28 protein-coding genes are annotated in these 42,271 nt (G+C 37.9%); 13 read left to right on the top strand and 15 right to left on the bottom strand.

The window, feature by feature from the left end:
• Positions 1-378 precede the first annotated feature (378 nt).
• The 4 genes from QNJ50_RS16195 to QNJ50_RS16180 all read left to right on the top strand — a co-directional run bounded on the left by QNJ50_RS16195 (position 379) and on the right by QNJ50_RS16180 (position 8,667).
• The gene (locus tag QNJ50_RS16195; RefSeq protein ID WP_300637000.1) at positions 379-1,527 is read left to right on the top strand and encodes a serine/threonine-protein kinase; all 1,149 of its coding nucleotides are present in this window, start codon (positions 379-381) and stop codon (positions 1,525-1,527) included.
• Positions 1,528-2,062: 535 nt separating this feature from the next.
• Positions 2,063-4,180, top strand: a complete 2,118-nt coding sequence (locus QNJ50_RS16190; RefSeq protein ID WP_300636998.1) for a serine/threonine-protein kinase — start codon at positions 2,063-2,065, stop codon at positions 4,178-4,180.
• A gap of 929 nt (positions 4,181-5,109) precedes the next feature.
• Entirely contained in the window at positions 5,110-6,204 is a 1,095-nt protein-coding gene (locus QNJ50_RS16185; RefSeq protein ID WP_300636996.1) for a WD40 repeat domain-containing protein, read from the top strand.
• A gap of 297 nt (positions 6,205-6,501) precedes the next feature.
• Positions 6,502-8,667 (top strand): serine/threonine-protein kinase, encoded by a 2,166-nt coding sequence (locus QNJ50_RS16180; protein WP_300636994.1) that lies wholly within the window; start codon positions 6,502-6,504, stop codon positions 8,665-8,667.
• A gap of 112 nt (positions 8,668-8,779) precedes the next feature.
• Here the strand turns inward: QNJ50_RS16180 and QNJ50_RS16175 are convergent, their stop codons facing one another.
• The gene (locus tag QNJ50_RS16175; protein ID WP_300636992.1) at positions 8,780-9,973 is read right to left on the bottom strand and encodes a pre-peptidase C-terminal domain-containing protein; all 1,194 of its coding nucleotides are present in this window, start codon (positions 9,971-9,973) and stop codon (positions 8,780-8,782) included.
• Between the two features lie 750 nt (positions 9,974-10,723).
• Here QNJ50_RS16175 and QNJ50_RS16170 point away from each other — a divergent pair.
• On the top strand, positions 10,724-12,736 hold the full coding sequence (locus QNJ50_RS16170) for a serine/threonine-protein kinase (RefSeq protein ID WP_300636990.1): 2,013 nt from the start codon (positions 10,724-10,726) through the stop codon (positions 12,734-12,736).
• A gap of 53 nt (positions 12,737-12,789) precedes the next feature.
• Here the strand turns inward: QNJ50_RS16170 and QNJ50_RS16165 are convergent, their stop codons facing one another.
• The 3 genes from QNJ50_RS16165 to QNJ50_RS16155 form a co-directional block, all read right to left on the bottom strand.
• Positions 12,790-15,735 (bottom strand): chloride channel protein, encoded by a 2,946-nt coding sequence (locus QNJ50_RS16165; RefSeq protein ID WP_300636987.1) that lies wholly within the window; start codon positions 15,733-15,735, stop codon positions 12,790-12,792.
• Positions 15,736-15,951: 216 nt separating this feature from the next.
• Positions 15,952-17,265: a TldD/PmbA family protein gene (locus QNJ50_RS16160; RefSeq protein ID WP_300637008.1), complete on the bottom strand. Its 1,314-nt coding sequence runs from the start codon at positions 17,263-17,265 to the stop codon at positions 15,952-15,954.
• Between the two features lie 156 nt (positions 17,266-17,421).
• The gene (locus QNJ50_RS16155; RefSeq protein WP_300636985.1) at positions 17,422-18,288 is read right to left on the bottom strand and encodes a Tab2/Atab2 family RNA-binding protein; all 867 of its coding nucleotides are present in this window, start codon (positions 18,286-18,288) and stop codon (positions 17,422-17,424) included.
• A 26-nt stretch (positions 18,289-18,314) separates the two neighbouring features.
• Between QNJ50_RS16155 and QNJ50_RS16150 the strand changes: the two genes are divergently transcribed.
• Together QNJ50_RS16150 and QNJ50_RS16145 are read left to right on the top strand one after the other, a co-directional pair.
• A complete protein-coding gene (locus QNJ50_RS16150) occupies positions 18,315-18,440 on the top strand; it encodes a hypothetical protein (protein ID WP_300636983.1) in 126 nt (41 codons plus the stop codon).
• Positions 18,441-18,722: 282 nt separating this feature from the next.
• On the top strand, positions 18,723-18,956 hold the full coding sequence (locus QNJ50_RS16145) for a hypothetical protein (RefSeq protein WP_300636981.1): 234 nt from the start codon (positions 18,723-18,725) through the stop codon (positions 18,954-18,956).
• A gap of 641 nt (positions 18,957-19,597) precedes the next feature.
• On the opposite strand, the gene QNJ50_RS16140 is transcribed toward QNJ50_RS16145, so the two are convergent.
• Positions 19,598-20,947, bottom strand: a complete 1,350-nt coding sequence (locus QNJ50_RS16140) for a GUN4 domain-containing protein (protein WP_300636979.1) — start codon at positions 20,945-20,947, stop codon at positions 19,598-19,600.
• A 103-nt stretch (positions 20,948-21,050) separates the two neighbouring features.
• Here QNJ50_RS16140 and QNJ50_RS16135 point away from each other — a divergent pair, with 103 nt between their 5' ends.
• Positions 21,051-21,368, top strand: a complete 318-nt coding sequence (locus QNJ50_RS16135) for a hypothetical protein (RefSeq protein ID WP_300636977.1) — start codon at positions 21,051-21,053, stop codon at positions 21,366-21,368.
• A 31-nt stretch (positions 21,369-21,399) separates the two neighbouring features.
• Here the strand turns inward: QNJ50_RS16135 and QNJ50_RS16130 are convergent, their stop codons facing one another.
• From QNJ50_RS16130 to QNJ50_RS16095, 8 genes are all read right to left on the bottom strand, one after another.
• Positions 21,400-21,705, bottom strand: a complete 306-nt coding sequence (locus QNJ50_RS16130) for a HigA family addiction module antitoxin (RefSeq protein ID WP_300636975.1) — start codon at positions 21,703-21,705, stop codon at positions 21,400-21,402.
• Positions 21,706-21,759: 54 nt separating this feature from the next.
• The gene (locus QNJ50_RS16125; protein WP_300637006.1) at positions 21,760-22,614 is read right to left on the bottom strand and encodes an FAD-binding domain-containing protein; all 855 of its coding nucleotides are present in this window, start codon (positions 22,612-22,614) and stop codon (positions 21,760-21,762) included.
• A 166-nt stretch (positions 22,615-22,780) separates the two neighbouring features.
• Positions 22,781-23,830, bottom strand: a complete 1,050-nt coding sequence (gap, locus tag QNJ50_RS16120) for a type I glyceraldehyde-3-phosphate dehydrogenase (protein ID WP_300637004.1) — start codon at positions 23,828-23,830, stop codon at positions 22,781-22,783.
• A 452-nt stretch (positions 23,831-24,282) separates the two neighbouring features.
• Positions 24,283-25,293, bottom strand: coding sequence for a 2-hydroxyacid dehydrogenase (locus tag QNJ50_RS16115; RefSeq protein ID WP_300636973.1), 1,011 nt, complete (start codon positions 25,291-25,293; stop codon positions 24,283-24,285).
• A 161-nt stretch (positions 25,294-25,454) separates the two neighbouring features.
• Positions 25,455-28,043, bottom strand: a complete 2,589-nt coding sequence (locus QNJ50_RS16110; RefSeq protein ID WP_300636971.1) for a glycogen/starch/alpha-glucan phosphorylase — start codon at positions 28,041-28,043, stop codon at positions 25,455-25,457.
• Between the two features lie 330 nt (positions 28,044-28,373).
• Complete coding sequence (locus tag QNJ50_RS16105) at positions 28,374-30,764, bottom strand: phosphoketolase (protein ID WP_300636969.1); 2,391 nt, start codon at positions 30,762-30,764, stop codon at positions 28,374-28,376.
• Positions 30,765-32,029: 1,265 nt separating this feature from the next.
• Entirely contained in the window at positions 32,030-32,611 is a 582-nt protein-coding gene (gene rimM, locus QNJ50_RS16100) for a ribosome maturation factor RimM (protein ID WP_300636967.1), read from the bottom strand.
• A 342-nt stretch (positions 32,612-32,953) separates the two neighbouring features.
• On the bottom strand, positions 32,954-34,228 hold the full coding sequence (locus QNJ50_RS16095) for a valine--pyruvate transaminase (RefSeq protein WP_300636965.1): 1,275 nt from the start codon (positions 34,226-34,228) through the stop codon (positions 32,954-32,956).
• A 286-nt stretch (positions 34,229-34,514) separates the two neighbouring features.
• Here QNJ50_RS16095 and QNJ50_RS16090 point away from each other — a divergent pair, with 286 nt between their 5' ends.
• The 3 genes from QNJ50_RS16090 (at position 34,515) to QNJ50_RS16080 (ending at position 37,591) form a co-directional block, all read left to right on the top strand.
• Positions 34,515-35,252: a Uma2 family endonuclease gene (locus QNJ50_RS16090; protein WP_300636963.1), complete on the top strand. Its 738-nt coding sequence runs from the start codon at positions 34,515-34,517 to the stop codon at positions 35,250-35,252.
• A gap of 497 nt (positions 35,253-35,749) precedes the next feature.
• Positions 35,750-36,862, top strand: coding sequence for an S-(hydroxymethyl)glutathione dehydrogenase/class III alcohol dehydrogenase (locus QNJ50_RS16085; RefSeq protein ID WP_300636961.1), 1,113 nt, complete (start codon positions 35,750-35,752; stop codon positions 36,860-36,862).
• A 174-nt stretch (positions 36,863-37,036) separates the two neighbouring features.
• Positions 37,037-37,591: a GNAT family protein gene (locus QNJ50_RS16080; RefSeq protein WP_300636959.1), complete on the top strand. Its 555-nt coding sequence runs from the start codon at positions 37,037-37,039 to the stop codon at positions 37,589-37,591.
• A gap of 199 nt (positions 37,592-37,790) precedes the next feature.
• Here QNJ50_RS16080 and QNJ50_RS16075 read toward each other — a convergent pair whose 3' ends face one another.
• Positions 37,791-39,479: an NAD(P)/FAD-dependent oxidoreductase gene (locus tag QNJ50_RS16075; protein WP_300636957.1), complete on the bottom strand. Its 1,689-nt coding sequence runs from the start codon at positions 39,477-39,479 to the stop codon at positions 37,791-37,793.
• Positions 39,480-39,709: 230 nt separating this feature from the next.
• Between QNJ50_RS16075 and fghA the strand changes: the two genes are divergently transcribed.
• Together fghA and QNJ50_RS16065 are read left to right on the top strand one after the other, a co-directional pair.
• Positions 39,710-40,549 carry an S-formylglutathione hydrolase gene (fghA, locus tag QNJ50_RS16070; protein WP_366914274.1) on the top strand — a complete coding sequence of 280 codons (840 nt, stop codon included), beginning with the start codon at positions 39,710-39,712 and terminating at the stop codon, positions 40,547-40,549.
• 160 nt (positions 40,550-40,709) lie between these two features.
• Entirely contained in the window at positions 40,710-41,495 is a 786-nt protein-coding gene (locus QNJ50_RS16065; RefSeq protein ID WP_300636955.1) for a Tab2/Atab2 family RNA-binding protein, read from the top strand.
• Between the two features lie 107 nt (positions 41,496-41,602).
• On the opposite strand, the gene QNJ50_RS16060 is transcribed toward QNJ50_RS16065, so the two are convergent.
• Positions 41,603-42,205 carry a type ISP restriction/modification enzyme gene (locus tag QNJ50_RS16060; protein ID WP_300636953.1) on the bottom strand — a complete coding sequence of 201 codons (603 nt, stop codon included), beginning with the start codon at positions 42,203-42,205 and terminating at the stop codon, positions 41,603-41,605.
• Positions 42,206-42,271 lie beyond the last annotated feature (66 nt).

Here is a 42,271-nt window from a genome sequence, read left to right as displayed (position 1 = left end):
TTAGATTTGAGGTCAAATATTTAAAACTTAATATTTAAAATTAAATATTTAAAATTAAATATTTTTAAAATCTAATCACCAAAATATAAAATCACCAAAATCTAATATCATCTTTTCTCAAATTCTTGAAAAAAAGACTTACGCAATTGTCACAATATACGGGTGGTACGTGATACTAAAAACCTTCTTAATACGTTCAAATTAAATCGCTTGTGTGTCACACATCCTACAGGAAAATATTCCAGTTGCATAAGTCCTAGAAAAATATAAGTATTATCGTCTACTCAGATCCTTATAAAGGAATTTTGCGATCAACAATCGGTATCACAATATAAATGTTTATTTAGTAATTCCCGTATTTAGTCATTTCTGTAGCCCATGAGTCGTTTTCCCATGAAGAAAGTTACAAAATTCCATACAGATATTTTGCACAAAACTCACCTCGGTCAACTGTGTGGTACCAAGAATTTATTTCGCGATCGCTACAAAATACTCAGAATATTGGGTCGGGGTGGCTTTGGAGTAACTTTTATTGCCAGAAATATGGATTTACCAGGTAATCCTTTATGTGTCATTAAACAGTTGTGTCCCCGAACTAGCAATCATAGAAGCTGGGAACGAGCTAAAGAACGCTTTGAAAAAGAAGCTATAGCCTTGGGTCAACTGGGTAGTCATTCTCAAATCCCGATGCTTTTGGACTTTTTTGAAAATCGCGGTGAATTTTACTTAGTCCAAGAATACGTGCGGGGCTACACTTTAGCTCGGGAAGTTAGACGTGACGGTGTAAAAACAGAAGCAGCTGTTAAGCAGTTTCTCCAAGAGATATTGCCTGTTTTATCTTATATTCACGATCGCCATGTAATCCATCGGGATATTAAGCCACAGAATATATTGCGATGTAAAGAAGATGGACGTCTTGTACTAATAGATTTTGGAGCGGTTAAAGATGAATTGATCAAACCAAACAATAGTACTTCTGCACTTCAAAACGCTAGCACTCATTTTGTTGGAACTATGGGATTTGCTCCACCAGAACAGTTTTATTTATCCCCAGTTTATGCCAGCGATATTTATGCTGTCGGTATCACTTGTGTCTATTTACTAACCGGTAAAGCACCCCTTGAATTTGAGCATGACCCGATTACTGGTGAAATACTTTGGCAAAAAGAAGCAAATGTTGGCGAACATTTGGGAAATATATTAAGCAAAATGATTAAAACTTCTCTGCTGGAGCGCTTTAAATCTGTCGAGGAGGTAAAACGGGCTTTAGGTTTGGAAAAATATATTCCGAATTTGAGTGAATGTATGACAACCAAGCCTTTGGGAAAAGTCAAGCAATCTCAAGCCTCAAATTTTCAAACTCCAAATTTTCAAACTTCAAATTTTCAAACTCCAGAATTTCAAGCTTCAAGTTTTCAAACTCAAGGGGTTGCATCACATTATTCACCTCCTATTAACCGTGCAGCAACTGCAATTCGCAGATGGCGGGAAAAATTAAAAACTAGCAGTTTTTCACGTCATATTTAACTAGATTGGGTTAAGAATATTCATTCAAGTTAAAAATATTTAAAGCTTAAGCTAATAATTCACGGTTTGTTGATACTTCTCAACAGTTTAGTAGTTTGGGTTAAAGTAATATCTGGTTGAAAAAACTACTGATACCAAAGTCTAAACATTTTAAAAATCAAGAAAAATCAAAAAAAATTTAAATAGTTTTAATAATCATTTAGAAAAATCATTTGTATTTTTTGTTCTTGTTGAGGTGTAAGATTTCATCAAAAAATACTAACAAAACCCAATAATCAAGTATTTAAACTTATGTACATCGGGGCGGTAAACTCTGTAAAAATATATCTTATATAGGATATATCAAATATCAATTAAATCAATATAGAGTGATTTTAGCTACTGTGATTTTAAACAATAAAAAAACATCACTAGAAATTCCCCACTCAGGAATAAAAAAAATATATTTTGTATAATGCAAAAATAATTTTCCCATTTTTGGAAAATTTAGGGGCAAACCAACCACCACTTGCTACGCAGTCGCGCTTCTGTGATAATGATCTGCTGCTTAAATCCTGATTGCCCAAATCCCCTTAATTCTGATGGAACTAAAATTTGCGAAACCTGTGGTACTCCGTTGACAGTGTTTTTGCGAAATCGCTTCCGTGTCATTCGAGTGCTGTCAGATGAAGGAGGATTTGGTAGAACATATCTTGCAGAAGATGTGGATAAACTCAAAGAATTATGTGTAATCAAACAACTAGCACCGAAACTACCCGGTAATTGGGCGCTCAAAAAAGCAATGGAGTTATTTCAAAAGGAAGCGACTCGACTCCAACAACTCGGAGAGCATTCCCAAATACCGACCCTATTGGCTTATTTTGAGCAAGATAATTATTTGTATCTGGTACAACAATTCATTGACGGGCAAAATTTATCTAAAGAATTACAATTTCGACGTCGAGGAATTGGAAAACAAGCACCTCTTTACGCGGAATCTGAGATTAAACAAATTTTGTTGGACTTACTTCCCGTACTCAAATACATTCACCAACGGGGAGTTGTTCATCGCGATATTAAACCACAAAATATCATTCGTCGCAAAAAAGATCGACGTTTAGCCTTAATTGATTTTGGTTCTTCTAAGCAGTTAACAGCAAGGGTACAAATTAAAGCAGGAACATCAATTGGTTCCCATGGTTATTGTCCAATTGAACAAATTAGAGACGGTGTTGCTTTCCCTGCGAGCGATCTATTCAGCTTAGGAGCAACCTGCTTTCATCTACTTACAGGAACATCTCCATTTAAACTTTGGACAGAAAATGGTTATAACTGGGTCAATGACTGGAGACAATACTTGAGTCATCCGATTGACGAACAACTGGCTTTAGTCATGGAAAAGTTGTTGAAAAAAGATATTAAACAACGTTACCAATCAGCAGAACAAGCATTTAATGACTTGAGTTCAAAACCGCTAGATTCTATAGCTAATGAGTCTTATGAAACTCCAATATTTTCACCCTCTGGATCGAACAAATATCTCAAACCTCAATATTTGTTTTTCCCACTAACTGCGATCGCAATTCTGGGATTGGGACAATTCTGGTATTTGCAAGCACAAAAATTTACTACAGAGTTTTCATCAAGTGTTGCTGTAGATAATCTAAGTAGCAAAATTAATCAAAATAAACAGCGCTCGCAAAAATTCTCTCTAGCTAATACTATTTCAGGCGGTTTAAACTCAATATTATCTGTTGCAATTAGTCCTGACGGTCGAATAGCTGCTAGTAACAACAATCAAACAATTAAACTTTGGGATATCCAAACAGGAAAAGAAATTGCAACTCTTAAAGGTCATAAAAGTCGAGTAAATGCGATTGTTGTTAGTCCTGTGAAGGTACCTACACCCCAGGGTTTGGGTAAAATTCTTGCTAGTAGTAGCGAAGATAAAACAATCAAAATTTGGAACCTTGAAACAGGAAGAAAAATTCGCACCATAACCGGACATTCTGATTCTGTCCACACCCTAGCAATTAGTCCTGATGGCAAAATTCTTGCTAGTGGAAGTAACGATAAAAGTGTCAGACTTTGGAATCTGGAAACAGGAAAAGAAATTCGTACGATTACCGGACATTCCTCTTGGGTGCGCTCAGTTGCTATTAGTCAGTTTAGTCCTAGTTCGGGAAATGACAATGATAGTAATATCTTGAATATATTGGCTTCTGGGAGCACCGACAAAACTATAAAAGTTTGGAATTTATCTACAGGTAAGTTAATTCATACTCTTAAGGGACACACTCAAAGCGTTACATCAGTTGCTATGAGTCCTGGAGTAAAAGGTAGCAATCCTATTCTTATAAGTGGAAGTGCAGATCGAAGTATAAAAATTTGGAATTTATCTACAGGGGAATTGGTTCGCAATCTTGAAGGACATACCCAGAGTATTACATCCCTTGCAATTAACCCAGCTAATAGATTATCAAACAACAAAACATTTGCTAGTGGAAGCACAGATAGAACAATCAAAATCTGGAATCTATCTACAGGAGAATTGATTAGTACTCTTTCTAATGATAATGAAGCTGTTAGTTCATTAGTCTATAGCTGGGATGGAGAAACTATAGTTACGGGTAGCGAAGATAAAACAATCAAAGTTTGGCGCTTATCCCATTAATTGTAAATTTTTCATGAAGTTATGATTTAAAAATTTTGATATTATTCTGCTACTGAGTATTTCAAGTATTACTCTTATTGCGGTCGAAAAATAGTCCCAAATGAGTCATAAATTTTGTTTATTTTTTATGGGGGTATAATCGACCCCCCTAAAATGCTATATCTCCTCACAAGCTTGGTTTTAAAGATAAATTCATTAAATTATATTTATTAAATTATATTTATTAAATTAAATTTATTAAATTAAATTAAATTTATTAAATTAAATTAAATTAATTAATTCAGATTAATTTTAGCTAGCTTTGTCTTTAAGCTGCGATAGAAATATCAATAAAATTTTTCAATAGTATTTTCATCTCCTAGTATTAATCAATATCGAGCATAAGCAAACTTCTCAAACAAACAAGACCAGCAATAGTACTTTTTGTTACCATGTACTGCGTTTTAAATACCCTTATTTGCTTTATATTTGTATGTATTTCGAATATTTTTTTTATGAGCGTAAAATAATAACTAAGTAACTAGTTTTTTGTACACTTACATTACTAAGTCTAAAGAATCACTTATTTATGTAAGTAATTACAATAATTTAAAATAAGTATTATAAATATGAGCTTAGATGAGTAATTTATGAGATTGTAGGCATTTTTAATAATTTATGAATATGTGATAAAGTTGTCATTTACGTCTTAGTATTATGTATAATTATAGTATCAAAAATACATAATAATTTAACGTAAACATTGGAATGTAAAACTGTTTTAATTGTCTTCTATTTTTTAAAAAATGTTGACTTTACGAAGCTTAAAAAAATAGAAATAGTTCCGGAATTATTTCTATCAAGTTAGTACATAATAATGTTTGCGGGACAATCGATTACTAGCTTTTTATTGACTATAGTGCTTGGAGTTTGCAGTTAATTTATTTGCAATGTCTGTAAAAATGACCTGCTCAAAAATCAAGCTGTTGACAGGTAATACTTTCTCAAAATTTTTCCTCTGGAAGCTAGCCGTTTTAGGTTTTGGAGGAGTGTGGTATTTACCAAGTTCCCCAGCTTTGACAAATTTATCTTCCCGAACTGATAAAGGTCTCGACCTACTATCGGGAAATGTTTCCCTATCCCAAACTTTAACTGAAAAATCTGGAGCAATTTTGGCATTAGCTATTAGCCCAGATGGTAATAATATTGCTAGTGTCAGTGGAGAAAAAAACATCAAATTACGGAAACTAGAAACAGGAGAAGACATACTAACCCTAAAAGGACATTCCAACTGGGTAAACTCTCTTGCATTTAGTCCGGATGGTAAATTTCTTGCTTCTGGTAGTGCAGATAAAACTATCAAGATTTGGAATTTGGAAACAGGAAAAGAAGTTAAGACTTTGTCAGGTCATTCAGCCTCCGTTGTTTCTGTTAGTTTTAGTCCGGATGGAAAGCGAATAGCTTCTAGTAGTTGGGATCAGACAATAAAAGTCTGGAAATTCTCTACTGGTTCGGAAATTCGCACAATGAAGCAACACTGTGACATTGTTAATTCTCTTACCTTTAGTCCCGATGGAAAAACTTTAGCTTCAGCCCATCACTTCAATAATGATATTAAGTTGTGGAATCTAGACACAGGTAAAGAGAAAATGACCCTGACGGGACATTACGCTTCAGTAACTTCTGTTGCTATTAGTGCAGATGGTCAGAAACTAGTCAGCGGTAGTTGGGATAAAACTATTAAGATTTGGGATCTGAACACAGGAAAAAATATAAACACCCTTTCAGGACATCACAACAAAGTAAATTCCGTTGCAATCAGTTCTGATAACAAAGTTATTGTTAGCGGTAGTTGGGATAAGAGCGTTAAAATTTGGAATTTGAATACGGGAGAAAATATCCGTACCCTCACAGGTCATCGTCGTAAAGTTTGGTCAGTTGCAATTAAACCTAGCAGTACATTTTCTTTTGAATCTACCGATACTATTGTCAGTGGAAGTTATGACCATACGATTAGAGTTTGGCAAAGTAATCAGGTTAATTAAATGCTCTGCGCGTAAAATGTAAATATTCAAAATTCAGAGTTATGCCTATTTTCATAGTAATATTTAGGCTACATAAATCTGGTTTAAAAACTGACAAATTTAAGTCTTTTTTATGGTTATATTTACAGGAACTATAACCTTTTTTCTCAAATTTATACTGCTTATAATTAGAAACAGAATCGTCAATCAATGACAAAAAAATGCAAGATTAGAATTCAAAAAAAAAGCAACAATATTAACAAGCAAAATTGGAGAAAGAGCTATCATAGTTTTGAGAACATTTACATTAGCTAGATAATGCTGTGCTGCCTAAACCCCGATTGCCCAAATCCCCACAACCCAGATGGGATAAGGTATTGCCAGAGTTGCAGCGCAACACTTAAACCCCTGCTTAGAGGTCATTATCGAATTACTGGAGTACTTTCAGATGAGGGTGGATTTGGTCGAACCTACTTAGCAGAGGATTTAGATAAGCTCAATGAACTTGGTGTAGTAAAACAATTAGCACCGAAAGTTCACGGAACCTGGGCTTTAAATAAAGCAATTGAGCTATTTAAACAAGAAGCAAAGCGCCTGCAAGAACTAGGTAGAAATCAAAGAATACCAAGATTACTGGCATACTTTGAAGAAGATAATTACTTATATTTAGTACAAGAATTTGTTGATGGATTGAATCTATTTAAAGAACTGCAGCAACGTTCAAAATATAATGAAACAGAGATAAGAGAACTGCTGCTTGACCTACTACCCGTTCTCAAATTTATTCACGAACATGGAGTAATTCATCGCGACCTCAAGCCACAAAATATCATTCGTCGTCAATTCGATAACAAGTTAGTATTAATTGATTTTGGCGCTTCAAAGCAGCTGACAGCAACAGTACAAACTAAACCCGGAACTACCATTGGTTCTTTTGGATACAGCCCCATAGAACAAATACAGGGTGGAGAAGTTTGTCCTGCAAGTGATTTCTTCAGCTTAGGAGCAACCTGTTTTCATCTGCTTAGCGGAATACCTCCATTTCATTTATGGACACAACAGGGTTACGGTTGGGTTTCTACATGGCGACAACATGTAAATAGTCCCCTGAGTAATGACTTTGCTCTGGTTATCGAACGTTTATTGAAAAAAGACATTCAAGAGCGCTATCAATCAGCAGATGAAGTGATTAGAGATTTAACTTTTCCTCTTACAGTTCCACCACCAACTCAAATACGAGCAAAACCGCCAACTAATGCAGTAAATATAGCAAATACTGTAAATCCAAAAGCTTCTTCATCTTCTCCGAGGGTAAAGTTATTTTCTGCATTCCGAAGACAAACATCTAACCAATCCCGCTCGCAAAGAATATCAAAAATAGCCTCTTCTTTAAATCTATCGAAACAGGATCTCAAATTAATACTTAAATGGCTAACGGCTGTTGCAATTCTTCTTTTTGGGTTAGTTGGTAGCCAAATTTATGGTTATGTCCGTTATGGATTTTTAGTATCAAATCCAATATTTTTGATTGCTAGTTTTCCCAGTAGTAATTACCTACAAAAAACCTTAAATGGACACAGTAATTCAGTCGCATCTTTAGCCTACAACCCAAATGGTCAAATCTTGGCTAGTGGTAGTTACGACAACACTATCAAATTGTGGAATTTAACAAAAAATAAGGAAATCAGTACTTTTAAAGGTCATTCCGCTTGGGTTGCAACTGTTGCAATTACTCCCAACAATAAAAACCTCATTAGTGGGAGTTATGACAATACGATTAAGCTTTGGAATTTAGTCAATGGGAAGCAAATCCGTACTTTTAAAGGACATTCTGATTCCATTGGAACTTTACTTGTAACTAAAGACGGTAAAAACATTATCAGTGGTAGTTTTGACCGTACTATCAAAGTCTGGAATCTGAGAAATGGAGAAGAAATCCGTACCTTAAGCGGACATTCATCAAAGGTATCTTCTATCGCTGTATCCCCCGATAACAAAATACTAGTCAGTGGTAGCGATGATAAAACTATCAAAATCTGGAATCTAGTTACGGGAGAGCTTATCCGTACCCTTGAAGGTCATAAAGGTAAAGTATCTTCTGTTGCAATTAGCCCCGATGGTCAAACTCTTGTTTCCGGAAGCCACGATCGCACTATCAAATTATGGAATTTGACTACAGGAGAAGAAATTCGTACTTTTACCGGTGGTTCCAAAAATTCCTCCAAAGCACATTCCAAATGGGTGAGCTGTTTAGCTATTAGTCCTGATGGTAATATTCTCGCTAGTGGTAGTGGCGATCGCACAATTAAACTTTGGAGTTTAGTGACGGGGGAAGAAATAGATACCCTTAAAGGACACTCTGGCTACATTACCTCCCTAAGTTTCTCACCTGCAATCGATCGAGAAGACATTCCTTATCAGCAGACTCTTTCTAGCGGTGCAATGGGAGATAACACTATTAAGGTTTGGCGAATGTCGCAATAGTGTTGGTAATGGGTAATGGGTAATGGGTAATGGGTAATGGGTAATGGGTAATGGTGATTGTTATTTTTTCGTATCACCTGTTAATCGTTATTGATACCTGTTAACTTACCTATTAAAAAATCGTCAGCCTGTAAGCTCCTGCTTGTCCTGGAGAAACTGAAGTTACGACAACATAATAAGTTCCATCTTCTGGTAACTTGGCTCGATCTATCAGAGCACTAAACTTCCCATCTTTGTCATTATTCGTCGCAACGATTTTTCCTTGAGAGTCAAGCAATACTACGTAAGGAGAAAATTCTTCAAAGGTGCTATCTACACGAATACTAACAAGCTGACCTTTCTCACCTTCAAACTGGGAAACATTGTAAGGACTACGATTTCTTCTTAAAATTGGACCGGTAGTACTTAAGTTATCTTTTTCATCAACAGTATAACTAGCTCTATCGTTCCTTAGCGCCAAACTATAACGACCCGTATTTCCTCGATCGCGCGTAGTTACACCAACAACGTAAGTACCATCTGCAGGTAGCCGAACAAATTCAAAAGCATCTCTTGAACCGGGACCAATTCCACCACCTCGCCTCAAAATTACATTACCATCAGGGTCAAGCAGATACATTAGTGGTTGCATGCTTAAATTACTAGATCTACGTCGATCTCCACTACCAAGCAACCTAATTTGAATCAGTTGATTTTCTCTACCTTCAAACTGGTAAAAATGGAAATGTCTGCCATTATACTCATAGTCACCTGGAGCTAAAACTCCTAAAGCAATATCTACATAATTAAGCTGGCGGTAATTAACTTCCCTGGAAGGAACAAGAGGTGAGGTTCTTGGATCTTCACGAGTTATTTGAGGTTGGGTATTACCTGGTTGGTTTCTTGGTTGTGGTGTGACGACGGGGCTTCTTGGTGCTGTTCTGGGTGCAGGACGGGCTGGTGCTGCTGTTCCAGTTCCAGGTACAGGGCGTGTTGGTGCTACTGTCCCAGGTGCAGGACTTGTTGGTGCTGCTGTCTCAGAACCTGGTGCTGGAGAAGTAGGTTGTATGGTATTTGATGATGCTGGAGGTTCTGCTGGTTGAGGGTTTATTGGTGTGGTTTCTTCCTGAGTTGGTGAAGGCTGTTGTGGTGTTTCAGATGTTTGTGGTGGATTGATTACGGGTATTTCTTCTATACCTTGTTGTACTATTTCCGGTCTCTCATCAGGTGTTTTAGCTATAAGTAAGGTGTTTTTATCATCTAATATTTCTACCATTAAAGCGTTTACAGGTAGAGAATAACTAGCAACCAAAAAGCTACTAAACAAAGATATAATAAATCTAAACTTAAGTCTAAATTCAAAAAACCTCAAATTAAAAAACCCCAAATCAAAAAACCTATAATCCAGTTTATGATGATATTCTTTGTTACTTTTGAAATTCATATTTGTTACTTGTTTTTTTGACTTATTTTTTACTTGTGAATATGACAAATCGCAATAAATTATTAGATTTTTATTTAGAGAATGTTTGATAAATATCCTTGAAACTAATTAGGACTTTTTAGAGGGTTTATCCCTTTTAAAAAGGATTTTAAATTTTAGGTTATGCTAACGACAACCTGGTCTAATTTATTACTTTTAAAACATTCTCCAAATTTAGTTTTTTTATATTACATTGGATATTACCAAAAACATCAGTTTATTTTTTTTAGCTGCTAATCATAGCAATTATAATTGTGACTTGGTGTCAGCAAATGACAGTATGTCAGATTTGGGATTGTCACACTAAATACCGAAGAGCAGAGAATTACTCCAATTTCTTCAACCAGAGAGATAGAAATATAGTAATTTTTATGACTATGGGGTGATACGGACTACTTCGAATAATGATTAATGTATGATTTAGAATTGTGATTCAACTTTAGAAGCAAACCTTATAATTGAAACTTGCCCTAATTTCCCCTATGCTATAGCTGTGTCTTTTTCTTTTATGAGAAGAAATAGGTTAAGCATTTCGATCGCAACAAATCTCTGATACGAATTAACATATACTCGAAACACGGATGGATTCCCAGTATGATCTGCTGCCTGAATCCCGATTGCCAAAACCCAATGAACCCGGATGGGAATCAATGTTGCCAAACTTGTCAGACACCATTGATACCTTTGCTCAGAGGTCGCTATCGGATTGTAAAACGGCTTTCTGTTGAAGGTGGGTTTAGTATTACCTATCTGGCAGAAGATATAGACAAATTAAACGAACAGTGCGTTGTTAAACAGCTTGCCCCAAAAGTTCAGAATCAATCAACTTTAAAAAAAGCAGTCAAACTTTTTAAGGAAGAAGCTCAGCGTTTACAAGATTTGGGAGAACACCCACAGATACCCAATTTGTTGGCGTATTTTGAGCAAGATGGTTATTTATATTTAGTACAACAGTTTATTAAGGGTGATAATTTACTACAACACATGCAAGAGAATGGAAGGTTTAGGGAACCTGAAATTCGCAAGCTGTTATTGGATTTATTGCCAGTTCTGAAATTTATCCACGATAAAGGAGTAATTCACAGAGATATTAAGCCACAAAATGTGATTATTCGTGAAAATGATGGGAAGCATGTACTGATCGACTTTGGTGCTTCTAAGCTTTTAACCACAACTGTCAAAAATAAAGGGACAAGTATTGGTTCCCATGGTTATACCCCTGTGGAGCAAATGCAAGACGGTAAAGCTTACCCTGCTAGCGATTTATTCAGTTTGGGTGCAAGTTGCTTTTTTCTACTCACAGGTATTTCTCCATCTAAACAATGGATGGAAAAGGGCTATGCTTGGATTTCTACCTGGCGAAAACACTTTAATGGTTCTAACGGAGAAGGTATTTCCATCTCAATGGAATTAGGCGAAGTAATTGATAAATTACTCAAAGTAGATATTAAGGAACGTTATCAATCTGCAGATCACGTTCTTAAAGACTTAGTACCTCAACAAGTATCAGCTTCGGTCGCGACAACATTACTTAGCTCTGTACCGGGAAACTCAAATGAAGCAACAGTACAGGTACAGAAAAAACTTAAAAAGCAATGGTTCGTTAATGGTGGATTAATTCTATTAACTTTGGGTGGAGGAGTTTTTTGGTTTTTCAATCCACCGCTAATTCCTTTAATACCACCGGGATTATTTGTTAACAACTCTTCAGTATTTACATTAGTAGGACATGCAAGTGATGTAAATGCAGTTAACTTTTCTCCCCAAGGAGATAAACTTGCTAGTGGTAGTGATGATAAAACTATCAAAGTTTGGGATGTAACCAGTAGAGAAATAATTCGCACTATTGAGGGTCACTCTGGATGGATTTGGGATGTAGCTTTTAGTCCAGATGGTACAATTCTTGCCAGTAGTGGTAATGATAAAACTATTAAACTTTGGGATTTATCAACTGGTAAAGAAATTCGTACCCTCAGAGGACATTTACAGGGAGTTACTTCCATTGCTTTTAGTAAGGATGGTACAACTTTAGCTTCTAGTAGTGTCGATAGCACCATCAAACTATGGAATGTGGTTACAGGGGAGGAAATTCGAACATTGAAGGGACATTCTGCAGCAGTAAATTCTGTAGATTTTTCCCCCGATGGTTTTACTTTAGCTTCTGGTAGTTGGGACAAAAGCATAAAACTATGGAATGTGAAAACGGGAGAGAAAATTCGTACATTCAAAGGACACAAAGATAAAGTCTTTTCTGTTGCTTTTGCTCCTGATGGGAATACATTAGCTTCCGCAAGTAGAGATAAAACTGTGAAAGTATGGAATTTAGCTACAGGAAAAGTAAGCAAGACTCTCCAAGGACATACAGATAAAGTAAATTCAGTTGCTTATATACCCAGTGAAACTGACAGTCAGTCCAACAAAGATCCAATACTTGTTAGTGGTAGCAATGATAATACTATTAAGTTATGGAATTTAAAAACTGGAAAACTAATTAATACCCTCAAAAAAGATGTCGGTTACATATACTCTGTAGCAACTAGTAAGGATGGAAAAAAAATTGCTGGTGGTGGTAGCGCCGAAAATATTGTGAAAATTTGGCAACTTTAGTTGGGGATTGGGGTAAGTCCGCACCGCTATCGCGGTGAATGGGGATTGGGAGATTAGTTATTGTCTTCTGAATTCTGATTAGTTCCGGCTTTTATAGCAGATTTCGTCAAACTCTGCCGCAAATGTGCAGCCTTTTCTGATTTCTGACTACTACCGTTCTTGAATAACTCAGTCTGTTGTGATTGCGAACTTTGGTCACAAGGTAAATCATTTAAAGATGCTGTTTGTTGTGACTCCTGACTCATACTTGTTTTTAAAAAGCTTGTCTCTTCTGAGTTTTGGCTTGTTGCTTCTACCTCGCTTGCATGTAATTCTCCATAACTCATTGCTCCTCGAACCAAAATCACTGTACTCTCAACACCAAAAGCAATTGCATCAGGAATATTTTGTTTGATTGATAGCATTCCTTGCTGAGAAGCGCCAACTACCACAACATCATAATGTTTTTCGTTCGCCAGTTCGATAATACCTGCAGATACTGATTTTGCTTTTATCGGTGCAGCAATTACTTCGCTTGAAGATTCTCGAGTTTTAATTAGATGACGAACTTTTTCTTCCAAAGATTTCATATCTGGTTTATCTTCAGATGGTTTAACAACCCGAGTTAAACAAATTTTCGGTTTTTTGGCTAAGGTTACAAATGCTGGTAATAAATCTATCCCTGCTTTTGCATTCAGACCACCAGCTGTAGGAATCAGCCAACTTTTGAAAGAAGGACTTACAGGGAAGGAATCAAATTCAGTTGATAAAATAGACTTAAGTTTAGTGTTATTTTGATTGGCTGGCTTGACAACAATAACTTCGCAACTTGCTTTACGGATAATCTTATCGACGGTATTTCCAAAAATTTTACCCGGGGTACTTGTATTACCTTTCCATCCCATTAATAGTAGATCGATGTGACGTTCTTGGATCGCTTCTAAAATTGTTTGGGCTACATTATTCGCAACCCGAATTTGAGTGTGTACGGAAATTTTATGATTTAGTGTATTTTTAGCTAAATTTTGTGCTTTTTCGATCAATTTGCAAATTCTTGTATCGTCTATCTCCGTCTCAGATGGAAGATGACCAGGGGGAATAACTATTATTTGCAAATACTCTATTTCATAATTTTTATCACGAGCAATAGCAGTTGCTATTTTCACTAAGGTATTAGCAGTTTCAGGATTTGCGATCGGTACTAATAATCTACCCGTACCAATACTAGGTGATTGGGTTTGATACACCACGTATGATGGCTCTTCTTGGGGTTCCACATTTTCTGGCTCGCCATTGAAATGCTTTGCTGTTGCCCGGATAATATCAGTACGGGTAATGATTCCTACTAATCTCTTACACTCTAATACTGGTAAGCGAGTAATTTCATAGCGATCTAAGATACACAAAACACTACTAAGATTTTGGGTAGGAGTTACTGTAATTGGGTTGGAAGTCATGATTTCTCTGACACTTATACTTCCATTGCGAAGACGAGTTAAATCTGTTTTGTGTATGTCTATTTGTGTAATAACTCCTACTAATTTCCCAGACTCCAAAACAGGAAAACCCCGATATGGAGAGTTGGAAAATCTTTGAAAAGCTTCCTCATAGCTCATGTCAGCATCTAGGGTCTCTACTGGATAGTGCATGACATCTTCAACTGTCAATTTACCTAAAACATTTTCTGTAGGATTTTGCTTTTGGACTTTGGTACCTTTTAATTGCAAAAGTTTATCATTTAAAGAACCAGGAGCTATCTTATCTGAGATGATATAGGATATTACGGAACCAATCATCAAGGGTAAGACCAAGTTAAAATCTCTGGTCATTTCAAAGATAATTACAATCGCTGTAATTGGTACTTTAGAAAAACCACTAAAAAATGCTCCCATTCCCGCCAAAGCATAAGTGGTAGGAGAAATTCCTGGTATAAATAATTCTGCAACTCTACCAATGCCATAGCCCAAACTAGAACCTAATATTAAACTTGGACCAAATAGACCAGCAGGTGCACCGGAACCAAAAGCTATAGAAGTCAGACAAAAGTGAGTAACAAAAACAACTGCAGCTCTGAAGATACTTGATTGACCTGTGGTCATAAATTCCCGTATACCAGCATTATTGCGAAAATCTTCCGGGAGAAATGCAATAACTATTCCACAAATTAATCCAACTAAAGCAACTCGCAACGAAAGACTGATGTTAAACCTTTTATATACATTGATGCTAAGTAAGAGACAGCGATGGAATAAAGCTGCAAATATTCCAGCAAGTACCCCTAAAAGTAAATAAAAGGGAATTTCGGGAAGGGAAAAACTACTGTTGTATCGTGTTAATTGGAGGTTTAAATCTAGACTATTATCTCCCAATAGACGAGAGACAACACCACCAATAAAAGAAGCCATGATGGCGGTACCTAGAGTTAATCCTGATAAATCATGGAGTAACTCTTCAACTACGAACAACACACCAGAAATAGGTGCGTTAAATGCAGCTGCTAACCCTGCAGCTGCACCTGCGGTAATCATTTGACGTCTACGAACTGGAGAATTTGGTACCCAACGACTTAAACCCCCAGCCAAAGAAGCACCTACATGCACAGTAGGTGCTTGTCGCCCCATTGTAATTCCGGAGCCAATGGTGATAATAGAAGCAAATAATTTTACAAATGCAACTCGCCAGGAAAGCCTGTTTTTGATGCAACTAAGAGATGCTTTGATTCGAGGAACACCACCCCCTGCGGCCTCTGGGGCAAACCTTTCAACCATCCAGCCAGCAAGGAATCCAAGAGAAATTCCGATGAGTGGTAACACTAACCATGGAGGAAGTTCAGAAGCTGCTCGAAGGCGCATAGTCCCCAGCCATCCCGAACAATTTTTAAGAAAAACTGCAGACAAGGCAGCAAATATACCAATTACAGATGCTTCTGTATATGCGGCAAAGCTGCGAGTACCTAGGGGTATACCTCTTCTGGATTTCCAATGGCGAGAAAACCACTGGATCATCATAGGAGGAAACATAATAATCGTTTTTTTGTTAGTATTGACCTAACTTTAATGTTGCAGGCTATAACATTAACTATACATCTTTTTCGGTATTTCTCTGCTCAAATAAAAATAAAAGATTAAAATAGGGTGATTGATTTATTTAACAATTAACCAACCACCCAGTTAGTTGTATATATTGCAAACAGACTCACCATATACGACAAAGGCTTTAGTGATTCTTTAAAGGCTTTAGTGATTTTTTGTGGTGATAAATAAACCATCGACGATTAAGGATGGAGTATAACAAGAACCATTCCAATCAGCGTCGCCCCCCAATTTTACAACTTGCTTCAGGGCTGTATATATATTTCCAGATACCATAGTATCTTTAACCCGCCCAATGATTTTACCGTTACGTACTTGGTATCCCAAATCAACATTAATGGCAAAATCGCCGGAAATCCCACCTCCACCACCTAACATTTGGTCTACAATCAAGCCATTACCCATGTATGAGATTAAATCTTCAAGAGATAACAACCCCGGTTGAATGAGGAAATTAAATAAACCCGGAGAAGGATAGCTACCCAAACCTGGTCGAAAACCATTACCCGTTGTACCGGTACCTAAATTACTTCCTGTGCTGCGATCGCAATAAAAATCTTTTAATACTCCATCCTGAATAAACACGCGATCTTGGGTGGGATAACCTTCATCATCAAAAGGACAACTGTAAGGACCAGCTTGAGGATCTTGGAAAACAGTTAACGAATCAGAAATTACCTGCTGACCAACACGTTCAGCCCAAGGGGAAGCATTTTCTAAAACCCTTTTACCATTTAACGCTGCTTGTATGGTTCCCCACAGCATATCAGCAGCTTTAGAAGTAAAAAGAACAGGAAATCTACCATTAGTGGCTTGAGTATTTTCCTTTGCCCAAGATAAACGCTGGAGAATTTGCTGTGCTACCCCTTGGGGATTTAATTGATTCCGTTCAGTTTGACCGTCGGAAACACTTAAAAAATCATCACCTCGCACCCATTCAGCCGAAAGGAAACAACTGAGGGTAGTATCAGTATAGTGACAATCTAAACCTTGGGTGTTAATGAGTCTGGTATTTTCTGTATCACATTCCCAATCACCAGTACAAATAACTTCTGGATAAGTCTCGCGAACCAGAGAAATTGTTTTTTTACCCCACTCCACCATTTTTTCTACAGGAATTTTTTTACCCAAGTCGGGATAAGCAGGTTGGGAGTTGCTGACTAATTGAATTGTTTCTGGCTGGTTAAGTTTACTAGAAGCGATCGCTCTTTGTACCATTGCGTGTGGTTCTACAGTTCCATAAGCCACCGTCAGTCCAGGACGTCCATCGCACCACAACCGCAGTGCAGTTCCTTCAGATTGACTGGTTTCTACTTGTTTGAGACGATTAGCCTCAAAAAATATCGGTTTTGAAAGCGATTTGGACTGATATACTTCAGCTACTTCTGCCCCGGACTTTAAGGCTAATTCTAGCAATTCCTCTGCGAGGGTATCTTGTAAAAAATTTTCAGAAGGCATGATTTCAAGTGGCTGTACGATTGAGAGTTGGGCATTGGAACGCTCCATGTTTAGGGGTCGAGTAAAGGTTAGTGTCAAAACAAAGACTTTAGAAAAAACCCCCTTCGTTATTCAACACTTTACCCATTTCCTATTCCCTATTCCCCCCAAATAAATTTACGGTAGATTGACTTCTTGTAACAGCCAAAAACCGGCAAAAGATTCAGAGTTAGGATCAGACTGTACCCCAAGAAAGTGAATACCATTAGCTTTTTGTTTTGCTTCTTCAAAACGTGAAGCTTCTGCTTTGATTTTTGGATTACCCAAATTCGCCAAAATCCAGCTTTCCGTTGCACCAGTTTCCAACAACAATTTTTCACCTTGGGGACTGTTGTAAAGTTTCAACCAAGCCATTTCCAAGCCGGACATCCAGCCAGCTAAAGGTAAAGCTCTTTGTGAAAATATTAAAACTCCAGGAATTTGAGTGTCTGGGGATATTCCTCCCATTTCTAGGGGAAAAGCTTCGCCAAAATCAATATCCCACTCTGGCATATCATTGAAATCAGCAGCTGATAAGGTTACAAATCCCCACTGTTGACCTTCTAAAGCATCTGGTAAGCGTTGCGCTAAAGGAGCATCCAAACGTACCGAAGGATTAGTACCAGCTTTATAACCCTCTTCTTGTGGGTATACTTCTTCCATTCGTTGTCGCAACCATTGGTTGAGTAACAGAGTACGTCGGCTGGGTAGTGCTGGAATACCAACATCTTTACAAGCTTTAGTAATCATATTGTTCATTTGACGGCGGAAAAAGCGGATTTTTACCGGCGTATTATCAGCTTTTTCAATTGCTTCTTCTAACGCCGTCCGTAGCCATACAGAATTTACCGTCTTACTAGAACAGTATTTGGCGTATCGAAATAAAGAATCAGTATTTGTGCGGATATCCAGAGGACTTTCGCAAATTAATACTTCCCAAACTTTTTTTTGATTCTCATCCAAAATTGGACGGGAATAGTAATCCAGTTCCCAGATGCTGCCCATGTTAAGCTGTTAAAACTTGGTTTCCTTTGTCATATTTTCATGATACGAGTCTTTGGGCGATTAGGGATTGGCGATTGGCGTTAGCATTAGCGAAGCGTGAAGTTAGTCATAGCGTGACGCGACAGCGTCATATGGGGATTAGGGATTGGTAATGAGTGATGAGTAATGAGTAATGAGTAATGAGTAATAATCGATTTTTGTTTTCTTAGGAATATGGATTAAATAAAGTACAAAAGTAGGGTGCTGTTAGCATCGCGTAACGCACCACTCCAAATTTCAGAATTACAGGTTATTAAATTCTCATTCCTTAAGATTTGAAAGATTAATGTTAGATTTCAGATTTAAGTGTTAATCAAAGTTGTGGGTTATCAAATACAAAATTACTATTTACTTCATTCGTAGCGTCAGCTACGCAGCAATCAGATTTTTTTGCTTTGGGACGGACATTTGTTTATTTGCTCACAGTTCAAGACCCAAACCAATTTTACGATCCACAAACTGATGAATTGAATTCTAGTTTTGATTTAGACTTGAGTTCGGGTTTAATATTCAATTTTAGTTTTGCAACGGCGATGGCTACTGGTATTACCTTTCACAGCATAATTGCCGGAATAGTTTTGAAGTGGTTATCGAGAAATTCTGCTTCTAAGGTAATTGGGAATGGGTAATGGGTAATTGTCTTATTTATGGTTGAGATATTTCAATTTCGTTAAGCTAAATTAAATATATATAGTGTCCACATTTATAAGATTTTCGTAGGGTGCGTTAGGCGCGAAAGAAAATATCTGTTTGAGGTCACCTTTATTACCGCGCCGTAACGTACCAACCCAAGATTAATATATTGAGGAATGATTGAATTATAAAATTCGGAATGGTGCGTTACGCTACGCTAACAGCACCCTACTTTTGCTTTTTATTTAATTTATATTTCCAAGCCATTTTGAGAAGAAAATTTTCAAGCGATCGCAATTTAGAAATAGAAATACATTGGGACACACATTGCTGCACCCCTAAAGGTAAAAAAATATGATGTGGAGTAATTTTTTGAAAATTTTGAAAATTCTTAATGGCTCGTTCCCCCCGCAATCTTCAAGCAGGTAATTAAGTCAGAAATAATGACTGAGAAACAGGTAGGCAATCTTATTGACAAATACGAACAAATAAATAAAATTATTGCTAAGTCGATAGTGACAACTAAAAATAAATTAAATAAACAAGCAAACGAATAATTTTTGACTTTTGACTTTTTACTTATGTCCTACGGACACGCTTTGCTAATGACTTCCGCGAAGCGGTTAAGCCCTATATGTTACACTTCACAAGCCGAGACGCGAGAGAAGAAGCCCGCGCGAATAATACGCCAAAAAAGCGAATTTCCATCCGAAACCCCCAACAGTAACATCATTGTAAGGTAATGGAAATCATATAAAATGGAAATCGGGAGATGTCCCACTGGGGCATTCAAGGTAAATGTAATATCATTGTAGTCTAGCCAGCTATTGTTCTTACGCCAGCCCAGAGCATCGCCCAAGGCTTTCTCCATTTCATAATTGACTTTTCCTTTTCCACCACACTCTAGCCAAATACGCTTTTGTACGCTAAAACCAAAGTGACCATCACTGTACCTTACCCAAAGTTGGTCAATTGTGCGCAAGTCTGTGCAAGGAAAGTTTTCGATTGACTCGTAATCTAACCAGCCTTCTTCTTGTCTGTTAGCAGCTTGAAGCATTACTTTGAGAGTTTCCTTATCTGCTGCTTTCCAATTCTGTGCTTTGAGGAAATCTCGTAGTTGAGTGTAATCGACTCCTTTCTCTGAACTGAGGTCATCCTCTGGTGGTGGTTTCTTTATGGTTATGGGGTTTGACTTTGGCTGAGTATTTACAGGTGGTTGATTACTTGAATTTTTTCCACTAATCGCCTGAATTATTTTTCCCATTGGGTCAGAATCTCTACGTGAGCGAAAATCTACCCGTTGGTTTCTCCAAATCCAATTGACATCTTGTGAGTGGAAAGTTTGAATGCTTTCTTTGGTTGCAGTACTCAGAAGTACAGGAATTACTTTGATTCCATCGAAAAAAATACCATCACAATATTCAATTTCTTTTCTTTGATATTGTCCCAAACCATGACCACCGACAAAAATCACAACATATCTACTGTTCCGAATTGCACGAGCTATGCTTTGTCTCCATAGCTCACCACCACTTAAATATTCATCTAAAAAGCATTTAAATCCCTGCTGTTGCAAAGCTTCTCTTACTTTTCTTACTTCATCCTTGTCCTGACTGTTGTGACAAAGGAAAATATCAAACTGCTGTGAAGTGTTTATTGTCTGCTCAAGTGGTGGGGGTTGTTCCACTACCAATTGTGTCTGATTAAGTTTTTGGCAAAATGGTTTTAACTTCGAATTATTTGGTCTACCAACTTCTGGTTCGCATGCTGCGATTAAAAGTTCTTCTACTTTTCCATTAGCTTCAGCCCACTGGATCAATTTAAAGATAACTTGCGCGTGGTTTTGACCTGTTACAATTTCATTTAAATTCTTATTTAATGCACAAAAATAAAGCATCATTTCCAAGTCTGTTGGACTAGGAAAGGCATTTAGAAGTGCTTGATGTAATTTACGACGTTCTTCTGGCTGTAGCTGATCCAGGGGCATTTTAATCAGTTACGTAATTCATCTACATATAAATATTCTTACAAGTTTACAAAAATAATTTCTTAAAGAATTTTCTGTATTGAGAAATTTGAATAAATTTTATATGGATAATACAACAATTTATCGTCCAGCATATATCCGTGTAATTGAACGACGAATGAACGGTTGGGCTTTTAGACACGGAGAACCGTTTATCAACCTGTATAATTTCCCTTGGTTAAGTCAAAAAGATTTATATGCAACATGGGGTACTTCCATGAAAAAAGTTGCTATTGAATTATTTAGAATTAATGGTGGTACCCAAGGATATTATTTAGCAGATTTGAAAGATAGAAAATATTACTACTGTGGAGTAGATTTTAGTTCGGTCAAAATCAAATTGCAAGAGATTGGAATAATGAATTCCTCAAAGGATGTTTAAAAAATCAGGTTATAGCTCGTAGCGCCATACCTCACCCCGTGGCTCTGAATTGGGAAATAGTTTTTAGTTCCTCTTCTTCTTCTTTGAGGACGTGGTAGAGTTCCCAAGCTTGTTGTAAATTCAACCAAAACTCCGAACTATTTCCAAAAAACTTCGATAACCGTACTGCTGTACTTGGTGTAATACCTCGCTTTTGGTTTACAAGCTCATTTATTCGCTGATACGGGACATGAAGTGCATCTGCAAGTTGTCGTTGGGTTACTCCCATCGGCTCGAGAAAATCTTTAAGTAGTATTTCACCTGGATGTGATGGGGGTCTATACTTGGGAATTTTCATAAGTATGAAATTTTTGACTTTTTACTTTTTACTTTTGACTTGCGCGCAGCGCCTCTAGCGTCGTTTTTTCTTCCCCTTTTGCCAACTCTGACTATTGGGCTTCCTAGTAAATTCTTTCTTCGGAAACAACTTCTCTTCTAATTCTTCGTAACTTCCCTCAAAATCACATTTACCCTTTAAAGAACATTCCTTACAGTAAACCCCTTCCGTATAACGTTCCAAGTTTTCCCGGTTAAAAAAGTAAGGTTTATGACTAAAGGTACTCGCAACCCATTGCCATGACATATTGTTACTTGCCGGATCGCCATCTAATAAGTGTTCCAAAAACCATTTTGCTCCAGCTTGCCAACGGATGCGCCGCCAATGGACGATATATGCAGCGATCCACATCCGCATATGATTGTGTAGATAACCAGTTTCCCGCAACTGACGACTAAAGCTATCAATGCAATTTAATTTTGTGTTACCTTCTCTAATTTCCTGTGGTAGTTCGGGCGCATATTCAGCAACACTGTAACCGGTTTTGTACTCTTCCCTATCTTCCCAAATACCATTTCCTAGTTTTAAATATAAACGTCGCCAATAATCCCGCCAACCAAATTCATTGATGAGTTTTGCCGCATCCTCATCACTATTAACCTTACCCAAGACAAAATCTCGTGCTTCTCGCAAGCTGAGAACCCCATGTCGTAAATAAGGAGATAGTCGCGTGACATCACCTTTAATAAAATTACGTGTTTTTTCGTAGCGTTTTGGTTTGACTTTTTGTAATGCTTTCTTAGCAGCTTGATGACCGCCTTTGATCTCACTGATATTATTGTCCCGTTTCGCAGCTTCGGGAAATTGTTCGCGTATATATGCTACTAGCTCGTCGCGGTTAGCAAAATCACGGCGCATATCTTGATTAATATTGCTTTTTTCTTTGTCTTTTGTCATATGTGCCGTAAGTACACATTAGGGTAAGAACACCAGTGTACCACTTTTATCAATCAGAGGCAGAGCCTCGATTTTCTGGTTCCCAGGCTGAGCCTGGGAACTAGAGTTTGGAGGCTCCGCCTCCTAGTTATAGAAAACCTTAAACTAGCGCAGCTTCTGCACCTGATAAAATCCCTTCTTTTTGTGCCATAAACATCATTAGGTCTATTACACGTTTTGAATAACCCCACTCGTTGTCATACCAGGAAACGATTTTAAAGAAATTGGAGTTAAGTTCAATACCCGCACCGGCATCAAAAATACTAGAATGGGAGTCGCCCCGGAAATCATTCGAAACTACTGGGTCTTCTGTATATCCCAAAACACCTTTTAGGGTCGTTTCCGAAGCAGCTTTCATCGCCGCGCAGATTTCCTTATAACTTGTGGCTTTTGTAGTCTTAAAAGTTAGATCGACTACAGATACATCAGGTGTGGGAACTCGGAACGCCATCCCAGTCAACTTACCTTTGAGTTCGGGTAAAACTAATGCTACAGCTTTAGCCGCACCTGTAGAAGCAGGGATAATATTTTGTGATGCACCGCGACCACCGCGCATATCCTTCTTGGAAGGTCCATCCACAGTGGGTTGGGTGGCTGTCATTGCATGCACCGTAGTCATCAATCCTTCAGCCAAACCAAAGTTATCGTTGATGACTTTAGCTACAGGAGCTAAACAATTAGTCGTACAACTAGCATTAGAAACAATTGTATCTTTACTGCTATCAAATAACTCGTGGTTTACACCCATGAGTAAAGTTTTGATTTTCTCTGGATCTTTAGTAGGAGCAGAAATTACAACTCTTTTCGCACCAGCTTGCAAATGATTTGCTGCTCCATCATATTTTGTGAACAGTCCTGTCGCTTCTACAACATAATCAACACCCAGCTTACCCCAAGGTAGTTCTGAAGGGTTGCGGACACTGACACAGGGGATAAAATTACCGTCAACAACGATGCCATCATCTTTCGCTTCAATAGTACCCTGGTAGCTGCCGTGGGTAGAATCGTATTTCAGTAAATAAGCTAAATTAGCTGGTGGAACTAAGTCATTGATTCCAACAAACTCAATGTTAGGATTTTTGATCCCAGCACGAAATACCAATCGACCAATACGACCAAATCCATTAATTGCAACTTTTAACTTTCCCAAGGTTTTACCTCCTAATATTTCCTTTTTAGTTGACGACTGTTTGAGTAATAGAGCAGGTTGCACACAGGTTTGACACTTGATGATAAGCTCACCCCTACTCTAGATTTGAGGCGATCGCGGGGAAATAATCAATGGAATTTGTTTCCAACGCCTTATATATTCAATGCCCCATATCCACCATTTGTGAATATTCTCTTGACCAGATTTTGACAGCCGACTCCGGTTGAAGGGGATTTAATTCATATCTTTTAAGATTTCGCCCTGAAAGTGAAGTTATTTAATAACATTTTGTGTGAGTAATGAGTAAGAGTTAAGCATTTTCGTAGGTTGGGTTAAGCCACAGCGCAACCCAAAAAACAGCCCGGATTGTTGGGTTATGTCCTACGGACATGCTTTGCTAACGCGTCTCTACGACTTCTTATCTCAGTTACTCATTACTTGTTACTTATTACTCAAACAGCTATTCCTTGCTCTGCTAAAACAAGATTGGGACAAGAACGCCCATTAGCTACATCAGTAATGTTTGATATGGTGGCTTCGGCAATATTTTGTAATGCGTTTCTAGTAAAAAATGCTTGATGTCCGGTTACAACTACGTTGGGAAAAGTTACTAAGCGTCCAAAAGTATCATCTTGAATAACTTGATCTGATAAATCTTCAAAAAATAAGCTTCCTTCTAATTCATATACATCTAATCCTAGGTGACCAATCCGACCTGACTTAAGACCTTGGATAACAGCTTTGGTATCAATGAGTCCGCCACGACTAGTATTAATTAGCATTGCACCAGGATTAAAATCCTTGAGTGATTCGCTATTAATCATGTGATGGGATTCTGGAGTTAACGGACAATGAAGGGAAACGATATCTGAATTCCTGAGTAGTTCTGGGAATTCTACATATTTGACTCCCATATCCAAACAAATGGGATTTTTATAGACATCGTAAGCAAGTAGTTTGCAACCAAACCCTCTCATTATTTGAGCAAAACAAACGCCGATTTTACCCGTACCAACAATACCAACGGTGGAACCATAAAGGTCAAATCCCAGTAAACCGTTTAGAGAAAAATTAGATTCCCGTACCCGGTTGAAAGCTCGGTGGTATTTGCGATTGAGAGTTAATATTAGTCCTACAGCATGCTCGGCGACAGCTTGGGGAGAATAAGATGGAACGCGGACAACTTTAATTCCTAGTTTTGCTGCTGTATGTAAATCCACATGATTGAAACCTGCAGAGCGCAAAGCAACTAGTTTTGTTCCTGTCGATGCAATTATTTTTAGTGTTTCGGCGTGCAGTTCATCATTAATAAATACACATACAGCCTCAAAACCCGAGGCTAAACTGGCTGTGTCCGGAGTAAGTCTTGGTTCAAAAAAAACTAGTTCGTGACCACTTTCAGCGTTTGCATCAGTAAGAAATTGGCGATCGTAGGTTTTAGTGTTAAAAACTGCGACTTTCATGTTTTGGTGATTGGGGATTAGTGATTGGAAAGGTGTAGAGGCAAAGATTTGCCCCATCACCCGTAAAATATACAATTTGCATTCCAAATCTTAAATAAGCTCTTATTACCAATTACCAATTACCAATTACCAAAGATCAATTAGCAATCAATAACTAGCAACTACCAATGAACTTTTGAAATCTGTAAGTTCATATCTTCGGGACTATATTCCTTCAATTCCACAGGTACGGGTTCAACATGCCAAATTTCTTTGCAATATTCACTAATTGCACGATCTGAAGAAAATTTACCCATTCGGGCTGTGTTGAGAATAGACATCCGGGTCCAATTGTCTTCTTGGCGATATGCTTGACTTACACGATCCTGAGTATCGATGTAGGACTGGTAATCAGCAAACAGCATGTACTTGTCATTGTATAACAATGAATCCAGTAAAGGTTGGAACAACTGGGAATCACCATCGGAAAAATGTCCGCAAGCAATTAGCTTTATTACTTCTTGCAATTGGGGGTTAGATTGATAATATTCTTGAGGATTATAACCTTTAGCTTTGAGTTCATATACTTCTGGGGTTGTTAAACCACATAAAAAGAAGTTCTCTGCACCAACTTCTTCACGAATTTCGACGTTGGCTCCATCTAAAGTCCCAATTGTTAAAGCACCATTGAGGGCAAATTTCATGTTACCCGTACCAGAAGCTTCTTTCCCTGCTGTGGAAATTTGTTCTGATAGTTCGGCTGCTGCATATATTTGTTGACTCATGGAAACGTTGTAGTTGGACAAAAATGCCACTTTTAGACGTCCTCCTAAGCTGGGATCGTCATTAACTACAGCAGCTACTGAATTGATCAGTTTGATGATTAATTTGGCAATGAAATAACCAGGTGCAGCTTTTCCACCAAAAATAAACGTCCGGGGAAGAATATCTTCATTGGGATTGCGTTTAATTCGATTGTAAAGGGTGATTATATGCAGTACGTTGAGAAGCTGGCGTTTGTACTCGTGCAATCGCTTAACTTGAACGTCAAACAATGAATTAGTATCAACCTGAATATTATTTTTGCGTTTGATGTATTCTGCTAAATCTTGTTTATTGGCTTGTTTTATTTCTCGCCATGTTTGTCTAAATTGTGGATCGTCGGCAAATTGTTCTAATTTTCTTAGTTCGTCAAGGTTAGTAATCCAAGCTTCACCTATTTTCTCAGTAATCAGGTTAGAAAGTCTGGGATTACCCAACAGTAACCAACGACGCGGTGTAACTCCATTAGTTTTATTAATAAACTTCTCTGGTGTGAGTTCGTAGAAATCCCGCAGAACATCTTGTTGGAGTAACTTGGTATGTAACGCAGCAACACCATTTATTTTACGGCTACCAACACAAGCTAGGTTCGCCATGCGGACTTTTTTATGGTCTCCTTCTCCTTCAATCAAGGAAAGTCTTGCTATGCGTTGGTTGTCGCCGGGATAACGTTTTCTAACTTCACTTAAAAATCGGAAGTTGATTTCATAGATAATTTCCAGATGTCGGGGAAGTAAACGACCAAATAGATTTACAGACCAACGTTCTAAGGCTTCTGGTAGTAAGGTATGGTTGGTGTAAGCAAAACAATTTTGGGTAATGTGCCATGCTTGCTCCCAATCCATTTGGTGAACGTCGATCAACAGTCGCATCAATTCGGCGATCCCGATAGATGGGTGGGTGTCATTAAGTTGAATAGCTGATTTCTCGTGCAGATCATCGAGTTTTTTGTAGTGGTAAAGATGACGGCGGATAATATCTTGTAAAGAACAGGAAACAAAGAAGTATTGTTGCTCTAAACGTAATTGCTTACCTTGGACGGTGTCGTCATTGGGATAAAGCACTTTGGAGATATTTTCAGAAAACATTTTGCTGGCTACCGCACCAAGATAATCTCCAGCATTGAAGGCATCTAAATCAAATTCATTGCTCGATTCTGCTTTCCACAATCGCAGAATATTTACTGTGTTTACTCCATAACCAGGAATAGGAGTATCATAAGGAATTCCAAATACTGTATGTTCTGGAATCCAATTAGTTTGGTAACGTCCGTTATTATCTGTATAGCTTTCTGTATGACCGCCAAATTTTACTTCGGTTCGATACTCTGGAAGAGAAACTTCCCAAGCATTACCAAAACTCAACCATTTATCAGGTTTCTCCGCTTGCCAACCATTACGAATTTCTTGCTCAAAAATTCCAAATTCATAACGAATACCATAGCCAACTGCAGGTATTTCCAAAGTTGCAAGGGAGTCGAGATAACAAGCCGCCAATCTTCCTAAACCACCATTACCTAATCCTGGCTCGTGCTCTTTTTCCAGGAGATCGTCTAGTTCGAGCCCTGATTCTCGCAGCACTTTGCGGACTCTTTCATATATGCCCAAATTGATTAAGCTATTACCGGTATAACGCCCCATCAAAAACTCTGCAGAAAGATAATAAACAATTTTTGAATCTTCCTGGATGTGAGTTCTAGCAGTTTGAATTCGCCTCTTGATTAACCGATCGCGCATACTACGGGCAATTGCCATATAGTAATCATACGGGGTTGCGAAGTAGTTATCTTTACCTTGTCCGTAATGAAGATTATCAACAATTGCCCGCTTAAGAGATTGTTCGCTCATCCCAGTACGGTCATCTTCAACCCGAACTAAACCGGAATCTGCGACTTGGGTATCTTGTGGTGCGAATTGGCGATAATCCCGATCAAATGACTTGTTATTCATTGTAAATTAAGAGAAAACAGATGGAGGATGATGATAACGAAGTATACAAGAATGATCGGGGTTTCGACGAGTATTTGGCGATCGGGAATTGGGGATCGGGCACTGGGCTTTAGGTAAAGGAAATTGGGGATCGGAGTATTAAGGTCGGGGATCGGGGGATACAGTATTTTATTCGTTTCAATAATTACATATCCCTATTCACCTTGTTCGCCATAGGCACATAACCTTAAAGTTGCTACAAGCCCATACAGTTTTTTCATTGCCACTAGCCGCGAGCGGCTAGGGCATATACCAGTTACCAATTACCCATTACCAGTAAAAAACGATCAATTAAATATCGTCATAACTCCAATGCCAGTCAAGAACTTCCGGCATATCTACTCCGTGTTCGGCAACGTAATGCTTATGTTCTATAAGTTTGTCTTGTAACATTTGTTTGACATAAGCAGCGGATGAGCCTAACTGAGGGACTCGTTCAATAACATCTATTGCCAGGTGGAAGCGATCCAGGTCATTCATGACCACCATATCAAATGGAGTGGTTGTAGTTCCTTCTTCTTTGTAACCCCGAACGTGTAAATTATGGTGATTAGTACGACGATAAGTGAGACGGTGGATTAACCAAGGATAACCATGAAAGGCAAAAATAATTGGTTTATCGGTTGTGAACAAACTGTCAAAGTCTTTATCGCTTAAACCGTGGGGATGTTCAGTCTCTGGCTGCAACGTCATTAAGTCTACCACGTTAACTACCCGGACTTTAAGATCGGGGAAGTTTTGTCGCAAAATATCCACAGCGGCTAATGTTTCTAAAGTCGGAGCATCTCCAGCACAAGCCATGACAACATCAGGCTCGCCACCTTGGTCATTGCTTGCCCATTCCCAAATACCGATTCCTTTAGTGCAGTGCTTGATTGCAGAATCTATATCTAAGTACTGTAATGATGGTTGCTTACCAGCAATAATTACGTTTACATAATTCTGACTACGCAGACAATGGTCAGTCACTGATAGCAAGCAATTAGCATCCGGTGGTAAATAAACCCGAATAACTTCAGATTTTTTGTTGACAACATGGTCGATAAAACCGGGATCTTGGTGGGAAAAACCGTTATGATCTTGTCGCCAAACGTGACTAGTTAGTAGATAATTCAAAGAAGCAATTGGTCTGCGCCAGGGTATATGGCGAGTTGTTTTTAACCATTTGGCATGCTGGTTAAACATTGAGTCGATAATGTGAATAAATGCTTCGTAACAGGAAAAATATCCATGACGACCAGTAAGCAAATATCCTTCTAACCAACCCTGACAAGTATGCTCGCTGAGAATTTCCATAACCCTACCGTCAGCAGCGAGGTTATCATCATAATCAAGGGTTTCGGCGACCCAAGTTCTTTTAGAAACATCAAATATGTCTGCAAGGCGGTTAGACGCTGTTTCGTCGGGACCAAATACCCGAAAATTGCGACTTTCCAAGTTGAGCTTCATCACATCCCGCAGGAACTTACCAGAAACGCGTGTAGCTTCAGCTTTAATTTCCGCAGGTTCTTTAACTTCCACTGCATAATCGCGAAAATCGGGCATTTTTAAGTCCCGCAGCAATATACCACCATTAGCATGGAGGTTATCACCCATCCGTAGGTGTCCTTCAGGAGCCAGTTCTGCTAGTTCCGCAATTAATTGACCATTTCCATCAAAGAGTTCTTCTGGCTTATAACTCTTCATCCAGGTTTCCAACTGTTTGACATGGTCTGGTTCCGCTGCCATATTCGATAGGGGAACTTGGTGCGATCGCCAATAATCTTCTGTTTTCTTACCATCAACTTCCTTAGGTCCCGTCCAACCTTTAGGCGATCGCAAAATAATCATCGGCCATTGGGGACGTTTGCTAAAACCATTTTTCCGAGCTTCTTCTTGAATATCTTTAATTTCATGAATTGCAGTATCCAAAGTTGCAGCCATCAATTGATGCATTTTTTCGGGATCGGAGCCCTCCACGAAATAAGGCTTATAACCATAACCAATAAATAGACTTTGCAATTCTTCGCGGCTCATTCTTGCCAAGATTGTTGGGTTCGCAATTTTATAGCCATTCAGATGCAAAACCGGTAGTACAGCACCATCATGAACCGGGTTAAGAAACTTGTTAGAATGCCAGCTAGTAGCTAAAGGTCCAGTTTCTGCCTCACCATCCCCAACCACACAAGAAACGATTAAATCAGGATTATCAAAGGCTGCACCATAGGCATGGGAAAGAGCATAACCGAGTTCTCCACCTTCATGGATACTTCCTGGAGTTTCTGGTGCTACGTGGGAGGGGACACCACCAGGGAAAGAAAACTGTTTGAACAGCTTCTTCATTCCCTCTTCATCTTGAGAAACGTTAGGATAATACTTACTATAAGTTCCTTCCAAATATGTATTTGCCACCAATCCAGGACCACCATGACCGGGACCAGCGATATAAATCATATCTAGGTTATTTTTCTTGATTACCCGGTTGAGATGAACATAAACAAAATTTAAACCAGGAGTTGTTCCCCAATGACCGAGAAGTCTTGGTTTAACATGTTCTATCTTGAGGGGTTCTTTAAGTAAAGGATTGTCTAAAAGATAAATTTGACCGACAGAGAGATAATTCGCTGCTCGCCAGTAAGCATTCATCTTACGTAATTCATCTGCTGCGAGCGGCTTTGTTTGTGGAGCACTTGCTAAAGTCATAAATTAAACTCCATTCAACTTCGTAAATAATATACTTTCAAAAATTACACTGTTACAGAATTAGTATTTTACTTAGCAGATACAGAAATGCAAGGTAAATAATCTTACTTTAATATCAATATTTGTTCCCCTTTAAAGTACTTAATTATCATTCATAAACAATCTTCATTAGTAATCAAACTTGATGATTTGTTGATTATTCCAATTAAAATCTATTTGGGAATTACCACTGTTTGCAAACTTTAGGAATAACAACTGGCTTGTCTAGATAACTGTGACAGATAAAAATTAAATTATTATTAAATTAATTTTTTATGTGATTATTCCGACAGCAAGCTAATAACATGAAAAAAATTTTAGCACGAAATACTATTACACCTTGCTATATTAACGAGATTTTAACCTCGTCAACAATTCACAAATACTTGTTTAGTTATCAAATAGATTGATGTTTATAATTAATTTTAATGATTTAATCTTGTAAAATTAATATGTATATCTTCTGGTTGATATAAATATGAATTGAGAAGATTACCATGGAAAGAATAAATAATTTTAATATTACCTTTTATTATTTTCGGATAAACTTTAGTGCTCGTCATTTAGGCTCAATAACAACCCAGTCTCATAACAAATGTGTAGTATTATTTGATGCAGGTGTCATAAAAATTACTCCGACCGCGCTCCTGTTTAAATACAAACAATATTAGCGTCAGAATTAAGCAAATACATAAAAAATTACTACTCTCTTATATTCACCAGTATTCGCACCATCAGGTTTAACTTTTAGACTGAGCATTGTATTTCTTGTTTGATGTTGAGATATGCAATAATTTTGTATTCTTAAGTTAAATAACTTTATTTACACATAATGCTTGTTGCATTTATTACTAGTGTTTGTCCGTAGAATAAAGCAAGCTGCTAATTATAAACTTGCCATGCATGTTTGGACTTCCTAATATCCCTAAATAAAGAGGTAACACCAATTCAACAGATTCTCTAGTAGAGACGTTGCAGTCCCTGTCGCGTCTCCTGAGAAATTTATTTGTCTGATTGTTTTCCTAATTGGTATTTGGCTTGCTTGCAGTATTAGCATTTTTATCCTGCCGAATAGAAAACAACGAAGACGAGGTAAACTTGCTCCCGTGATTGACTGCAGCGACAATCAAATAGGGAAAGGTGTACGTCGAGAGGAATAGCTAAACTACTCTGCAAGTGAAGTTGAGCTAGAGAAGAGAGTAGGGAAAAAGCTTCTGAGCATCAAATTAGTCATTAATAGTTAACAAACCTGGTGGTGGTGTAATCTCAATTCGACTAGCTTCCAAATCGACTACAGGTGCAATTGCTCTCACGAAAGGAATTAAAACATTTTGCTTATCTTTCTTCTTGTTCTCAGATTGTTTATTCTCAAATTTCTTATTGTCAGAATCTTGTAACTCAACCTCCAACAGATCGTTACCTGCAGGAATCACATCAATAACTTTACCAATCAGTTCGCCGGACTCTTGAAGAAAAACTGATAAGCCAATCAAATCCATCACGTGATATTCATCTTCTCCCAACTGGGGGCGATTACTCTCAGGAACCAATAACTTACAACCCCGTAATTCTTCTGCTTGATCGCGATATTCGATCCCAGCTAGTTTTATTACGTATAAGTTTTTTCCCTCTAAATAACGTCCTTTTTTTAGTTCCACAGGTTCAGGTTCACTTTTTCCCGGACATAATAACCAACGTTGTCCGGGGACTTCAAAACGTTCGGGAAAATCAGTTTCTGGATAAACCCGCATCTCTCCTTGCAAACCCTGTGGAGCAACAATTTTTCCAATTTCTAGCCAACCATCCATCAGTTATCAGTTAATGCACAATACTTACAGTACGCTTACGCTAGAACGAGCGAAATAGAATATCTTTTTTAGGTGACTCTTATCGCCGCGCCGTAACGCACCGCCATATAAGATTAATATACAAGGGCGTCTGAGATGCGCAATAGAATATCTTTTTTAGGTGACTCTTATCGCCGCGCCGTAACGCACCGCCATATAAGATGAATATACAAGAGCGTCTGAGATGTACAAGAGAATGTCTTTTTTAGGTGAGTCTTATGCTGAGCTGTAACAAACCGCTAAACAAGATTAATATACGAAGGTTTTTATTTAGGTGCGCAAGAGAATATCTTTTTTAGCTCATCAATTATCTCCTTGATAAACAGTTTGAGCAACTTGGGCTAACCGTTCCATTGCGGTCGCAATTTCTCGATCGCTACCCGTAAGACTAATGCGGAAACACTGCTGTTTGTGTTCCCATTCTTGATTTAAGCCAGGAAAGAAAGTACTACCTGGTACAACAATAACCCCAACCTCCTTGAGTCGCTGATAAAATTCCCAGTCTGTAATTGGTAAGTTTTCCAACCATAGCCAAGCAAAAATAGCACCTTCACCACGATGTAAGAACCAAGGTAAACTATCCGGCATGGCTGAATCTAAGGTACTTTCTAATACCGTAAATTTATTTAGATAAAAGGGACGAATAACAGTTTCACTAATTTCTACCAGAGCCCCAGAATTAATCGCGTAGGCTGCAATTGCTTGTCCGTAACGAGATGGATGAATGCACATATTGGTTTGAAAGGACTGCAAAACCTCAATAATCCGTTCGTCACCAATTGCGATTCCAACACGTTCCCCCGGCAAACCTGCTTTTGATAAGCTCATGCAGTGGACAATATTCCCACCAAATTTTGGCGTCATGCTTGTAAAATTCAATGCCGGAAATGGGGGCGCATATGCTGAGTCGATAAATACCGGTACATTATGTGGTGCAGCCATTAAAGCAATTTTATTTACTTCATCATCCGTCAGTACATTCCCCGTTGGATTGCAAGGACGAGAAAATATTACACAACCGCTATTTTCAGCGATCGCTAATTGACTAAAATCAGGGCGGTATTTAAATCGGTGGGATGAAGCATCGATATCTAAAGTCGGTTTATAAGCAATTAAAGCTTCCGGAACTAAACAGACACCACCATAACCGGTATATTCAGGACTAAGAGGTAAAATAATTTGTTTGAGTTCACCATTAGTGGTGTAACCTCCGAAAGCATTTGCAGCATAGAAATATAAACTTTGGCTGCCCGGTGTTAATAAAACATTACGCGTACTTAAATTTAATTCATATCGTCGGTTAAAATCCTTAACAATAGCTTCAATTAAAGGTGCATAACCCTGTGAAGAACCGTAGCGACATACAACTTCACTATAATTTGGGCTAGCTAGTAACTGTGCAGTACAATCACGCCATAACTGTTCTACTTCTGGCAGAATTAACGGATTACCCGCACTTAAATTAATTAAATCCTTACCTTTGCTTGCTTCCAAGGTTTCAATCACATCCTTCATGATGGCTCTAACACCACTCAGGTTGGACATTTGGGCACCAATTTTTGTTAGAGCAGGATTCATAGCTAGGGAAGGGTGTCTGAAACAACTAGATTAATAAAACTATTGTATTAGTTCGCGCACCAACAATAATTTCACAAACTCATAGAAAATATGAAGAAATCTTCGTTCCCATTATGTGATATCCAGATCTAAATACTGATAGGATAACTTTTAAGATTTACTCAAGTTGCCCCTTACTTATGAAAATCCTCAAAATGCTTTAGTACAAAGCAGTATAACAACTCTACCAATAGATGATTCAAGCTTTCCGAAGTAGCGGGTTAGAAGTAACACTTATGTTCTAAAAATGAATAACAAAGAATTTTATCGCACTCAACCTAGTTGGAAAAAATCCCAGATATCTGTATTTATCCCCAAAGGTTACGACCTCAATGCTATATCCACAAAACCCAAAAATTCCTTGGAACTGCAACTAGAACCGGGAGAAAAATTAATCTTACAGCCTGTTTCTTGGCAAAGATTAAATCAAATATTAGTTGAACTAGAGCAAAATCGTTCTTTCAGAATCGCATACGCTGATAAAGTTCTAGAAATTATGTCTCCCCTAGGAGATGAGGAAAGGGGGAAAGTCGTAATTGCAAATTTGCTTGAGATGTCGCTGAAATCTCAGGAAAAATCTTGGATTTCTTTTGGGTCAACCACTTTAAAGAGTGAGAATCGGGGAGTCGCAATCGAGCCAGATAACTGCTTTTACATTCAAAATCATCAAGAGGTCGCCGGTAAAAAGACATTAAATTTGACTCAACAACCACCGCCAGATTTAGTCATAGATACTGATGGTGTGTCCATAAATAAAGTTGCTGCATATCAAGAATTGAGGGTACCAGAATTATGGATCTATGCTGATGGCACCTTAAAAATTTATATACTGGTCAACAGTGAGTATATGGAATTCAATACTTCTCCAAATTTTCCCGATCTCCCTGTTGCAAAAATTATTCCTCAATTTGTTGAGCGCGCCAATATCTTTGGGGTTCCTAAAGCTTTGGAAGAATTCGAGTCATATCTAAAAAAAATTAAGTGATATCTCAGGAAAAGAGAACAGGGAACGGAGGATAGGAAAAAATATTAGGGAGTTCCAGTAAATTAAATAGCCCATTTATATAATTGCATTTTTTCAGATGTAAGATGCGATATGCAGAAGGCATGACGCTTCCCTTATCATGCAATGATATATCAACAAAATTAGTTGTATTGGGAGATTTATAGTTTGGTATTCCCTTGTTTCATAATTTTGAGGGAATTATTTGAGGCGATTATTTGAGGCGATTATTTGAGGCGATTAATTTACTGTTGCCAAAAGTCTATTTTCATAGCTGCGATCTTTGCCATTTCTTTAATTTATGTAACTAGAGCTAGCTGTATTGGTATTCATAGGCTAACCTTTAACTTGCATCAAAGTATGAATAATTATCTCCAGTATTTGCCAATATCAAATTTGCCAATATCAAATTTGCCAATATCAACTTAATAAAATCACATCAGATAATTTAGGAAATATACACAGAAGGACAGTAGAAAGTGGAAGTTAAAGCAGCAATCGCTTACGAGGCAGGTAAACCACTAAGCATTGAAACGGTGCAACTTGAAGGTCCCAAAGCTGGCGAAGTGATGGTGGAAATAAAAGCCAGTGGAGTCTGTCACACCGACGCTTACACCCTTTCTGGTAGAGATCCTGAGGGTTTATTTCCTGCGATTTTAGGACATGAAGGTGCGGGTGTTGTAGTCGAAGTTGGTAAAGAAGTAACTAGCCTGAAAAAGGGCGATCGCGTGATTCCTTTGTATACCCCAGAGTGTCGCCAATGTGAATATTGTCTCAGTCTTAAAACTAATCTTTGTCAAGCTATTCGCGCTACCCAAGGTAAGGGTGTAATGCCTGACGGTAGTAGTCGCTTTTCTATCGATGGCAAAAAACTTTACCATTATATGGGTACTTCTACTTTCGCCAACTATACTGTTTTACCAGAAATTGCTCTTGCGAAAATCCGCGAAGATGCTCCCTTTGATAAAGTTTGTTATATCGGCTGCGGCGTGACAACAGGTATAGGTGCTGTAATCTATACTGCAAAAGTAGAACCCGGCGCTAATGTGGTTGTCTTTGGTTTGGGTGGTATTGGTTTAAACGTAATTCAAGGAGCGCGGATGGTGGGAGCCAATAAAATTATTGGTGTAGATCTTAATCCCAAGAAACGCCCCTTAGCAGAAAAATTTGGGATGACCCACTTTGTCAATCCCAATGAAGTTGAAGGTGATTTAGTTAAGTATTTAGTCGATTTAACTGATGGTGGTGCAGACTATAGCTTTGAATGTATTGGTAATGTCAAAGTTATGCGCCAAGCCCTAGAATGTTGCCATAAAGGCTGGGGTCAAAGCATTATTATTGGTGTTGCAGGTGCAGGTGAAGAAATTAGTACTCGTCCCTTTCAATTAGTAACCGGGCGAGTTTGGAAAGGTTCAGCATTTGGTGGAGCAAGGGGGCGGACTGATGTACCAAAAATTGTTGATTGGTATATGGAAGGAAAAATCAATATTGATGATTTGATTACCCACGTAATGCCAATTGAAAAAATTAACGATGCTTTTGATTTAATGCATCAAGGCGATTCTATTAGAAGTGTAGTCACGTTTAATTAGAGCATTCGAGCATATAATTATATAAAAATAACTTAATTCAATCGAATTCTAAGAATTTGTGGTTCCTGCGGGCTATGTGTGAACGTTGCATTTATGCGACTATTTTTATTTGGTGAGATAATAATAGTTGTTGGTAAATCGCATTGAATAAATCGCAATCTTTTGCATGAATATATGCTTTACAAATTTCCAAAATTAGAGTCAGAAAGTTTAGTCTTAAGAGAGATCAAATTATCTGATGCAGAAGCTATTTATCGAATATTTTCCGATCCAAGTGTCCTTGAATATCATGATGTTGAAGAATTTAAAAATATTGAAGAAGCTAAATATCTAATTTATAGCTTAAGTGAAGGTTTTAGAGAGCAGGAAGTTATACGTTGGGGAATAGCTAAAAAGAGAGAAAATATAATAATTGGAACTTGTGGTTATAGTGGATGGAACAAAAATCGTTTGCGTGCCGAAATTGGTTATGAACTTTGCCAAACTTATTGGAGACAGGGAATAATGACTAAAGCTCTTAGTGCTGTAATTCATTATGGTTTTGAAATAATGCAATTAAACCGAATCGAAGCAACGGTTATGTTACCAAATATTGCATCTATGAAATTATTACAAAAACTAGGTTTTCAAGAGGAAGGGATTTTAAGAGAACGTGGTTTTTGGAAGGGTCATTTTCACGATTTAAAAATGTTTGCGCTGCTGAAAAAAGATTATGTGTCAAGTTGGTAATTGGTAATTGATAATTGGGAATTGGTGATTACTCAATAAATCTTTCTTCTCTTGTTTTACCTATTTTACTTCTGATTTCCGAATACTGACTTCCGAACTAAAAAATATAAATATTAATCGTGTTTTGGTATAACACAATTTTTTATATTAGAGACCTTTCATAGAAGGTCTCTAAATCTTTTGCTATGAAAATATTGAGTCATTTGGACTTGCTTTTTGCTGCACCAGCAAACACCTCTGGGAATGAAATACCACCGGGTAGATCGCTTAGGGTGAAAACACCCCCCATCATTGCACCAATAATTCCTAAGGAGCAAACATCAGAACCTGTAAGGTATAAGCCAGGTAATGGGGTTTTGGGAGTTGTCCAAGCTGAGTTTTGTGGATCGAAGCGTACGGAACGCGCATCAGAGATGCGATCGCATACAGCAGGAAGTCCGTAGATCGCTCCTTGGTAGTGAGCAGTAAAATGTTCGTTGGTTAAAGGTGTAGAAAGTTCTTTATACGCAATGATGTCAGCAAAACCAGGATAATATTTATCTACAAAATCAATTAGCCTATCCATTAGACCTTGTTTTAGTTGCTGATAATTATCATCGCGATGTAACCAAGGTTGATTTTTCCATTGTGCAAAAGATTTGTAGTCACTAAATGCGATAATTTCGGCTGTATGATTTTCTGCTTTTGGATCTTTTAGTGAAGGGAATGAAAGGTAGATACTTAGGGGTTGTTCATCATTAATCCAATCACCTCTGCATTCGTAAATTTTGTCATGGTCAATGCTGCCATAAATCCAGTGATTTTCACCTTTGAAACCTAGTTTTCTTAGATCTTCGGAGAATCCTAAATATACAGTCAGATTAGTTGTAGGCGAATATTGTTTGATAAATCTTTGTAGAGAATCTCGGAAGGGGATTGGATAATCCCGAGGGATTAGTTTCAGGTAAGTGTTTGCACTACCAACATTGGAGACTATCACAGGTGCGTAATATTCTTCTGTTGCTGAAGAAGTTGCTGTGTCAGGATTATCTTTGGTGTTTACATTTTTGGTATTTACATTTTGAGCATTTAGCTGACGAACTCTTACTCCTACCGCACTACCGTCTTCAATTAAAACTTCAGTAACTTCGCGGTTTAGCAAGAATTTTCCACCGGATTTTTCGACAATTTTCTTCACGCTAGCAGCAATCTCACCTGCTCCTCCCACAGGGTAATACCCACCATTGAGATAAGATTGCACAACCGTTGCATGTTGCACAAAAGCACAAATACTTGGAGAAAGTCCGTAGGTTCCCCACTGAGATACCAGTAAAGCCTTAAGTTTTGAATCTTGAAAACGCTTATCCAAGTAGTCTTTCACTGTGAGATTCAAGGGAAATCTATTCCATAATTTACCTGCACTCCCCAATAACTTAACTGGTAAAGAACTACTTTTTCCCATTGAGTCGTTAATTAAAGCTCCCGCAGCTTTCTTTAGATCTCGAAAATATTGCCGAATTGCTGACTTTTCTTGAGGAAATAGTTTAATTAGGTCAGCTATATATCTCTTTTCATCTCCATACAGATTAAAACTAAATTCCGGATAAACGAACTTGTCAAAGGGTTCCGGCATTTTATTCCATTGGACATGATTTGCTGTGACTAGATCAAATATACCTCGCATCTGCGAACCCGGTTGCATCTCTCCTACATAATGCAACCCCACATCCCAGTGAAATTGCTTGCGTCTAAAATCATGAGTAAAACCACCTGCTTTAAAGTGACGCTCCAGTACCAAAACCCTTTTATTGCGCAATTGGCTCATTAAACTTGCAACGGTAAGAGCTCCCATTCCAGAACCAATAAGTATTAGGTCATATTCATTTCGTTTTAATTGTTTTCCGCTCATTTGGAATACCTCTTAGAAGCGAAACATCCTTATACTCAAATAATTGCATATAGGATTACTGTATGCAACTTGTTTAATAATAAAATATATGAATACAAATTAAGGAATTCTACAAATACTTACTTCCAGCAATCTGAGTTCTCGCGACAAAAGGTGTTTAAAATATTCTTTGGCTATTAACTATTTTTACTTTTTCTTTATTCTTCCTGCATTTAAGGCAGTTCATAAATATGATTAAACTCAGTTCAGAATATAAAACCTTCGGTGGGAAACTTGGCTTTTATTCTCATTTTTCTTCTAGCTGTAATAGTGGAATGCGTTTTGCTGTTTATCAACCGCCCCAAGCGATGTCTCAAAATGTACCTATTCTTTATTGGTTGTCTGGTTTAACCTGCACCGAAGAAAACTTTATGATTAAAGCCGGAGCACAGAAATATGCTGCAGAACATGGTTTATTATTGGTTGCACCAGATACTAGTCCTCGCAACACAGGTATTTTAGGTGAAGATGAAAGCTGGGATTTTGGTACAGGTGCAGGCTTTTATGTGGATGCGACGGAAATACCCTGGTCATCTCATTACAAGATGTACAGTTATGTTGTTGAAGAGTTACCTAAGGTAATTGCTGAAAATTTCCCGGTCAATCTTGATAAACAAAGTATTTTTGGTCATTCGATGGGTGGACATGGTGCTTTGATCTGTGCGATGCGTAACCCCGAACAATATAAATCAGTTTCAGCATTTGCGCCTATTGTTGCACCAATGCAGTGTCCTTGGGGAGAAAAAGCTTTAAGTGGTTACTTAGGGGATAACAAAGAAACCTGGAGTAACTATGATGCAACTGAATTAGTGAAGAAAATTGGTTTTCATTCTCCAATTTTGATCGATCAAGGTACCGCTGATAGTTTTTTACAGCAAAAGCAACTACTTCCAGAAATATTTGAAAAAGCTTGTGGAGAAGTCAAACAACCTTTGAATTTACGTTATCAAGAAGGTTACGACCACAGTTATTACTTTATTGCTTCTTTTATGGAAGATCATATTCACCATCATGCGATTTTTCTCAATTAATACAGTTTGGTGAGTAATAAGTATTTCTAAAAATAAATCAAGTGGTATTTGCTAAGAGGATATTTGGGAAGTATTTTTTATTACCCATTGCCGTTGTTGATAACCCCCTAACTCCCTTAAAAATGGGAAAAAGTCCGGTAGTTTTGAACGAAAAAGCTCTATGAAAATCTGGCAAGCTGATTTTTATCGCAGTCCCCAGCAAGATGCATCAACTAAGGTGTTCTGGGATTTATTGATTTGCGACCCCAATCTCGATCTAAAATATGAGGCTAGTTGTCCTCAATCACAAGCAAATTCTACTTGGCTTGCTTCCCAAATCCAAGAAGTAGGGGAAAAACCGGATGTAATTCAAGTATTTCGTCCCCAGTCTTTAAGTTTAATTGAGCAAGCTGGAAATAATTTGGGAATTAAGGTTGAACCGACTCGTCGCACCACAGCTTTAAAAAAATGGTTGCAAGAAAAACAGTATCCGATAGCTTTGGATAAGCCCCCTCCAATGCCTTTACCAGAAAATCTTTGGGGTCAAGAATGGCGTTTAGCGACATTACCTGCGGGTGATATTGTTGATATCTTTGGCGATCGCCCAATTCCAATTTTAGATATGCCGGATTATTGTCTGCCAATTAATTTGGGTTTAGCTTCAACTGTAAAAATTCCCGGAATTGTTATTTATGGTGGCAGACAATCCATGCGTTTAGCAAGATGGTTCCAAGAAGTTCGTCCAGTAGAGATAAATTACATTGCTGGCGCGCCCGATGGTTTTGTCTTAGAAGCGGGTTTGATAGATCGATGGGTTGTTGTGACTTTTGAAGACAAAGAAGTTGCAGCAGCCGCACAAAATTATCAGCAACGCAAGCAAGAAAGTAAAGGATTACACTTTTTATTGATACAACCTGATGATTCAGGAATGACTTATAGCGGTTTTTGGTTGTTGCGGGACGAATAATTCCATCATTGCAAAACCCTTGTAGGGGTGCACCGACGTGCGCCCTATTTATTGATGTTTTGATACATAAAATTCCCTTACACGACATTTAAATTGCTATATATAATTTACATTTGATAAATGATTTGCATAGTTTCTACACTCACAGTGCAGACCCGTCGCAATAAATTGATAACTTGTTCTTTGTAATCAGCAAAACGGTAATGATTGAATTTCTCTGCAATGGTCGGGTCTTTAATTTTCTTTTCTTTATATTGATCTAAGATCCATTCCAGTGCGGAACGATTTCCTAAACGATATTCCCAAGCAATTTTTGGGACTCCATATAAGCTGGTCATATCATCTAGGGTAATAATTCCCTTGGTTTTGTCAGTTTTTAATTGAGGTTTGGGTTTGGAAATATCAGGAATATCTTGACGTTTTAAGTTGTAGGATTCGATATTCTCGTAGTTAATGTGTAAATCCATTAATTTTTTACCCCAGTTAACCCATTTATGAAAATCTTCGTAGAAAGGTAAACGGGGAAATTCGCGTTTGAGGTTGAGTTCGTATTTTTGGCGGTATTCTGGATTGTGTAAGACTGCGTAGGTGTAATGAAAAATGTCTTCTCTGGTAATTGTGGTGTCCTTGTAATGAGTTTGGAATTGCTCTAGTAGTCTGTCAATTTTGAGTTGAGGGATACAAAAACACGATAATCTATAAACACCCAAATCAATCTGGTGTGTGTGATGCCCAAGAAAAAATACATTGTCTCCCTAACAGTAGAAGAAAGAGAA

The organism is Mastigocoleus sp. MO_188.B34, from assembly GCF_030065675.1.
Taxonomy (GTDB): domain Bacteria; phylum Cyanobacteriota; class Cyanobacteriia; order Cyanobacteriales; family Nostocaceae; genus Mastigocoleus.
Note: the sequence above shows the minus strand (reverse complement) of the source record. Positions and strands in the feature narration are given on the sequence as shown.

What these genes read in the sequence shown, in the direction of transcription:
- QNJ50_RS16195 (WP_300637000.1), top strand. Translation starts at nt 379, where the DNA reads ATGAGTCGTTTTCCCATGAAGAAAGTTACAAAATTCCATACAGATATT.
- QNJ50_RS16105 (WP_300636969.1), bottom strand. Translation starts at nt 30,764, where the DNA reads ATGACTTTAGCAAGTGCTCCACAAACAAAGCCGCTCGCAGCAGATGAA.
- QNJ50_RS16065 (WP_300636955.1), top strand. Translation starts at nt 40,710, where the DNA reads ATGAAAATCTGGCAAGCTGATTTTTATCGCAGTCCCCAGCAAGATGCA.
- QNJ50_RS16185 (WP_300636996.1), top strand. Translation starts at nt 5,110, where the DNA reads ATGTCTGTAAAAATGACCTGCTCAAAAATCAAGCTGTTGACAGGTAAT.
- QNJ50_RS16155 (WP_300636985.1), bottom strand. Translation starts at nt 18,288, where the DNA reads ATGGGCAGCATCTGGGAACTGGATTACTATTCCCGTCCAATTTTGGAT.
- fghA (WP_366914274.1), top strand. Translation starts at nt 39,710, where the DNA reads ATGATTAAACTCAGTTCAGAATATAAAACCTTCGGTGGGAAACTTGGC.
- QNJ50_RS16090 (WP_300636963.1), top strand. Translation starts at nt 34,515, where the DNA reads ATGAATAACAAAGAATTTTATCGCACTCAACCTAGTTGGAAAAAATCC.
- QNJ50_RS16170 (WP_300636990.1), top strand. Translation starts at nt 10,724, where the DNA reads ATGATCTGCTGCCTGAATCCCGATTGCCAAAACCCAATGAACCCGGAT.
- QNJ50_RS16130 (WP_300636975.1), bottom strand. Translation starts at nt 21,705, where the DNA reads ATGAAAATTCCCAAGTATAGACCCCCATCACATCCAGGTGAAATACTA.
- QNJ50_RS16180 (WP_300636994.1), top strand. Translation starts at nt 6,502, where the DNA reads ATGCTGTGCTGCCTAAACCCCGATTGCCCAAATCCCCACAACCCAGAT.
- QNJ50_RS16075 (WP_300636957.1), bottom strand. Translation starts at nt 39,479, where the DNA reads ATGAGCGGAAAACAATTAAAACGAAATGAATATGACCTAATACTTATT.
- QNJ50_RS16110 (WP_300636971.1), bottom strand. Translation starts at nt 28,043, where the DNA reads ATGAATAACAAGTCATTTGATCGGGATTATCGCCAATTCGCACCACAA.
- QNJ50_RS16160 (WP_300637008.1), bottom strand. Translation starts at nt 17,265, where the DNA reads ATGCCTTCTGAAAATTTTTTACAAGATACCCTCGCAGAGGAATTGCTA.
- QNJ50_RS16165 (WP_300636987.1), bottom strand. Translation starts at nt 15,735, where the DNA reads ATGTTTCCTCCTATGATGATCCAGTGGTTTTCTCGCCATTGGAAATCC.
- QNJ50_RS16080 (WP_300636959.1), top strand. Translation starts at nt 37,037, where the DNA reads ATGCTTTACAAATTTCCAAAATTAGAGTCAGAAAGTTTAGTCTTAAGA.
- QNJ50_RS16190 (WP_300636998.1), top strand. Translation starts at nt 2,063, where the DNA reads ATGATCTGCTGCTTAAATCCTGATTGCCCAAATCCCCTTAATTCTGAT.
- QNJ50_RS16115 (WP_300636973.1), bottom strand. Translation starts at nt 25,293, where the DNA reads ATGAAAGTCGCAGTTTTTAACACTAAAACCTACGATCGCCAATTTCTT.
- QNJ50_RS16140 (WP_300636979.1), bottom strand. Translation starts at nt 20,947, where the DNA reads ATGCCCCTGGATCAGCTACAGCCAGAAGAACGTCGTAAATTACATCAA.
- QNJ50_RS16095 (WP_300636965.1), bottom strand. Translation starts at nt 34,228, where the DNA reads ATGAATCCTGCTCTAACAAAAATTGGTGCCCAAATGTCCAACCTGAGT.
- rimM (WP_300636967.1), bottom strand. Translation starts at nt 32,611, where the DNA reads ATGGATGGTTGGCTAGAAATTGGAAAAATTGTTGCTCCACAGGGTTTG.
- QNJ50_RS16135 (WP_300636977.1), top strand. Translation starts at nt 21,051, where the DNA reads ATGGATAATACAACAATTTATCGTCCAGCATATATCCGTGTAATTGAA.